Source organism: Chromobacterium subtsugae (assembly GCF_001676875.1).
Classification (GTDB): domain Bacteria; phylum Pseudomonadota; class Gammaproteobacteria; order Burkholderiales; family Chromobacteriaceae; genus Chromobacterium; species Chromobacterium subtsugae.
On record NZ_JYKA01000017.1, the window covers coordinates 1 to 56,272 of the forward strand.

Here is a 56,272-nt window from a genome sequence, read left to right on the forward strand (position 1 = left end):
TAAAAAGCGTCGTTGGCGCTTTTTTTATAATCTTTAATCCTCACTCAATTAACTGGCAGATGCATACTCAGCCACTTCTCCCAATCATCCGGTACGCACAAACCAAATGCCGGGTTTAGTTCAATATCGCCATCATACTGGTGCAATATTCCAAGAGAACATTGCGTCTCCATACTAGATGCACGGGAAACCAATCCCCGTACTACTATCTTATATCTAAGCCTGCGAAAATCTACTCCATAAATTCCCTGAAAATCTAATTCCTCCAGGTCTTCCGGCCATAAAGTATCCTCTTCGCCACTACTACTGTGAAACAAGCCCCCAAAAGTCTCTAACGTCCAATGTTCGTCTGACACTTCCTCTGTTTGACTAGTGATAGCAAACACTGTTCCGCCTACAACCTTCCCATTTCGATGAGATGGGAAAAAAGCAAAAGCAGCTGCATCAGCATGACTTGCCACAAACTCAACAGCAGCACCGTAATCTATCAATTCATCCTTAAGAATGGACTGAGTTTTTGAGTAATCAATTGCCACATGCGTCCTAACAAAACTTAATTATTAAATTACAGGTAGAAATCTGAGATTAATGATAGAGCGGACTGACGGGCATACTAGCAGGCATAGGCTGACCATCAAGAGGCGAGCACAATGCATCACTACTCACCTCTCCCGCGCCTGTGTAATAGCATTGGAATGCTCTGCCTTTTGCTTGGGCATTAAATTTTACAGTCAGGTTATCTGCACGCCTGACATTTGAAATACTGACTTCATCCGCTGGCATTCCCAAAGAAAATCCTGCCTTTTCCTTAATAACATCGACTTTAAAAATTTTGACTTCTGGCAAACCATCAGCAAGCGAACTAGCCGTTGCAAAAACAAAGACAAGATTTATCAGACCATTCCGCATAACACTTCCTTTTCTAAATTTTCCTGATAACGATGGTAATTTCGGTTTCCAAAGATATGGCTAGGCAACCCATCAGCACAATACAAGAAGAACTCATTTATCATAACAGAGGGCAAACACCTCGTCATTTGCAAGCCAAACCTGTCCAAATGGACAGTCTCAGCCCAACACATCCATATCAATAAAACGGTTATCCTTCGTTCTTCTCACTTATGTTGCAGTCGCACAAGCGCCCCAAACAGAGGCGCGCACATGGAAGAACCATGGACATCACCGCACTTCTCGCCAGCTTCGCCTCAGCCTTTTCCCAAAATAACCGCCACATCACCCTTGCCATCGCCAGCGACGCCGCCGGCCCGGAACAGCTGCTGCCGCAGACGCTGGACGGCGAGGAAGGCGTATCCCGCCCCTACCGCTTCCAGCTGGATTGCCTGTCGCCGGATGGCCAGATTGAACTCAAGTCCCTGCTAGGCCACCCGGCCCGCATCGGCCTGATGAATGCCGAAGGCGGCGAGGACGTGCGCTGCGGCGTGATCAGCCAGGCGCGCTTGCTCGGCAGCGATGGCGGCTTTGCCCGCTACGGCCTCACGGTGGAGCCACCCTTTGCCTTGCTGCGCCATCGTCGGACTTCCCGCGTGTTCCAGGACATGACGGTGCCTGACATCATCAAACAGATCATCAGCGAGCATCAGGCCGCCAATCCGGCCTTTGCCCGCGTGCAGACGCTGGACATCAAGGTGGATGCCGCCCAGCCTTCGCGCAGCTACTGCCTGCAATATAGAGAGAACGACTTCGATTTCATCGTGCGGCTGATGCATGAGGAGGGTTTCGCCTGGCGCTTCGAACACGTCGATGGTGACAGCCCCCAGGTGCGGCTTGTCGTGTTTGATGATGCCTTCAGCCTGCCCGCCGGCAGCGCGCCAAGCGTGCGCTTCCATCGCGCCGACGCCACCGAGGAGCAAGACGGCCTGACCGACTGGCAGGCCGCGCGCCAGATCGTCGCCGGCGGCGTGGCGCTGGCCAGCTACGATTACCAGCCCACCCGCACCAGCCACAGCGGCGACACAAGCCAGGTGGACCAGGGACAGGCCGGCCAGGCGCTGCAGAGCAGCCTTAACCATTACGACGCCCCCGGCCTCTACTACGCCAGCGACGCCGACCAGCTCAGCCGCTACGCCCAACTACGCCAGCAGGCGCACGACCTGCAGGCCAAGACCTTCACCGGTTTCGGTGCGGTGCGCGGCCTGCAGGCCGGCGCGTGGTTCCGGCTGGACGACCACCCGGCGCACCAGGGCGACAGCGCGGAACAGCGCGAATTCGTCGTCACCGGCCAACGCATCCAGGCCCGCAACAACCTGCCGGGCGACCTATCCCAGCAGCTGCAGGCCATTGCCCCCGGCTTGGGCCTGCAGGCGGCAGACTCGACGACCGCGCCCTATCAGACCGAATTCCAGGCGCAACGGCGCGGCATCCCGCTGACGCCGGCCTATGCCGACACCCCGCACGCCAAGCCGACCAGCCTAGGCACCCAAACCGCGACCGTGGTCGGCCCGGCCGGCGAAGAGGTCCACACCGACGAGCACGGCCGCGTCAAAGTGCAATTCCACTGGCAGCGGCCGGACGAACACCCGACCATCGGCGCGGGGATGGACGACAAGTCATCCTGCTGGCTGCGCGTGGCCATGCCTTCGGCCGGCGCGGCGTGGGGGCATCAGTTCATTCCGCGCATCGGCCAGGAAGTGCTGGTCAACTTTATTGAGGGCGATATCGACCGCCCCTTGATTACCGGCATGCTGTACAACGGCAGCCACCGCACGCCGACATTCAGCGGCGCCGGCAGCCTGCCAGCCAACAAGACGCTTTCCGGCATCCAGTCTAAAGAGCACCAGGGCGGCGGCTACAACGAGCTGCTGTTCGACGACACGCCTGGCGAAGTCCGCGCCAAGCTGTCCAGCGAGCCGGGCAAGACACAGCTGAATCAAGGCTTTCTGACCTACCCGCGCAGCGACGGCATGGCCCAGCCACGCGGCGAAGGCTTCGAACTGCGCACCGACAACCACGGAGCCATTCGCGCCGGGCACGGCCTATTACTGTCCACCGAGGCGCAGAACGGCGCAGGCGGGAAGCAACTGGCGCGCGAACATGCGCAAAGCCAGCTCGACGCCGCGCAGAGTCTCAGCCAGGCGCTGGCGGAAACCGCCGCCGGCCAGTTGGCCGACGCCATGGAAACCGGCCCGGACGAAATCACCCCGGACAACGCCAAGGACGGCATAAAAGAAAAAGGCCACCTGGCGCACCTGGCCAGCGCGTTGAAGGCGTGGGAGGCCGGCACCAACACCAACGGCGGCGGCGAGGTTCCCGGCCAGCAGCCCGTTATCATCCTGTCCGCCCCGGCCGGCATCGCCAGCCTGACCGAACAGAGCCAGACCCTGGCCGCCGGCCAAAATCTGGATCTGATTGCCCAGCGCGACAGCAACCACACCACCGGCCGGCGCTGGCTGCACAATGTCGGCATGCATATCAGTCTGTTCGTCGCGGGCGTCAAGGACAAGGTGGCGTTCAAGCTGATCGCGGCGAAAGGCAAGGTGCAGCTGCAGGCGCAAAGCGACGCCATGGAACTGACCGCCGACCAGGACTTGACCATCACATCGGCCAAGCAAAAGATCCACGCCAACGCCAAGCAAGAAATCCTGCTGACCAGCGGCGGCGCCTATGTCTGGATCAAGGATGGCAAGATCGAACTGCACGCGCCTGGCAACGTCAGTATCAAGGCCGGCAAACACGACTGGAGCGGGCCGGATCAGATGGGGCCGCCCTTGCCGCAGTTCCCCAACAATGTCTGCATCCCCTGCCTACTGAAAGCGATGGCCGCGCGCAGCCCGGTCGCCACCACCACGCCCGGAGCCTAAGCCATGTTCCTGCAGAATCGCCACGCCCCGGAATTGCTGCCGCAGTTGCATCAATGGATGGCCATAAACGAAAACGGCCATTACTGCTGGCTGATGGATGGCAGCCAGCTCGACGCCAAGGAAAAGCGCTGGCTGCAACGCCGCCAGCCTTGGCAGCGCGCGCTGGATGACACCCCGATGGATGCGCTGGAAGACTTCGGCCCACTAATTTGGACAGAGCCGCTGCATCTGCAAGAGTGGTGGCCGGAATGGCTGGCCATCACGTCCGGCCGCCCACTACTCAGCGTGGTGGAATTCCGCCATGCCGTCCCGGATAGCGCGTTCTGGCACTGGCTCAGCGACTTCCGCACCGACGACGGGCAAAAGCTGCTGCTGCGCTTTGCCGACACCCACACACTAGCCAACGTGCTGCCGCTGATGTCCGACGAGCAATTGACGATGCTCGCCTCCCAGGTCGCCCGCTGGGGCTGGATCGGCCGCACTGGCGAATGGGAGGCGGCCACCCTGCGCGACACACCCACGATTCCGGCGCCGTGGGAACCGTTGGAGTTTACGCAAGCGCAATTCGATAGAATGATGGACCGCGCCCGGCCGGACATGCTCCCGCCGATCCTCGCACACTATGAAGTGGAGCTGCCCCAGGACGAAACACCGGCATCGCTCCATCTGCGTCTTAGCCAGCTGGCTGAAGCGATGAGCAGTTACGGCATTCAGGATGAACCGAGCCAAGCCCTTTTTGCCTCACTTGCATTTGAGCAGGGTGATAGCTTCCATCAAGAAACAGAATGGCAAGAGTTCTGGAATCGAACCCGCAAGGGGCAACTCCTTACAGCTGCACTATCAGAATAAACTCTTGGACAGATAAATGCGTATTCTATTCATAATATCTTTTATAGCCATACTAACCGGATGCAAAGATGAAATGCTCGCCGTTCCGGTCGGCGCATATAACTATACAAATCACGACATTAGTATGGTGTGGGCGGATGGACATTGGGTCGGTGGCCCAAGAGTAAATGAAGGCGGCGGAACGGCAGGTTCAATTACTTTACCAAGAGAATACAAACCAGGAACATCCGTAAAGCTTCAATGGGAGAGAAGTGTTTGCATACACGACACTCCAGAGTGCGAAAAAAGAGATGCAAGCGGAGGATTTATACTAACAACCAAGAGCAAAACTGTAACCATCCCTCCCTACGATGGGAAGACGATGGCCGAAGTACAGGTTGTTTTATTGCCAAATGATGATGCTAGAATCTACGTTGAAAACATGTCCCTATTCCATAAAGAACATCCATCCCATAAGGAATTTGGCACACTTATAGAAGATGGCCCAAGGCCACTAGAGGGGATATGGCCTCAGGGCAGCATCAAGCCAAAGGATGCATCCAAATGAGTGTACAAAATGCTAGCTGCCCGGCACCTGAAAAAGAAAGCACCACTCAAAAAGCTGCACGCTTTCAAACAAAAGCTGAGCTTGGCAACAATGTCAATAAAAAAACCGAGCCAAGCTGCAAGACTAACATATGGTCAAACTTCTTTTTCGATGGAACAAATAACAACCGCGACAGAGATTTAGTAGACGCAGTAAATAGTGGAAAACCAAGATATCGATGCGATCATTCAAATATTGTTTCACTATATGAAACAGCAATTGATGATCAAAAGGCAAACCATTACACCCATTACATGCAAGGCGTGGGGACTATTTTTAAAGACATCAACGAAAATGAACCATCAGATATGGGGTTATCCATGGCTGCCGGTGGCCAAGCCAGGCTAAGTTATGCATACTATCAATTATGCAATGACATATCTCTTGCATTTAATGGAAAGCGCCTATTCACCGCGGAAGATTTTAAAAAAGAGCTAAGAGTAGCTAAAGATAGAAATCCTAATCCTAGATTCCCTGACCTCTCCTCACTTGATGCAGTTCAAAAAAAACTAGCACTCAACATAGGAAATAATAAAAATACGCCCAAAATAGAGATCGTCAACATTGCCGTGTTCGGTTTCTCACGCGGAGCCGCATTAGCTAGAGTATTTTGCCGCTGGCTGGAGCTATCTTGCAAACGTCAGGGCGATACTTGGTTATTTGCCGGATGCGTCCCGATTCGTCTTTATTTCTTAGGAATATTTGACACTGTTGCTTCCGTCGGGATGGCACACTCAACACCAGGGATAGGGAGAGCACCAGGTCGCTCAGCCAATGGTGTCGTAGATGGTCAAAACAGCTGGGCTACGCCGGACATGTTAAAAGTAACCAGCTTCACCAAACAGTGCCGCCATTATGTGGCCTCGCATGAAGTGCGTTACTCCTTCCCGTTAACCAGCATTCGGCATGAAGATGGCAGCATGCCCCTAAATGCAGTTGAAGTTGTTTACCCTGGCTCGCATTCTGACGTAGGCGGTGGCTATGGCCCTGGCGACCAAGGGAAGGCCGTAGGCCATAGACGAAAGCTTCTAAGTCAAATAGCTTTGCTCAATATGTATAACGACGCAAGAGCTGCAGGCGTTCCCCTTCGCTCTCTTTCAGCCCTAAAAAGAGATCCTGCCGCACAAGACTTTGAAATTGACCCACTTCTCATTAAACGTTTTAATACCTATATGGCATGGGCCAACGCAGGCGGCCGCATGGTAGAAGATGCACTCTATGCCCATTTGAAAAAATATTGGCATTGGCGCATTGCGACTAGCCCGCAGTTTATGCAGCAAGATTGCATCCAACAGCTTAGCAAAGGGGCTACACAGCGCAGCTCGCGCTCCGACAAGCAAGACTTAGAGGACATGCGCGCCAGTGAAAAAGATTGGCAAGGTGACCTATCCAGAGCGCGCATAGTAGAAAGCGAAGTTAATGAAGCTGCTGAGCTATTGCGGCTGCAATCGGAAGAGGGTAAGCAACCCGTTCCGAAGGATGTTCATGATTTCTTTGATCAACATCTTCATGACTCGCATGCCTCATTTTATATGATCGGCCCGACAACTGCATGGCAGCGACAACAACGTATCGCAGATGCAAGGCACAAGAGCAAGAGCGTCATATACAATCCCGCAATCGGATTAACGCCGAAGAAACTCAGCCCATTCGAACAGAAGTTAGCCAAGTGCGCGCCAGGCGACTCAGACGATCCCAAGAAAATTGACAGCTCAAATTATCCCGTTGTGACGGATAGCGACTATTCCGATCTGGTCAAAGGAGATGGCGCTGGCGGTACGGTCGCATCTGCAATGACAAATACCCGCCGCGAGATTGGCGGACATGCCCATCAGCGCGCAACGTTCGTAGGCCGCTACGAACGCTATGCGAAAACGACCAGCTCAATTGATTTCCTCGCGCGCGACACACTAAAAGCTCGCCAGGATCAGCTAGCTCACGATTACAATGAGCAAGTCAGGATACGCAATATGGTCTTTGAAAACCAAAAAGCCATTCTGAAAGACCAAGGACTATCGACTAATCAACTAGAAAAGACTCATCAGCAAGACATGATGCAGCTTGGCATAAAGTTCCGTGACCAACTTCAGAGCCTTTAAGACTCGCTTAATCTTGATTAAGCTTAACAAGCTTTAAACGTGAACTAAACCGCAACGAAAATGAATCTCTTGATGGTTGCCTAGCCGCGCGGACAGCGGTATGCTGGAGTTCCCTCCCGCCTTCAAGCGTGAGGAAAAAAAAGGCCGCATTAAGCGGCCCCAAGGGGTAGAAAACAACGCCCTGATTCCAGCAGGGCAAGATGCATAAGTGAAGAGCATTGCGTACAAACTTTAATGAAACAGCCACAAACCTGTGGCTGTTTTTTTACAGCATCCATTTACGTCCCCCGCCTCCGCCTCCTCCTACCCTTCTTCAAATCCATTTCCAGCTTTGAGGCCGGCCCTCCTTCTTCTTACTCATCCAGACCACTCACATCAAATACTTTGAATACGAATCAAACCCTTGGCGTGGGAATGGCAAATCCAGTTCCTCTCCTACTGGCCACCCCGGAGGGTAAGCGGGATATGTAAGCCAGAAGCAAAGCGAATCACCACTAGGCGTTAGGCTCCACTGATAGATGCCACACCCCGCATAGTAGCAAACAGGCTGCCCATATAGTTTCCCGATAACTTGCAGCCGCTGATAAAAATGAGGGGTAGAAAGCATCTCCAATGGGGAGATATTTTCTACAAAGGACAAATGACGAACTCGCCCTTCTATGGAATCAAAAGCCATGAAGGATAGTTCTGGAGAATGAGGAATACCAGTTTGTGCAAGCACCAACAACTGCTCCCACTCTACTGGATTTAAATCTTTCTGGATATGATCGGCAACAATCTTACAAAATTCTGGTTGAAAATTTTCCAATGACAATAGTTCTGAATCGGCCATATCTAAACCCCAACAAGTCAAAGTTTTGATATGGCCATTGTAGTTATCTCAATTATTAAAAAAAGGGGGGAGAACCACCTTATCAAAGCAATACAGCTATGTTAGCATTGCAGCTTTTTTCTTTTCTCTTTCCAGCGAAGCAAGGCTCTGAGAACTTGCATTAACGACAATACCTATTACAACAATAAGAGAGAAAAACACCTTTTCTGCTGTAACAACCTCACCTAGAACAATATGAGAAAAGAGTAACGCAAAGCCAGGAACAAGTAAATAACTAGGGGCACTTAAGACTAGCTGGTTTTGACTCAACAACAGCGTCCAAAGACCATAGCCAATCAATGTTGTCACATAACCCTGAAAAGCGATAGCCATCCAGGTTTGCTGATCAATCCGCAACACCGTATCCATAATGGACTTTCCAGCTACAATATTAATTACAAAGAAAATAACTGCAGAAACCAAGCTCCCCCAGGAGACAAAGGCCAATGGACGCTCAGTTCTGGACAACCTAACGGCTAAGTTAGCAAATGTCCAACTAAAGGCTGACCCTAGCACAAAAGCAATTCCAGCAACATTTACCCCTCCTCCCTTGATCTTGGAGATAGAGTAAATCCCAAGCCCCGCAATCAAGCAGCCAATAATATTAAATTTATTCCACTTCTCCTTTAAGAAAAAAATCCCGCCAACAGCCGTAAACAATGAGCCAGACTGCATAATGACGGAAGAAATTCCAGTATCAATCCCTGTCTTAAGTCCTTTAAAAAACAGAAACAAGCCAAAGGCGAACGCTAGCCCATAAAGCAGCACATAGCGATATTCCTCTTTCTTGCTAAGTCGCAAGAACAAACAGGCTGGCAGCGCAGCAAAAACCACTCTCAGCATTGCTGTTTCTAGCGGATCAATATGTATTGAGCTAACTTTAGCGGCAACATAGTTGAAGCCAAAAATACCCGTGGATAGAAGAACGATAAGAATGGTTTTACTGAGCTTCATATCACTCTACCAAGAGATTGTAAGTCATATGTTCTTTAAAAATGGCACGCGATAAAAGAGACTGATATCCTTTCCTCCTTGCGACATCGATCAAATTTTGTTGATTCAATGCCCCGAATTTATCTTTCAGTGACTCCACTCTATTTTCAACAGCACGCGTAGAAAGATCAAAAAGGCCAGCAATTCGCTTAACAGGAACTCCGCGAAGCAAGAGACAAAGAACAGATAGCTCACTTTCATTAAGTGGGATTTTTATTTCTTTTTGCTCTTGCAACTGATTGAATGATGCAGCAACCAACTTTTCAAACTTTACCATTGGCTCAATGCCACACAATATCTCACTCCAAAAGGTTGTGTCGCAAGTTAGATCCTCACCAGCGAAGAGAATGATTGGATCTTTATCATTTATCAGTGCTGGAAATTTTCTGAATTTATATGCTCTCGGATCACCACTTCGATGAGGATGTATGCTGCCCATAATAATCCTCTTCCGCTTATGTAAAACAATCTGATCCTGCTCAAACAAGAGCTTTGATAGCACAGAAATTCCATTTGGCATATTCTCAGATTTCTGACCTACAATGTCATCTCGCGATATTCCATGAAAGTCAGCATAACTCTCATTCACATATAGAAAGTTATGATGAATGTCTTTGGCACCCGCCATTTGGCCGATACTCTCTAGCTGATCAATAAATAGTTCCAGCTCGGTGAAATTTTTGAATGAATACGGAGGATTCACAGCCAGCTCCTTTTCGTGTGGACTGTTCAATAAAGTACAAATCAACTGCGTACATTATGCATAATCAATTTGCCACAATCACACTGGGAAAGCAATTTGACCACCTACACAGCTTTCCGCCTTATGCCTAGAACCTGTTCACACACCATCAAAACTGTCCCAAAGGACAGTTTTTTTTACGCATAACTATCCATGTAGAATAAATTCGCATTTCAACATATCGCAACCTCTAAAAATCTGCGCTGCAGGGTGTTTTCATTAATTGACATGTTAGTGAAAAGAGATCACGCGCTAGCGACCCTCAAATAAATCGTCACGCTCGAACCAAAATGAGAATAATTTAGGAGTTCCTTATGGTCGAGTTACACTATGCTTATTGTTTTAATTCAAATAAATCTCACCAATATATTCACCCCACAAGTTAACCCTCCTCCCATTGCGCACTCAAGAATTGTTGACATTCAATTTTTTTTAATGTCAAATAAATACCGCCAAAATTATGGCAAATTTTGTTTTAATAGCTCGCTTTGATATTTCAGATATTTTCAAGGAAAAATCATGCTCGAAAAAGAAAGCTTGTCCGCTGCAACAATGTCTTCGTTTATTGATAGCGAAATCATTGAGCTGTCCCTTGCTGATTTGGAGTTTGTTGCTGGCGGTAGTCTCGCTGAAACCAAGTGTGGAGGTTCCGGTACCTGCGATGTGATGGATACCATGCAGTAAGTAAAGGCTTATAGCCAAGGGGGGAGCCACTCCCTCTTGGCTATTTAATTTGGATCACTCTTGTCTGCCCCACCCACATATCATGCCATTTGAAATACACTCCAGCATTCTTATAAAGAAGGAAACAGATCTTTCTCCCGCAGAATTAAACACTATAAATAATGCAAAAATCCCTACTCGAGGTGCAGTATTTCTGATTGATAAAAACGGTAAGATACCGGTCACAGTTTTAACTGGAAATTCAGCTATTTATTTTGATGAATTACTAAGTAAGTATGAAACGAATTGCTTACAGTCGGAAAATAAATTTCTTGAATCACTTCCTGAAAACTTAAAAGAGATACATAGGAAACTATTAGCAAAGCGGATAGTGACAAAAAGAGGAGCAGTGCGTCACTCCTTTGAAAGAGGAAGAGAGTACAGCATAAAGTATGACATATGGCGAGAAGGGAAATTCTTTTATAAAAGAATATTAGACGACAAATTAAGTTGCAGACTTAAAAACGAAGCAAATTCTTTAAAGTACATACAAGAAAATAGCTTAGCAATCTCTCCAGGATTTATTAGCTATGACCCGACGGCAGGCACGCTCTGTTGTGAATATATAGAAGGATTAACCTTACCATCACTATTCAAAGAAAGCCTACAAGACAGATATAAAATTTCCGAAAAAATAATCAGCTGCTACAAAAAATTACATGCAGTCAACATGTTTCATGGCGATGTCAGCATGAACAATATAATTGTTGATTCATCTGGAGAAGTCTTCCTAGTAGATTTTGAATGGGCGCGGCTCGATTGCAAAATTGAAGGACTAGACATTAAAGTTACCAGAGAGGAAAATCCGGTAGCTACTTTATTTTACTGCCCTCCGGATGTTGCCAATGCATGGCTTAAAAAGAAAACATTAAAAAAAACATTTCAATCTGAATTATATTCCGTTGCATCATTAATATACCACCTCCTATTAAAAACCCCACTGGTTGATCCGTTGGAATATTTAATTAAAAATGAGTACTTAAATAATATAATCTCCAGCCCTTCCATTTCAAATCTAGACCAATTGGAACAGTTGAAAAATAAAGAAATAGCCAATTGGATAAGAGTCAATCTGACACATAAACTTTCTTGACCCGACCATTAAGTGAAATATCAATTTGCGTTTGAAATTGAAATGGTGATGATATGGATTTTGAAATAATACAGGGGGTCGAAATAGACTCCGGCACTGTCTTACAGATGATTGAAATTTACATTGAAAATGGCTGGGGAGAAAATTCAGATTTCTCTGCTGAATCCCTAAAAACAGCCATTGGAACAGGGGTAACATTAATCGCAATTTCAGATGGGAAAGTTCTTGGATTTTTAAGAGGCTACACCGATCACTATAAAATCGCATGGATCGCAGAAGTGATCACTAGAGTCAATTCGACAAAGCTCGGCATTGGAAGCAAGCTTGTTAAAAAATTCATCACTGAAGCAAATGCTAGCTCTATTTACTTAGAAGCATTAAATAACAGTGTAGTTTTTTTCGAAAAGAATGGATTTAAGCTGAGAGGAAAACTGAATGCAATGTCAATATCCGTCTAATGCCATTACTCTTCTTGAAAATGAATTTACCTTAAAAACAAACCCAGACCTATCCATAACAAGTGCAAGCGCATATCTAAGCAAGGTAGAGAATGACTATGGGAAAAATCGAATATCATCTCTTGCAAAAAAAATACAACGCAATTCAGACGAAAACCCATATATCATTCTATTAAATGGTGTAGTTTCATCTCGACAGCAGGTCAGCAGCGATATTGCTCAACTCCTTATAGAAAACAAAAGCACTCGCCTGCAAGAAATGTTGAGAATCCTTTCAAATTCTTCTACAAGAACACCAGAAAAATCAGTCTCGCTCTTGTTGACTATGATAACTAATGGTTGGCTATTAGTATTCAATGCTCAACAACAACTATCTACCTTTGATTTCCTTTATATCGTATTCAAAAATTTCGAACTAGCAGGAAGAGGATATGATGAGTTCCATCAACGATTTATAGAGAAGGCTGCAAAAAAAGGGAATGACTTTAGACTTATAATGGAAAGGCTATACTTCGGCAAAAGCTCGAGAGGCATGCGCTCCGCCAAAGTCTCCAATGCAGTAAAAGAATTTTCGAAAGAAATAAAGAATGAACTAAGTTCACTAGGAATCATGGAAGTATATAGATCAAGGAAAGATTGGATAGTCTGGAGAAAAGTAGGTACGGAAAAAAGATGGGACATTAGTGAAAAAGTTTATATATCCACCTCTTCATCAAAAATTAACAAGCAGATTCTACGCGTAATTTTTGACACCTTTGCCAACTCACCGGCAACCTCCATAAAAATGATAATGAATGAAAGAGTAGCAAATCGATGCGATGCAATTGTTATATATTGCGATTCAAAAAATTTTGATGGCGATGCTACTGTAGTTGCAAATTTAATATCTCAAAAAACAAATAAGCTACAGCTAAAAGGCCGAAGAGTCCCTTTTTCGCGCTCATTTAATGATTCGGAATTAATTTCATTCGGTGTAGATTTTCGATGGTTAAAATTAAGCTGGCGACAGTTTGTATGTACAATAATCGCAAAGGCATTGATGCTTAATAAAATAGAGAGCAACAAGAAAGTATTTCATCAAGGATTGAATATATATATGGGACTAGCTGGAATCCGCTCTGACAACTGGGAGGCATCACAATCTATTCGTGAGGAATTGATAAAACACGCAACAGACTATTTAGTTAATTACTCAATCTTAGACAACAGAAAATAAAGATAAATAATTTCATTAACTCTACCCCCCTTAAAAAAATTCTACATAAGCAATTTTCCCTACCAAAGTAATTAACACAATTCAAATAGATTACTAAAAACGTGAATCCGAAAGCAGAAGATGAAAACCCACCAAGCTCTACGAAGAATGCCCTGCAGCGCAGGGCATTTTTTTACCTACCAAGCTAGCGAAGAGATCGCACGCCACACACCCCGTATTGCATCGCAATAGCAATATACCCCCGCCCCACCGCATCCCAACTATCCACCGTCACCGGCTCCAGATGCGGGCAAGGCCTGGCCAGGTTGGCCGGCAAGGGCGGTGTTTGCGGCCTCGATGGCGGCGTTGAGTTCGCGCAGCCGCTCAGGACCAGGGCGGCAATCAGCGGGCAAAGGGCTTTTCTCGACAACACGGTTATACCTTTCATTGATTTTCGGCTGCGCCTGGCGCAGCGCTTCCAGCTTGTTTTCGATCAGCACCGACAGCGCCTGCAGGCGCTCGACCTCCGCCCGGTAGCCGGCCAGATCGGCGCGCGCTTCCGTCGCGCCGCGCTGCGCATCGGCCAGCGCCCATTCCCGGCGCGTAACGTCCACGCCATGGCCATACGCCCACCAAGCCGACCCAAGCCAGGCCGCGAGCAACACCACGCCGCCAGCGGCCTTTAAACGCCCTTCCAGCACGCTCACACCCCCACCCGCAGAAACCCCTTGCACAGTTTCGCGCTGCGCACGCGCCGGCAGACGGCGTAGCCTTCCCGCCCGCCGCTGGCGTTGGTGTTGCCCTCGATGGTCAGCAGCTTGTCGCCGTCCACCCGTTCGACGATGCCGGTATGCCCCAGCCCCTTGCCGTAATCCATGATGAACACGTCGCCAGGCTGCGGCGCGCTCACCCGCAGCGCCGGACGCTCATTCCACTGTTTCAGCACGCCGCCAGTCTTCAATAGCGGATTGGCCGCGCCCGACTCGGCCGCCGCGCGCTCGGCGCACCAGTAGACGAACGCCATGCACCAGGACGCCGGAAACCCGATCCCCACCGCCTGCAGGTACTGGCGCACCTTCGGCCCATCGTTGGAGCCTCGCGGCTGCTCTTCCACGCCCAGCTGGCTGATTGCGACTTGCACCAATTCCATAACCTTCACTCCCTCAGAAACGACAAAGCCCGCTTGCGCGGGCCTCAGATTGATAAATGCCTTGTACTGCGTTCAGCTGCCGATCTTGTCGGCCCGCTGTTTTAACCACGCCTCCAGGTACTGCGCGCCCAGAATGCCGATGCCGGCCCCGATCCCCACCAGGGCAGGCAGCGGCATTTCTGGAAACTGCGTCAGCGCCACGCCGGCCACCGTCGAAGTGCCGCCGCCCAGGATGGCGCGCCCCACCGCCAAGCGCGCCGTGATTTGCTCTTGGCTCACCAGCAGCTTGCCCAGCCCGATAGCGGCCCCCACCCCCACCAGCGCCGCTAGCGCCTTTTCATGCTCTTGCATCACTAACCCAACTTTCTGTATTTAAATACCAACGTCAGGACGGGGCTATACGCCACCTTTCCTTGGCTATCCGTTACACGGCAGCGCCACGTTGAGCCATAGCCCTTCGGGTCGCCCGAAAACAAAATCTTATTGGTCGCCTCGCCTGAATAAAACGGATGGCCGCGATCTTCGGACAGCATCTCCCAGGCGTAGGCATACGGCGGCACGCCGCCGCCAGGCGTGCATGTCACCTCGACATACACCCGTGGCCGGCCGATGCCCACGACGAATGTTGACTCGTCCAGATAGGTGGATAGCGCCGCCGTCAGCGGCTTGATGACGTTCTTGCCGTAAAACGCCATCGCCGAATAACTGCCGCTGTCGCCCACCTCCGCCAGCGCCCGGAACACCGGCTCCCCGGCGTTGCCCAGCGCCGCGCCAGGCCGGCTGACCTCGACATTCACTTCCCGCGCCGACAGCGTCCCATTTACCGGCAGCGTCATGCGGCGGCCTCCAGCTGGGCAATGCGGGCCTCCAGCCGCGTGATGTGGCGCTGCTGTTCCTTCATCGCCTCCACGAACACGCCGGCCAGGTTGCCGTAAGCGACGGTCAGGGTTTTGTTTTCGTCGGCAGCTTCAATCACGGCTTCCGGCTGGACCGCTTGGACCTCTTGCGCGATCAGCCCCACCTGGCGCGCGCCGGTATCCGTCCGGGTGAAGGTGTAGCCATTGAGCCGCAACACTTTGCCCAGGGCATCCGTAATCGGCTCGATGTCGGTCTTGAGCCGCCTATCCGAAAACCACGTCACGTTGCCGGCGGCCGTCATGTCGCCCGTGGCGGCGTTGACGTACCAGCGCCAGGAACTGGCGCTCCAGCCGCCCAGGCCGAACACGCCATCCGCGCGCAAGCCCAGCTTGACCCCGAACTTGCCCTGGCAATGGAAGCCCATGGCCGCCATGCCGTCGTCGCCCTCGCTGCCGGGCTTGTTGCGCACCTCGACGCCGATATCGGTTCCGCCCGTGGCGTTGGCGTTGATTTCGCCGCTCACCAGCCGGCCGCCGGCTTGGATGTTGCCGGCCGCCGCGTAGTCGTTGCCGGTCCAGGCGTGGGCATTGACCGCCACGCCCTCCCCGGCCAGGTGCAGCACGGCCGCCGCCGGCTTGTCGCCGCCCGCGCGCACGTCCAGCGCCGCCAGCTGCTCGCCGCCGGGCTTGCCTGCCCGCCACACCGCGTAGGCCTGCGCCGCGTCCGGGCAATTCAGCTGCAGCGCCGGGCCGCGCGCCGCGCCCGCCCAGCTGTCCCAGCTGCCGCCCGGCGCATTCGCCCGGATCGGCTGGGCGAACGTTTTCGCGCCGGCCACGGTCTGGTCGCTGCTGACCGTCAGCAGGTCCGCGCCCTGCAGGCCGTCCAGGGTATCGGCATCGAGGCCGGACCCTGCGCCGTGGTTGCCGCTGTGCCAGACCTCGCGCCACTTCCCCCACGCCTCGCCGTACCGGCTCCGCAAAAACAGCCGCGGCCGTTCCGTGCTGAAAGTTTGATACTGCTGGAACGTCATGTTCCCGGCGTTGGACACGCTCAGCGCGCCGGCATCGCCGCACGGGTAGTTCGCGCCGCTGGCGGCGGCGGCATTCGCGCGTTGCCACCACCAGCCGTTTTGCTGCAGCGTGTTCAGATCGGCCTTGCCGTCCAGCTCGCCCCGGAACAGCGACAGCGGCGCATCGTTGCCGCTGTGCCAGTGCCGCGCCCAGCTCGACCACACGCCGTTTTCGAGCCGGGCCTCATAGACGCCGCCGCCCCAGGCGCGATAGGTCAGCACGCCCCATTTGTCGCTCAGGAAGTTCACCAACAGCATGCCATTGCCCACGCCCGCCGGGCCGCCCGTCACCGTCTCGGTTTGGACGTGGTAGAAGCCATTCGGGCGCTTGTCGGTCATCGCGCCGGCACTGATGTTTTGCGCATTGCCGCCCAGGCCGACGCGGGACAGGTCGCCGGCTTCCAGCTTCTTGGCCAACTGTGCGGTCATATTGGCCGCGAAGTCCTTGTCATTGCCCAGGGCGGCGCTCAGCTCGCGCAGCGTGTCCAGCTGGCCCGGCGCGCCGTCCACCACTCGCGCCAGCGCCGCGTCAACTTGCGCGGGCGTCGCAAAACGCGCGTCCAGCCCATTCACCAGCTTGCGCGCCTCTTCCACCGCTGCCGCCGCGCTCGACAGGATGCCGGCGCTGGCCGCCGCGCTTTTTTCCGACTGCGCCGCCGCGCTGGCCGCCGCCGATGCCGCCTGCCGATGGCCGCCCGCCTGCTCCTGCGCCGCCGCCGCGAAATCCGCGCTCTTGCGGCTGGCGTCCTCGCTCGCCTTGGCGGCGCTGGCGCTGGCCGCCGACGCCGCCGCGCTGTCGCCGCTGGCCTTGGCGCTGGCCCCCGCCGCCGTGCGGCTGGCGATCAGTTCGCCCGAGTTGTCCACCACCATCACCCGCGCCGCCTCCATGGACGCCAGCCCCGCCTTAACGGCCTTGTCTATCGCCGGCCAGGACATCACCGCATGCGCGCCGCCCAGCTCGTCGTAAAGCGTCGCCTGCGGCTCCTCGCTCAGCAGCACATCGCGGAAGCCGGCCAGCGTGGTCAGCCAGCGCCGCTGCATCTTGGCCAGCTCGGCCGCCACCTGGCCCAGCGGCGAGCCAGTGAAGTTGCGCACGATGGCGTAAGGCGCGCCGGCCGCCATATCGCCCAGGTAGGGAGTCCGCAGCGTCAGCGCCTCGCCGCCCTCGTCCACCTCGGCGACTTCATACAGCCGGCCATCCGGGCCGATCAGGATATCCCCCGGATTGACCTGGCCGCGCCAGTGGGTCGCCGCCCCCTTCACCACCAGGCCGCCGGGCGCGACGCTGATTTGCCCGACCCGATACCACGAAACCTCTGTTGCCATTTCCTACGCCCATAAAAAAACCCGCCGAAGCGGGTGGAATCACGACTAACTGCTAGCCAAGCATAAAAAGTAAATACTAAAAGTCTTTGCCTATCACGCCTCAACCAAACCAATGCACTTTAAGTTAAATATTAATCTTTTCCCCTTGAATCCTATGCGGATCTACCCACAAATCCTCAATCCTATACTTCTCATCAGAATAACCACTTCTGCTACACAAATCACTTCCAATCTTACCGACACCCACAGCCATCTTCACTACACTATGCGTCTTAAATTCTAGTGCTTGGCAAAAATGAAAAACATCTGCCAAACACAATAACTCCAGTTTCATACCAAAAGTGATTGATGTAAGTATTTTCCTCTCAAACGCCGGCATGGCCTTACGCTCCAATGCTCCACTTTGAAGAACCGGCGGAAACTTCCAACCGTCCATAGTTGCAGACTTTACTGCGAGATATATGCGCAGCCCTCGAACTAGCACAGCCATATCAGCAAGCGTAACGAGCCATGCTGACTCACCTCCCGCCAATTCCTGCTTGATACGATCATATAAAACTTCTAGATCATCAAGCTTTTTCAAAACAAAAGGATTAACCTGAGGCTCCAGGCCATCAATTTTATTTACATTACTAAATAAGCGACGAAGCGTGGTTTGCGGACTCATATAAATCACCCCCATCATCACATCATTATCAGTCACACCGCTAAAATCATCCAAAAATGGATCTGCTTGCAATGACGCAATGTACATACGCCGGTCACTCTTCACATATGCCAAAAAACCAGATTGAATAAGCAACCACGTTGCAGCTACACTTTGCTGGGTTGAGGCTAATAATGCAGCAACAGCAACCCTGACAGTCATCACCACAAACACACTAGCCAAACATGTCAGTGGGAATTTGAAAATATCTAATACATGATTAAAACCTTGGTCAGTTAAATCATCAGGCGGTCGCCAATTTATCAGAATAAATCCAGCAGTTATAGCAGCCGCAAGAAAAAGCACCCACACAATCAAACTTAAAATTGTAAGTGAGTTTGAAAATTTCTTTACTAACTTCATTTCCAGCCGCCTCTCAGTGGTAGTTTCCCATGGGCATCAATCACAGCACCTATATGCAGATCATTCTTTATGCGCCCCAAACTCCCTAACCATGCAGCTAGCCCGCAATAGCTTACGACACTAGCCTTGATTCACTTTAGACCAAGTACACTACCATCCCCCTAAATGTACAGGCTGGCGTCGATCACCATCACCGCTTGCGGGACGTGGTCGTAATAGCCGGCGCTGACCTGCGCGCCCTTGGCTATCGTCGAATACTTGGTTTCAAACCCCGCATCCGACAGCCGCGCCACCAGCAAAAAGTAATAGCTCCAATAGTTGTTGTCGGTCGTTGCCTTGCCGGTCGCCGAATAACAAAACGCCAGGTTCGGGTTATTCACCCGCAGCGGCGTGACGGTCGTGCAGTTCCACATGCTTTCCCACGGGTAAATGCCGCCAGGCGCATGATTGAGAATGTCCGCCAGCACCAGATTTTGCCGGTTGCTGTCATAGCGCAGCGAGCCATCCGGGCCGCGCAGCACCATGCCCCAGCGCCCCGCCGGCCCGGTATTCGGCGTCCGACAAAACACCAGGATTTGCGGCGGATTGGCCGGGTAGACCACCACCGTGATTTCCCAGCGATTCAGCCCCGCCGGCTGGACGCCGACAATGCCCGCCCAGCCCGCATTGCGCCGGATGAAGGGCAGCGGCTCAAACGGGCAATTGTTGACGTAGTAGCACATCGTCGTGCCGCATTTGGCGATATCCTCCCGCCCCGGATACACCGGCAGCGCCGCCCCGGTCACGCCGGAAAATTCGGCCAGGCCGACATACACCATGGAATAGGTGCGGTCGCTCACCACAATGCCGCCATTGCGGTTTGACACCATGAAACCGAAGCTCATCGCGCCGACAACACGTAAAGGGTTGTCGCGGCGACGTCGCCAGTTTGCGGCCACCAGCGCAGCAGCGGATAGCCTGGCGCATAGTCCAGCGACACCGCATGCATGCGCTTGCCTGGCCCGCCGACCGTCGCGCCGTAAATCTGCAGCGTGTTGAGCGCGAAGCCGCGCAACTCCGGGTAATGCCGCTCGCCCACGCCGCCGGTCAGGCTGATGACGTCCACCAGGCTGCCGGACAGGGCATCGCTATGCATCGTGACGCGCCCGCCGGCATCCTTCACCACCAAACCATGAACACTCATGCCGCCAAATCTCCTATCTGAACGCGTAGAACGCCGTTTTCATCGAATACCCGGATAGCCCGGTTGGTAATTTCCGTGCGCGCGCCATTGCGCCCGCTGCTGATGGATACATTGCCGTTGTTGTCCACGACGAATTGGCCGCCGCCCATATTGATGTAACCGCCGCGAATGGCCGCCGCGTACAGCCCGACCTCGGCGCGGATCTCCCCCGCCGCGATCTTGTTGGCGCTCAGCGTGCCATCCAGCAGCAAATCCCCGGACACCCCGACCGCCGGGCGGCCGTTGATCGACCCCACCGTAAACACCTGGCGCGCGTTCTCGCCGTCCGGCTGGGCGACGCTAAATTTGTCGGCCAACACGGCCAACTCGCTGCCCTGCTCGCCATTGCTCAAGCCCATGCCGCTGGCGAAGGTCTTGCCGTTGGCCGTGCGGGTGATGCGCAGCGACCATTGCGCCCGCAGTCCGTCCACGCTCTTGGATTGCTGCTGGATGGTGGCTTCGCTGTCGCCGATGCGGGTGGACAGCGTTTCCAGCCGCTGCGCCAGCGAGCCACTCGCCCCGGTCGCCGCCTGCAGTTCCTCGCGCACCGCCGCCAGGCCGGTATCGGTTTTGCTGGTCAAGGATTTGACGTCGCTGGCCAGCGCCTTGTCCGCCTCGGCCCGCGCCGTCTGCTCCTGCAGCAAACCGGCCTGCGTGGTCTCATGCTTGGCGGTCAGTTGGTCCAGCCGCTTGGACAGCGCGCCATTCTCACCGGTCGCCGTCTGCAGTTCCTGGCGCACCGTGGCCAGGTCGCCCGCCGTCTGGCTGCTCAGCGTCTTGACCTCGCTGGCCAGCGCCCTGTCCGCCTCGGCCCGCGCCGTCCGCTCCTCGATCAGCGCCGCCTGCGTGTCGCCCAGCTTGGCCGCCAACACTTCCCGCGCCGTCGCTTCCGACTTCAAAGCCTCGTTGGTTGTTTTCAGGTCGCGGCGGGCGATGGCGAATTGCCGGGTTTGCACATCGCCCAGCTGGTCGCTGGCCAGCACGTTTTGCAGCGCGGTTTCCACCGCCGACACCGCCAACTTGCCGGCCTCGTCGGCCTGCGCGGCGATGTCGGGCAGACGCTCCAGCGGCTGGCGCAACTCCTCGGCCAGCTGGCCGCCGCCGATGCTGTTTTGCAGCTGCTGCAGCAGCAATTCGGGATTGCGGATGGTCGCCGCGTCTGCCATGGCCGGCGCGGACACATTGCCCCAGCTGTCCGTCACCCGCAGCCAGTAGTAGTAATGCACGCCCAGGCCGATGCCCTGATGAATGAAGCTGTTCGCCGGATAGGCCAGGTCCGCCAGCCTGGCCGGGTTGCCGTCATGCGGATCAGCGGAATAGAACAACTCGGCGCGCACCAGCTCAGGCACGCCCGGCGGATAGGTCCACGCCAGGTTGATGGCCATCGGCGCGCCGGTCGCCGACAGGGCCGGCGCGGGCGGCGGCGCGACATGGCCGCGCGCGTCGATGCTGGCCAGCGCCGGGATGCTGCGCAGGCCGATGGCCGACACGCTGGACACCCGCACTTGCCATTGCCCCGGCTGCAGCCCTTCCAACTCGGCATGGTTGGCCGCCTGCTCCGGCAGCTCCAGCCAGTTGCCGCCGTCCTGGCGGTAGCCAACCACGTAGCCGCGCAGATACGGATGATTGACGCCTGGCCAGTCCACTTCCAGCCGCACCGCGCGGCGGCCGTCGCCGGTCAGATAGGACACTTCGCGCATGCTGACCGCCGACACCGCCGGCATCTGCGCCGGGTCCGGCAGACTGGATGCCGGCGGCGCGTCGATGCGGATGCCCTGTTCAACCGCCGCCCACTTGTTCGGGTTGTGCTGCAGGCCGCTCACTTCGTAGATGCCCGGCTCCCGCTCGCGCTTGGCGACGCAGCGCCACAGCGTCGGCTGCAGATTGGTCCCGATCAGCGCCCAGGTTGCGCCGTCCACCGGTTGCGCCGGGAAGGGAGCCACCAGGCGCAGACTGGCCGCCTCGCCCGGCGTCACCACCACGCCGCGTTGCACCAGCGAGCCGTCCGGCATCGGGCATTCCAGGCTGTAGCTGACGCCCTCGTCCAGCATCACGGGCGCATCCAGCGTCACGGCCTTCCCCTTCACTTCCAGCAGGCGGCCGCCCACGCGCCGGCCGGCCACCACCGGGTCAAACACCGTGAACAGCTCGCCCGGCTGCAGATCGACGCCATACAGGCCGGCGGCGAACGTCACCAGCTCGGTTTCCGTCTGCGCCGTCTCCAGGATGTAGCGGCCCAGCTGCTGCGCCTGCGCGCGGCTGGTGCAGGCCACCGCCACCACCTCGGCCGGCTGGTAGCCGTAGCGCGCCAGGCCTTCGGCGTGCTCGACGTATTCAATGCCCCGCTTCCAGCCGTCTTCCGGGTCCACCAGCGACACGCTGGCCACCGTGTAGCGGTCAGCCTGTTCCGTGCTGGCATAGGAAAACTGGCCGTCGATCACATTGGCCGGCGTGAAGTGCTTGGCGGGCGGGTCGCCCGGAATGTCGGCCACCACGCGGATGCCGCCGGCACTCGGCACCACCTTGCCGCAGAACACCGACGCCATGTCCTGCAGCACCTTCCAGGCGTCCGCGCCGTCGCCGTGGTAGCCGTGCATTTCAAAGCGGCGGCGCAGGCCGCCCATGCCGTCGCTGACTAGCTGGTCGCACCATTGGCCGATGCGGTACAAGTCCCATTTCCACGCGCCGTCCGGTGGCAGATTGAGATTGAAGCGCGCATCAGTGGCGAAGGTGTACAGACACCAGGCAGGGTTGCTGCTGAAGGCCGGCTTGAACGTGCCGTTCCACGCGCCCGCATACGTGCCGGATGCCGGGTCGTAGTTGCTCGGCACCTGCAGCACCGACAGCCGCCACTCGCTGGTGATTTCCGGCAGCGACGAAAACTGCCGGGCGTCGAACTCCACGCCCAAGAGCGCGTAGCCGGGATAGCTCAGCCGCATCGACTGCAGCATGGTGTAGCTGTCCCACTCGGTCGCGTTGATGAGCTTTTGCGTCGTGCTGTCCGGCGTCACCCGCCGCACCCGTACTTGCCACGGCCCGCCCGGCGGCAGATCGACGCGGACAGACCTCTGGTATTTGCTGCGCGTCTTGCCGACGATGTCGATTTGCCGCGCCTGATGCCACACCCCGCCCGGCTCGCGAAGGTCTACCGCCATCGTCACGGCCGTCGGGTTGGTGTCGCCGTCGTCGTTGACCGCCAGCAGCCCCCGCACCGACACCGTCACCCGCACCGCCGTGGCGTCCAGATTGTCGATGCTGCGCACGATGCCGTCGCCAGCCTTCACCTCGACGCCGACCGCGTATTCCGTCTCGATCTCGTCAAAGCCGGCCATCGGCGCTTGCGCCGCCGTGCCGACCCGATGTTCCACCCGCACCCGCTCGAAGTTGCGCGCGCCGTTGCGGTCCTGCAGCGGCACCCCGCCAAAGAAAACGGACTGGTCGCCATCGACCAGTCCGCCCATTTCTCCCAGCCCCACCAGCATCAGCACCCTGGCCGTCGCCAGCGACTGCAGCGTGTCCGACGCCTCCACTGGCCGGCGCGGCTCTTTCTGGCCGCCGCCCGCGCCTCTGATGTCCCTGTCCATTTACCGCATGTCCTCTACGCTGATGCCCGCCGAAATGATGATGCCGCCCGCGCGATGCCGGCCCCAGCCCCAGGGCGCGGGCATGCCCTGCGCGCTGCTATTGGCCGCACCGTTGAACAGATAACTGGTTTTGCCCTGCTGCTGCTCGCTCTGCGACTGGTCCAGGCGCGGAACCGGCGTCAGCATCATCATGGCCCCGGACAGCATCAGGCCGACGCCCACCGCCATCAGCTGCGTGCCGCCAAACGCCCAGGTCAACGCGCCCACCACGATCAGCACCCCGCCCAAGACTTGGTTGCCGCTGGCCCCGACCACTTCCGGCATAATCAGGATGTCGCCGCTGGAAACCAGCGTCAGTTCCTGCTCGCAAACCGTCCTGTCGGCCACCGTCACCCGAAACGCCATGCCCTGTTCGTCCAGGGCGCGCAGCGCGTTGTTGAAGCCCGGATACAGCGCATTGAGCGCCGGCACCACTTCCGCCGCCGACGACACCGCCAATTCATGCGCCTGGCCGTACTGCTCGCCCAGGACGCCGCCCAGGCGGATCATCCGCAAAGTGCTATTGCTCATTGTCGATACCTCGCCCGTCTGACGGTCGCCCGTTGCCAATACCCGCCGTAAATGTGCGTTTCCGACTGCCGGTCCCGCAGGTGATGCAGAATGCGGCCGTCGCCCAGCCATAACGCCGTGTGATTCGGCAACGCACCCTGTATCTGCATCAGCAGCACGTCGCCGGCCTGCGGCTCATCATCGACCCAAACAAAACCGGCGGCCTCAGCCGCCGTAGTGAACAAGTCCAGCCCCCGGCTCCACCAGCCGTCCCGTTCCGCGCCCGGCGGACGCGGCAGCGACACGCCGCGTTCGCGCGCGTACCAGTCCCGCACCAGTTCCCAGCAGTCGAACACGCCATAGCAGTACGGCCGGCCCAGGTAGTCCGCCTGATAGCCGCACGGCTCGATATAGCGGTAATCGCCGCCGGGATGGCTGACGATGTGCCAGGGCAGGCGCGTGCGCTCGCACATCGCCCTATCCGCCGGGCTAGGCTCGGCCGGCGCGTTCGGGTGGCTGTGCCAGATGCCGACTACCCGGCCCAGCTGCTCGGCGGCGGCGTGGTCCACCGGGTCAATCCTGAATTGCCGCGCCGGCTCGTCGGCCAGGTTGCGGCAGGGATAGACCCGGCCCGAGTCCAGCACCACGCCACAGGCTTCCAGGTCGCCGGCCGCCGCCGCGTAGGCCAGCATCGCGGCGATTTGCTCGGTTGTTGCTGTCATTGCATTGCCCATAAAAAAAGGCCGCATAAAGCGGCCAGAAATCAACTCATAGATGCATTAAGTGAAGTGAAACTCTTCAGCTACGAATATTCGCCGTGGAAAAATAAAATCACTCCAAATTCAAAACAATTTCAACTATTGAAGGAGGAAATATGCCTCAGTAGCTTAAACTCTGCCAAACAACATCAACTGAAGCAATATGAAAACTTCCTGGAGAAAATAATGGGCCAACTCAATATCGTGAATTGCTTGGGCGTTCCTGCCGATTTCAACATTCTGAACAAGCACGACAACACCTACACCAGAACTCTTGCCATGGGACTTGCGCCATTCACGACATCCCAGAACCAAGATACTTTCAGCGGCAAAAATGCCTCCAGCTTTTCCGACATCCAAATCATAGTCCACTGCCCGCCGCTCGGCTCAGACCACCCCCTATCCTACACAGTCGATCTGAACCGAGATCATTACTTTGGTGACAATGAAGGGGCTTACCCCGGAAATGATTACGACATCGAGCTGATCTTCATGGGCTTCAACAATGCAAAAAGCCAAATCCTGCTCATGCAGGCATATCGAAAAGCCAATTCTGGCGGCCCTTACATCCTTTGCACCGATCAAAAAAGAGTCAGCCGGCCCTAATTCAAAGAGCTAATATGAATTAGTTTCACTTGTGCATTTCGGGGCAGCAACCATAATTAGCAAAGCTGTCCCGATTATTCTCAATCAACCCAAAACCATCAAAATATTTATTTCTCAACGATCAATATCAAATACAAAACACTACATTCTTTAACATACGTACTCTCTCGCCAGCTTGAATTCCCACACAAACTCCCGCCACCCCAATGCCAGCCATAAAAAATGGCCGCAAAATGCGGCCAAACCTAAAAGAAACACACGTATCACACTAAGCACATCGCTCAGCCTTAAATCCTTTACTTACTCTTGCTTAGAATCAAGCTTAATCTTTCTGACGTATACAACCTTTACTTTTTCAGCAAAAATGCCTCCAAAGACAGTACCCACCTTTAACTTGATCTCAAAGTCCTCATCTTTGGGTGTGTAAACTTGCATCACCACTGCAATGGGAGCACCCAACTTTGAGGTTTTCATCGACTTAATAACACAACCAGGGTGATTGGTCTTTAACCACTGATCGGCCATCTCCCTCGCAATTCTATCCCTTCGCATGGTTTCAAAGTAAATGTAATATACAAAGGGAATCATGAACAAATACGGCACTACTTTTTGTACCCACATCGCTAAACACCTTGCTATAGCCTTGCGCGCTAAAAACGCGCAAAGCCATTCTTAAAAATTAGGCCTCAGCCATCATGTCATCTTCTTTATGACGCCCAGAGCCACGATCATCACTCATATCAACCGGCGGGGCAGTTGGACCGACAGAATCACCAGCATCGCCAAGTGCACCAAGTGAAAATCCAGTTGTGTGCTCATAATCTGATTTTGTACACTGATTCGGATTGGAATTCATTGGCGGTGCGACATGAAACTCATACGGTTTGCTCGATTCTATTGGAAACCCGTAAGTTACACTCGCTCCCGGCATGCCGACATTAACAGATGTTATGCCGGGATTTCCAGGAGAATAAGTGATCCCAGTATAATTTGGGGCAATCGCAGTAACAGACCATCCAGCGAGATGGCTTGCCGTATCACCATTCAAAGCCAAACCAGCCCCTAGTGAAACCCCCTGAGTTCCGGCCCCGACCTGTACCACGACAGTCCCATGCGTATCAGCACAGACACCTACTGCCACCCCATAGGCACCGCCAGCACAAACATATCCCTTATCGATAACGGTATCCACTGCAGAACTAACCGCATGGGTAACCGTAGAAACCAAGTCAGCAGTTGGCTTGGCCCCATTGGCCGCCGCAATGGCAGCAGGAGTCAAAGCCGCGCCAGCTTGTGGAGTGGATGCAGGGCTCGCCGCAGGAGTAGAACCTTGTGGAGGGCGAGCATATTCGACAATTGGCTTCATGCCTGCAAGCGCAGCCAATACGGCCGGAGTCAAAGCAGGATTGTGACGCGCAACCGGCGCTTGACTGTCTCCGCTGCCTGTACTCCCTGTTTGAGCAACGGTAGGGCTTGGAGGAGCATACGTATGCTCCTCAATTGGCTTCATCCCGCTTAGCGACACTACCACAGAGGGAGTCGCTGTCGAACCAGCATTTTGGCTCTGGTTTTGAACCGCACTTCCTTGCTGAGTACCTTGCACCCCACCAGCAGCGGCACCTGTGCCATTACCTGCCAGTAAGTTGCCACTAAAATTATTGCGCGCAGCATCAATCATCATTCCCACTACACTTCTCCATCACAGAATTAGACATTCGGCATGCTTGTTAATATCTTTAATTCATGCCATTTGTCATATTACTGCAACGTCATTGTGCTTCGCAACAATCACTACCACCCTTGCAACAAAACGCCAATCAACATAGAAAAACCAAAGAAACACACTCCCAGCTATGGCGAAATATTAGTTATATCGTCTCATCCCAGGGCAGCCGCCGTAGTTGGCCAGATTGGCCCGACAGCGGCAGCTGCTTAGCCGCTTGCCGCACTTGTCCAGCCGCTTGTCCATCACCGGCCTGTCGTTAGCATCGAACATCGCTTCGCCCTGATAGCCGCAATGCGGACCACGGTAGACCACATGCGCCGGGCAATAGCGCGTCACCAGCACGCCCGGCGCGCGCTTGCCGGCCAGGTCCAGCCGGCTGCGCAGCTCAAATGTCAGCACATCGCCGTTGTCGGCCTCGCGCCGGTTAATCAGCCAGATTTCTTCCGGGTGCATTTCCGGGAAGGCCGCCAGCTCGCCGCCAGCGCAGAACTTGGCGTGCGTCAGCCGCCGGACCACCTCCCAGCCGACCAACCCTTGATGCTGCATCACCAGCGCCGTGAAGATGCCGCGCATCGGTCTGCCATCCGGCAGCATGCCAATATTGCTGACCGACAGCCGCGGCCGTGGCGCGCCTTTGTTGCTGCTTTCAAAGCCGGTGGCCTCGATGGCCCACGGCTCATAGGTCAGCCCCTGAAACGTCACTGCCTGGCCGTTGCCGCTGGTGGTAAAGCGCAGCGGCTGCATTGTCTCGCCGGCCGGCGGCCGTATCTCGAACAGCTGCACCAGGGCATCAGGCACCAGGCGCTGTTTTTCTGCGTGAATCTCTCCCATCACTCCCCCGGATCAAATACCTGTTCAAATGCCGCGCTCACCACCTCATCCCCGGCGGCCAGATAGGAACGGTCCCATTCCTCGCAACGCACTTTGCAGCGCGCCGCGCCCGGATAAGCGAACCAGAACCAGCGCGCGCCGGCATGGCGCATGAGAAACGCCTCGATGGCGTCGCACATCGCCGCATCCCCCGCAAACGACAGCTTGCGGCTGCGCGGCATGGTATTGATGCCGCCCGGCACGCGCTGCACATAGCCATCACCGAACTTGGCCTCCCGCACTCGCGCCCGGATCGACGATGAACCGCCAAACAGCGGCGTCCAGCCGAAGGTTTCCGCCGCCATGCCTACCCCCTCACAAAGTTGTAAATGTCACCGTCCGGTCGCATCGACCGCGCCAGCTTGTTGTCTATCACCCGCTCCACCAGCACCAGAATTTCACGCTCGCCGCCCGCGCCTTGACGCTCCTCGGTCCTGGCCGCCGTTCCCGGAGCCAGGTTGTTGACCACCACCTTGACCGGCTGGGCCGGCGTGGCGGGCGCGCTCTGTGCGGCATTGACGCGGGTCAGAAAGTCTTTCAGATCACCGTTTGTCCGGCGATCCACCACGCGCTCGCCCTTGTCCAGCAACCACGTCCCTTCACGCGGCACATTGTCGATGCCGTCATGCGCCATGCCCGACAAGTTCGTGCTGGCTATCGTGGACACCAGGCCGGCCGTTGCCGACACCACCGACGACATCGCGCCGATGTTCGCCGGCCAGGGCGCAGATGCGGCGGCCGTCGCCACGGCCTGCTGAATCTTGATGACGGAATCGGCAATGGCGAATGCCTTGCTCATGGCGAACATGGCCTTGTAGATGCCGCTGTTTTTGCCCTTGAAGGTGGCCGCCAGGCCGGCCAGTCCGTCAAACAGCTGGCTGGAACTCGACAGCATCGCGGACGCGCGGTTGCGCTCCATGTTCATCAAATCCAGGTTCAACTGCTCTTGATTGCGGCGGATGTAGTCGGCCCGTTCGGTTTCGCTCAGCGTGGTGGCGTCCATGATCAACTGGTGGCGACGGTCGTACTGGTCGCGCAGTTGCTGTTCTTCGGACTGCAGGCCGATGCCCTGGCGCTCGCTGCTGCGCAGGGCGTCCACCGCTCTTTCGTTACGGCGGTCTTCCTGTTGGCCATACTGCTGCTTTTCTTGGTCCGATAAACCAGCGTTGTACTGGATATCTAGCGACCGCTCCCGATGCTCGCTCTGCAGGCGCTGTGCCGCGTTGTCGTACTCGCCGCCGCGCAAGCGCCTGGCCACATCGCGCTGATGCGTCTCGTACTGCTCGACATCGCGGTTTAGCTCATCCAGGAACTTCTTGTTTTCCGCGCGCACTTGGCGGGTGGCGTCCAGCTCGGCCGCCAGCGCCAGCAAGCGCGCCTGGCTGGCGGCGCTCCAGCCGGCATACTTGCCTTCCGCAATTTCATAGCGCGCGCGCTCGACGGCTGACAGCTTTTCCACACCCATGATTTCGCGCTGCATCGCGTCGATAGCGGCATCCTCGCGCCGGCCCTGCGCGCCGGCCCGCTTGCGCTCGGCGGCTTGCTTCTTGTCGAAGTCGTCGCGCAGCTTGCTCACCGCAGTTTGATGCGCGCGCTCCGCCGCCAGATAGGCCGCGCTGCCTTTCTCCAAACCGACCACGGCCCCTTTGAACGCCTCCTCTTCCTTCCTGACCTTCTTGTCGAACTCCTCACGGTCATTCAGGCGGGAATCGTCGTCCGCGTACTTCTTCGCGCGGGCCTCGGCATCCTTGCGCGCCGCCGCCTTGGCTTCCGCAGCCTTGGCCCCGGCGGCGGCATCGGTTGTCGCCGCCTTGGCGCGTTTCTCCAACTCGGCCAGCTCCGACCGCATCGCAGCCAGGCCCGCTTGCTTTTGCGCCAACGTCTGCGAAAACGAATACTCATACAGACCCGCCTGCCCCTCCTTGATACGCTCTTTCAGCTGGGCCATTCGGGCGTTGTCGCTTTGCGCGTCGTAGTGCAGCGCATTCACCGGATTCAGAAAGCGCATCACCGCGCCGCCGCCGGCCATCGTCTGCCCCCAGAATCCTGAACCCTCTTTGCGCGCCCGCCGCATCGACTCGGACACGTCGTCAAATGCATCCGTCAGGATGGCCAGCTGGCCGGCAATGAAAGAGGCAATGCCCGATTGCGCCACCTCGGTTTTCATCGCCTCCCACGAGTTGACGAAATTGGCGCTGGCCTTTTGCGTCTCGCCGCCGAACGCCGCCGCGTCCGCGCTCATGCGCTTCAGCTCGGCGGCGAACTTGGGCAGGAAGTCGGCGGCCAGCAACTGGCCGCTTTCCAGCATCTTGCTGAACTCACCTGTCGTCACGCCCAGGGCGCGCGCCGCCGCCTGCGTCGCCACCGGCAGATGCTCGGCCAACTGGCCCCGGAACTCTTCGGCGGACACGACACCCTTAGCCGACATTTGCACCAGGGCGAGCATCGCGCCCTGCGCCGTCTCCGCCGACAAGCCGAATGCGCTGGCGGCCGTAGACAGCGAGTCGAACACCTGGCGCGCATACGGCGCAAGCGGCGTGCCTTTCACCGCGCCGGCAAACTGCGCATAGGACGCGGACGCTTGCGCGAAGTCCAGGCCCAGCCCGGATGCCTGCCGCCTCAGCCATTCGATATCCGACGCAATCGCCCGCACGTCACCACCGTTGGCATAGAACAGCGACTTTTGCAGCCGCTCGCTGGCAATCTGCGCTTGGTTCAGCGCCGCCGCCACCGACACCACGCCATCTTTCACTGCGGATAGCGCAAAGCCGCCCGCAATCGCCGCCCCAGCCCTGGCCAGCAGGCCGGCGCTGCCGGCCGCGTCTTCCAGCGCCTTGGCCCCGCGCTTGGCGTCGCGCTCCACGGTATCCATTGCATCGCTGACAACTCGCTTGGTCGCCGCCATGTCGCCTTGCAGCTGGGCGACTCGCGCTTCCAGATTGATTACCAGCGAACCTACATTTTGCGCAGCCACGTCACGCCCCTTTCTTCGCCATCAAGCGCAGCGCCTCTTGTTCCATCTCTTGCAGGCAATCGAACACCTCCGCCCGCTGCGCCGCCGGCAGGCCGACCCGCCTTTCCACCACAGGCAGCGCCGCATAGTCCAGCCCATACGGCCCCGCCGGGCCGACCCGCCATTGCGTCTGCATCGCCTGCCACACGCGCCAGGCCGGCAGCGCGTCAGGCAGCAATGCGAACGCCTCCACGTCGCACCGGGCCGGCAACATCGCGTCCGCTTGTTCCAGCGGCACGCCGGCCGCCAGCAGCGCTTGCCGATCCTCCGACCGGGTGGCGGCGCGCTCGCCAAACTGCCAGCGCACCGCCTCAATCAGTTTTTTCGGACGGCACCGAAGCGCAGTTCATGGACGGCCTGTTGCAGCGCGGCATTGACCTGCGGCCCGTCCACCGACAGCAAGGCCGCCTCAAGCGCCGCCTGCGACAGCGGCAGCACCTGGCCGTCTGTATCGGCTACCCCATCCCATGCCGTGAACACCTCGGCGTAAAGGCGCGCGTTTTGGCGGTAGACCTCGGACAGCTCGCCCGCGCCGGCCTCGCCTGCGTATTTGGCGAACAGGGCATCCCAGCCAGGCTGTGACAGCAGGCGGCCCGTCAACTGGATGGAGACTTTGTTTTCCGCGCCGGACTCGGTGCGGGTCAGGATTTCAGCCGGCACGCGCACCGTGCCGCTATTGGCGATCTTGAACATGGGTTTCCTTATCGAACCGTGATTTTGATTTCGTCGTCGCCGTTGGTAGGCAACAGGGCGAGCGGCAGCGTGGTCATGCTGATGTTGTCGCTGTCGCCGTAGTCGGCGCTGCCGATGCTGACCGTGGCGTCAATCTGGATGATGTTGCCGGCCGTCTTGCCATGCACCAGGGCGAGCGCGCCGCGCTCTGCGGTGCGCGCCAGCGCAAACCAGTCTTTTTCCGCCACCCGCGTCGATTCGATCTGCACGCTGCCAGATGGCTTGCGGCCGGTAATCAGCACGCTTTCCACACCGCCCGGCAGGCTGCGATGCTTGACCTCATTGGCCATGTCCAGCGACAGGCTCTGCACTGCCGGGCTATAGCCATACAGCGAGAAGCTGGCCACGTTCGCCGCGTCAAACGGCATCGGCGTCTGAAACGGCGTCAGCTTCAGCGCCGGCGCGGGCGCATCGACAATGCCGCCATGCACGCCGGTAAACACGAATTTCATTTTCGGGAACGCCTTGTTTTGCAGATCCAGCGATACCGTCCCACGGGCGCCCAACAGCTTATGCTGCACGCCGTCCAGGTTGTAATAGAGGGTCAGCGACTCATGTCCGCCCGAAATCGGCGCATAGCTCGCGCTGGCGTCCTTGGCGACAGTTTCCGCAAACCCGCAGCCCCTCAGCAGCACGCCCCAGGCCGGGACCGCGCCCGCCACGCCGGCCCCTGCCAACTCGACCTCGAATTCCGCTTTCATGCGCACGCCGGTAACAACCGACTCCGCATTGCCGAAATAGGGCCGCACCACATTGCGTTCCGCACGGTCGCTATCCAACGGCGTCACCTTGGGGCTGGCCACCAGAATCGCATTCGCCGCGCCAGTCGGCACCGCGTCCACGCCTTCCTTGCTTTCCGGCTTGGCGATAATCGCCACCCGCTTACTGTTCAATGCCATCATTTCTCCCAGGCACAAAAAAAGCCCGCATCTGCAGGCCTTGGCTAAAAAGTAACGGAATAGAGAAGGTATTAAATTAGCACTACTTGATCAATATTTTCTTGACATCGAATGCTTTTCAAGAACTCTTCAAACGCCTCCTCTACATTGTCTAAAATTACAACGCTCTTGAACTCAAACACATCATAACCAACCTCTCCCTCCACCGAATCAACACTCACACCAAGAACAACAGCATAATACGCCATTAAAATCTCACCAACATAAAATCTTGATGCAACAATAATTTCTTTATCAATATCTTTGACAGCACCAAAATAATCACAATCCAAATTAAGATTTGGATTTACATTGTCCATCAGCGCCGCCACCATTGCAATTGAATTTGCACTTCCAATAATATCTTCTAGCTTGATCAATGGTCGTGAACTCAAGCCGATGAAAGAAAATATACTCTCCAAGCTCCTTACAATGAAGATATCATGCATGACTGCATCAAGCTTATCCCCACTAGGCTTCAAATCAAAATAAGAAGATTTAATTTCAAGTGGTTTTTTTGATTTTGGCGGATGTATCTCGACCATTACATCATCTCTATTCAGCAACAGGATTAGCTGCAGAAAATTCGCCCACTCCGATAGATCACACATTTTCCCATAAGTAGAATATTCAAATTTAACATGACAACTAGCATCTAGGTCAGTTATTTCAATAGTGAATATATTACTTCTTACAATTGCTTTCTGACAACTCCCCACTTTCATAGTCATGTAGAAATCGCCAAACAGAATTGCCATCCCCCCCATACGATTAGGCGGGCGAGCTAAAACCTTACATTTACCTAATGAATTCGGCTCTATTGTTATCCGACCGCTATCAGATGGTATATTTTTAATTGCAATGCCAAACCTAGTCTCTGCAGATTCAAAATTCAAAACTGGCACATCTTTTCTTATGCCAAGAAACACATCAAGAAGTTCCGCATCACTCAAACCCTGGAAAGTTACTTTTATTGACTCAGGCCGCTCATCATAACCAACAGATAGCCGCTGTTGCTTTTTACTCTCCACATATCGATCGATGTCCCCACCTACACATCGAATAATTGCCTCACGCAACCCGCTCCCAGAAATAGGGATAGTCTCCTCTTCCAAAGGAGAAAATTTAATAACTTTCTTATTCAATGACTTTCCATCGCACTTAGCGTGCTCATGGCGCAGCCTTTTCAAAATAGCTGCCAATCTTGCATCATAAATGTGAATAAGATATGCATTTGAAAACTGCAAATCCACATCCACCTTGAATATTAATATAAATGATGGAATAGGCTCTTTCGCAAGCCTTTCAGCCATATTTAATTTCAACCTTACCTCCCCCCCTTTACTCCAAATAGTTTTAACTTGCACATAGCAAGAAAGAGGGGCAATTCGATTATCCAACGACTCTTTACGTTCCTCGCTTTCTGGAAAGTTAACTATAAAATCCCATCCCGCTCTGTCACGATCAGAAGAATCATTACAAAACAATCCTGCATCGGCACAAAGTTCACCAAACCGCTTTTCGCCTTTATTTCCCAGACTATCCGAATCAATCATTGCAAGCTTTCATTATTAAAAATCAAACTTAGACCTATTGCCATGCGAAACATTTAACACGACACAATAGAAAGGTGCAACATCACCCTCTCGCTAACGAATGGGAAAGACCTCACCCCGTCCAAATCATTACTCGCGACAAAGAAAATGCGCATGAAAAACTCACAATGATTTTACTCTGTATCTTTAAGACCTGCTGGCAGAAATTATATCATTTCACAATGACGCACATGACAGATCATCGATTTACAAGTGATAGCCTAATGTTTTGTTGGCGACACTAGAAACAATACGTCAAGTTAAGATGTTAAGAATACATCTCAACAGCTCACTTTCTGCTTACAACTCCTCCTCTCTCCGCCGATAAGTCAGCAAGTACTGCACACGGCAAACGCCTAGGGCAGGGTTTTCCTCGTCATAGTCCCAATCGATTACCCCTTGCTGCAGATCTTGTACGCCCGTTAGCATTTCATGCAGGGCCAAATGCGCGGCCTCCAACACGCCATCGCAAGCAGCGTGCGGCTCATCGCCATCCGCCTGAATTTCCAACTCCACCGACAACTGCCGGTACTCGTAACCAACCGGGCTGCCGGACAGCGGCGCATCGCGCAGCTGATGCAGCACGATTGCGGGAAACTCGCCAAAGCTGTAACCCTTCTCGACATCGCGGCTGACGCGATCCGCTGCCGGCGTCGCGCTCTTCAATGCCTCTTCCATTGCCCGCATCAGGGCTTCAATCTTGCTCATTGCTCTTTCCAGTGAATGCGCCAAGTCATCGCCACCACATGCGGCGTACCATCCCCAACGTCTTGCAACGCCTCTTCCAATGTATCGTAAACCAGTACCCCGCCGGCCTGACCACGCCAGCGCTCCAGGCGCCGCCGGATCACCCATGCCACCGAGTAGGCGGCATCATAATCCGGCGCGACGATGGACAATTGCACCAGGCTGCGCACGCGGCCAGATGGCCGGCGCGCGATCTGCTGCCGCTTCTCATCCAACACCTGATAGGCAATCGCCGGCAAAACCGGCTCGTCCGGCAAATGCACCGGGTACACCCGATCCCCGACCAGGGCAGCCACTTCCGGCGCGGCCAGTAGTTCCACCAGTACCGCCCCTATCAACTCGACAACTCCCCGCTGATCAGCGCGCCGCACACCTCGTCCGCCACCACGCCCAAGGCAGCTGGCAACTTGTCGGCGGCGGGCCGCATAAATGGATAGGGCGGGACAAATTGCCCCGCCCCTTTCAAGGCTTCCCGCGTCGCGGCTCGTCTTCGTTCCCCGCCTGCGATCTTTTTCCCCCTCCCTCGTTTGACGTGACCGTATTCCAGATAACGGCCGTACCAGGCGCGCGACCGCAAGCCGACTTTGTAGGCGACCGCGCCGCGCTGGCCGCTGCCGCGCGAACTGGCGACCGTGATGGACTTGGCCAGCACGCCGGATCGGCGCCGCACCCGGCGGCGGGCCTCATCGCGCACCAGGGCGGCTCCCTTCCTCAACCCGCGCCGTAAAATCTTGCGCTGCAGGTTGCGTGGCACCGCGTCCAGATGGCGCATCACCAGATCCAGGCCATGCACCTCAACCGTTGCCATCGTCGGTCTTCAGCATCAGCACCAGATAGCCCCGGTCCTTGTGCGGCTCGATGGTTTTGACCTTCAACGGCAGACCATCCACCCAAGCCCGCCACCCTTGCGCCACCGGCCGGCGCCGAATGGTGGCGCGCACGCTGCAGCCGGTTTGCTCGGCCAGCACCGCCGTATAGGTTCGCGCGGCCAGGTAGTCCACTTTGGCGTGTACCGGCTTCGGCTCGCTCCAGGCTTCCCGCACCGCGCCGGACGGCTGGCGCGACTTGATGGGCTGACTTAACCGGATGCGGTTATTCAGCATGCTGGCGTTCATAGCGGGCTTTCCGTCGGCCGGTAATGGGCAATCAGGCTGTCCACCAAGCTGTCAGGCAACGCCACCACACTGCCGGCGCTGACTTCCTCACGGTAGGCGTATAACGTGGCCACACGGAAACGCAGCCACTGCCGCACATCCTCCGGCACGTCTTGCCCGGCCTCTGCGAAGCCGGCGCGGTAGACAATGGCAATCGCTCCCGGCAACGGGTCCACCGCCGGCCAGCCTTTCAGCGGCTTGATACACAAACGCCGCTCGCCGCGCTCGATGTGGAAGGCGTCCAGCGGCAGCGGCCGGCGCTGCCCTTGCTGCACCGCCTCGATGGCGACCACCTCGCGCCCGCCCGCGATATCCAGATACAACCAGGGCAGGCCCGGCCAGGCATCCAGCGTTTCGCGACATTCGGCCAGCAACAGCGGCCCACCGATCCGGGCCTCGGCGCTGGCCACGGCCGCGCGCTCGATCATCTGCAACAGCATGTCATCGTCGGTCAAATCGGCATCAATCCGGCACTGCTCCCGTACCTCATCCAGCGTCAGCACCGCCGCCGGGCTGCGCCGGATCACCTCGGCGGCCATTACACGCCGCCCGGTTGCGCCTTGGCTTTGCTCTTGGCCACCGGCTTGGTTTCACCCGGCGCCGGCTCGCCTTCGCCGTCCTCGTCATCCAAGGCGGCCATGCCTCGCGCAATCAGTTCATCGACCCTGGCTTGCCCTTCGAAACCAGCGATGTCGCCCGGCGTATAAATGCCATACGGCTTCACGAACTTCACTGCAATCATGCTGTACCCTTCAAATGCAAAAAGGCCCGCCGTAGCGAGCCTTGAACTGTGCTTACTTGCCCCACTTGATGCCGACGCCGACCGCAATCGACTCTTGGTGACGCGGACCAAAATCGTGCTTGGCGATCACGCGGATCAGCGTCTGGTCGCGCTGGAAAGCGCTTACCATCTGGCCATCGGTATCCTTGTAGGTAGCCTCTTTCGAGAAGTCGATTACCAGAGACTGGTCTTCGCCGATGAAGCAATCCCCAAAGTCCGCGAAGTACAGCTCGGACTCGTCACCGTCTTTGCCCAGGTTGTTCGGGACTTGCGTCGTTACCCCCACTGGGTAGCCTTTCAGGGTTTTGCCGGCCAGTTCCGGATAGACCTTGCTACCCTTCATGTCCTTCAAGCCTTCCAGAAAACGGAAGGTACGCGGCGACATTACCCAGCCGGGCATTGTCATGTTGGCGTCTACCCCCTCCAGCGCCAGAATCAGCTTGTTCAGGAAGTTTTCCAGCACCTGCAGCGCGGTCGCATCGATGGCCCCCAAATCCGGCGCGGTAAACACGCTATTAGCCAGCGCCCAATGGCGCAGACCCTTGGGCAGATTGCCGCTGCCGTCGTCGCGCAAAAACGCCTTGTCCTCGCGCGCGCCCACCGACGATGTCAGATCATCGACAATCAGCTGATCCACGTTCGGGCTGATGCCGGCATTGCTCAGCAAGTCATTGCTGATCGGCACCAGCGCCGCCATTTTCTTGCTGGACAGCTTCAAGTCATCGAACTGCGCGCCGGTTACGGGTGCGTCGCTGTCGGAACCTATATAGCCGACCGTCGCACCGCCTCGCAGGCGCGGAATCGTCAAATTGCCGTTGTTCAGCGGCAGCGAGCGCGCACCCAACTTGCGCACCACGGTTTTCGGGCGCAGCAGTTCAATCACTTCGCGCGCCATATTGGCCGGCACCAGCACGCCGCCGGCAGATGGCGAACCGGTATTCAGTGCCGCCGCCACTTCCTGCCCATAGCCGCGCTCATCCGCGATGTTGGCGGCCTGACGGTAATTGCCTTGCGCCTCAATCAACGCGGCCGCCATGCGCGCCATGCCACCGCCCTTCACGGTCGGCGCGGCCGGCGTCGCGTGGATCGGCGCCGCGCCAGCGCGCGGGCCTTGCGAGCTGTCCACCGGCTGCGCCGTGGCGGCTGTCATGCGCTCGGCGGCTTCAGCGCGGGCGATCTTGGCCCCGATGTCGTCAAACTCTTTTTGCATCGCGTCGATGCTGGCCACCTGTTCAGCGTTCAGCGCGGCGCCGGTCGCCTCCAGGGCGGCCAGCTGGTTCACAGCGGCGGACAGATCGGCACGGCGTTTTTTCAACTCAAGCACTACGGACATCCAGACTCCAGACGTAAAAAAAGCCACGGGAAGCGGCTGAAATGAAAAACGCGCCCGAAGGCGCGGTATGTTGGGTTTGCGTTGGGTTACAGCTGGGCGGCCATCGCCATCGCGGCGGCGGTCGCGCGCCGGGAAGGCGCAAGCGGCGGCGACCGGCTCGCGGCCACCTCGGCGGCCAGCCGGTTGATTGCCAATTGCTGGCTTTCCACCCGATCGGCCAAGCCGACAAGCACCGCCTCAGCGCCGAAGAACAGCCCGGCATCGGTCGCCTTGACCGCAGCGACGGAAAGGCCGCGGTTGCTCGCCACCACTCCGGTGAACTTGTCGTAATAGGCGTCCATGCGCTTTTCGACCGCCGCGCGGGCGTCGTCTGACAACGGCGAATCGCTGGCCATGTCGTTCTTGCGCGCACCCCGGTAAAACGTGGTGACAGCTACGCCAGAGCTGGCCAGCTGCTGGCTGAAGTCGGCATGCTTCATGATCACCCCGATGGACCCCACCCCCGACGATTCGGACAGCGTGATATCACTGCAGGCGCAGGCGATGGCGTAGGCGGCGGAAAACGCATTGAAATGCACCAGGGCGTGAATCGGCTTGACCGCCTTGGCCGCCTCGATGTCGGCCACCAGCTCGAAACAGCCGACGACAGCGCCTCCAGGGCTGTCCAGCTCCAGCACCATGGCGCTAACACGCGGATCATTCAGCCCGGCTTGTATCTGGCTGCGGATGCCTTCATAGCTGGTTTGCGTGGCGCACAGATTGACGTTCGCTTCGCGCGCCACCAACAGCCCTTGCACCGGGATCACCAGCAGGCCCGTTTGCTGGGCGGACTGCATCCGCTGTTCCGCCAGGTTGGCCATCGACGCCCGGCCGCCGTCATCGCGCCAGGCTGCGGGCTGCAGCGCGGCGGCGACGTGGACGCCCAGCTGGCGCAACTCGATGCCGGCCCGCTCTCCGGCCCAGGCCACCGCCTCATGCAGTACGTCCGGCAATACCATGTGCGGCTGATTGAACAGCTGCGACAGCAGGAATTGCCCCCTCACTGGCCAGCCTTTGCCGATGGCGTGGCCAGCTGTGGCAACGAGGCCGCCACCGGATGGCGGGACAATGCGCCGATCAGCACGGCCGCCAGCAGACTGCCGCCCTGGCCGCCGATCACGGCCTCCGGCGGCGTGTAGTTGGAAACGTTCATGTGTTGTCTCTCTCTTTCTGATCCTTGCGGGCTGCAAGGCTCTTTTCGCAGGTAGGGCTAGGCGGCTTTTGGCCCCAGGCAGGCCCATGCTGCCGCTGCCACGCGCGGAACTTGTCCATTGCCAAGGGCTTTAATCCGGTCCACCCGATGGGCCACCCCATCAACCACTCGACCCATTCCGGGTTCAGTTGGCCATGGTCCGAAGCCATCACCGCATGGTCTAGCCGGTCCCTTTCTCGGCTGGCGCCGGTCTTCCGGATCAGCGAGCCGGGCGACGTCCCCTTGCTGGCGCAGGCGGTCGGCGTCGGCCACAGCTTCACTTGCGCGCTCAGCCTCGGCTCTCCCCGGCTGTTCCACTTGCCCGCCGCCCGCTCTATCGCATCGTCCGCGACCACGGTTTGCCACAGCGGCGAGCCAGATCCGATCCCGCTTATGGGGCGCGCCAAGGTCGGATGCTGATAGACAAGCCCATTCCGCATCGAACCCCATTTCGGCAAGATCACCGACGACCAGGGCAAGTCCTCGGCCCACAAGCAAAGGTGAGTTTTCCAGCAAGACGAATCGGGGCTGTACTTCACCGATAATTCTTGCCATTTCGGCCCATAGTCCCGACCGCTCGCCCTCGATGCCGGCGCCCCGTCCTGCCGCGCTGATGTCCTGGCAAGGGAAGCCGCCCGATACCACGTCAACAAGTCCCGACCACGGTCTTCCGTCAAAACTGCACACGTCAGACCAAATTGGGAAAGGCGCGAGGCATCCATCGGTTTGTCGTTGCGCCAAAACTTGTGCGGCGTAGGCATCACGCTCAACGGCGCAGACGGTGCGCCATCCCAACAGGTGGCCACCGAGTATTCCGCCACCAGCCCCCGCGAAAAGAGCCAGCTCATTCATTCGGCCCCCAGACGCTGACCGGGTTTTCCCAATCCATCACGTCGCAGCGGCCCTCCCTCACCGCCTCGATGATTTGCTCGCCGGTTTCCCGCGCCAGTTCCGAGTCAATTGGCTGCATGCCTTACCTTCCCGCATAAAAAAACCCGCCTTGCGGCGGGCTGGTTACAAAAACGGGCGAAGTCCTATCAATACCAATAATGAATCTGTCACCAAATCAAACTTAATGATAGAAATTAAATAAATAATTAATTACCCCTCAGCAGATTTCACAATCGCAGTCGCCCAGCGATCATCAGATACCACTAGATCATAGCGTTGTATAAACGTAACCATTTTCTTTGGATCTTTATTATATGTCTTAATCCAGTTCTCAACTGCATCACCCACATCTTCAATCAAATCTTTGAAGCTAATGTGCTTTCTCTTTGGGTCCACACTAGGCAAGCAATTTTGACTTCCGACATAAGGCATTAACTGGGCAACACTTCCCTCAGAAACCTTACGCGATTCTAGATTCGACATATGCAAAAGACTATTTCGAAACTCCCATAACTCTTCTGGCGTTGCCCCAGCCAACCCAGGGGCGGAAAATGCACGCAGCCAATCTATAAATACGGGCGTACTGCGCGGAGGTCGATCGCCAAATTCAACATAAGCGATGGTATCCAGAAACGACATTAATAATTTTAAGCATGACACATAATGCCGATTATTAAAAAGCAATCGTATTGCTTTAAAGTAATCGTCATTAATTAGAGCCGGCATATCAAACGTGCCGGCCTCTTTATCTAAATATTTGAACAGATAATCATCCATCTCCCCGCCACCCACTGCATCATTAGGCACACCTGACATATCTAGAGGCCCCATCGGTACGCTCATATCGATCTTTGGAACACCATCCACAATAGGAGTAATACAAAATAACGGCGTCCGCCCCGCTCCAACTGAAGCAAGAAGTGGTTCAAAAATCTCAAGAGTATTTCCTATTCGCTGTCTTGCAAAGTATTCCTCTTGAGGCATCGGCGGCACTAACGGCACACGTTGTACAGATGAAAAGTCCAGCGTGGCACGCTCGCGCAAAAAGGCTAGTTTTTTCTGATCCCCGCCTTTCCGATAATATGGCTTGATACCTATCGCTCGCAACTCTCCCCCTTCAAAATATGTGTATATATTGTACACTGGCTCGTGTTTTCCCATCATCTTGCCTTTGCTCCCACTTCCTAGAGAGAAATTAAAAAATGACTATTACCAACGTACCAGCATATCGAATTCGCCAGCTCGAAGGAATAAGACGACAACCACCCTACAATAACTATAACACTCGGGAAAATATTATGAAGATAGGAAATAGATATTTAGCGGGCTACGCCAGGATGCGATCAATCTCCACCAGAGCGCGAGCATCAGGCTTGCCCTGCAGTGATGCCCCGCGCGTGTCCACCATATTGAGCGGCTGCATATAGACATCCCCGCCGGGGATAGGCTGCAGGTTTTCCAAGCGCCGGATGTCGTTGGCAGACAGCCAGCCCCATTGCCGCCCAATCGCATACGCGGCATAACGGCTTTGCGTATCGCCGCGCAGCAGGCCGGACACATTGAATTCGATGTACAGCTCGCCACGTTCGGACGGCAACAACAGGTCGCGCATGCGGGCCTGTTCGTGGCGTTTGATCCAGGGCATCAGGCAATAGATCACATACTCGATGCCCTGATGCTCGATGTTGTTGTTTGTCGCCCGGTCCAAGAGACCGACTTTGTGTGGCGGCATTTTGAAAATCTGCGCCACCTCCAGGGCAGACAACTTACGCGCGTCGATCAGTTGGGCATCGGCATTCGTCATCGAAAGCGGTTTGAAGGTAATACCCTCCTGCAGCAACGCGACTTTCATCGCGTTGCCCCGGCCGGCGTACTCCCTCTTCCACGCCGCTTTGATCTGCAGCACCCGTTCCGCACTCAGCGGCTTCACATCCTGGCCGCCGATCACCGCCGGCCGCTCCAATACGCCGGCCAGGTGCGTCCCATTCGCAAAAACCGCGCTGGCGTGGCCATGCGTCGCCAGCGCCAGGCCCAGGCTATCGCAATGCAGCTGCACCGGGCTGATGCCGGTATAGCCATTGCGCGTAAACCACCGCACATGATGGACCTGATGCGCCGGCATCGGCTCTTGGCCGTCAAAGCGGTAATACGGCATCAAATCCGCACCGCGCAGCACCGCCACCTTGCCGGCTTCCATCGGCAACAGCGCCACCGGCCGCCCGGCCTCGTCGCGCTCGATGTAGGAATAAGCGTTGCCATCATGCGCGGCAGCGATCTGCGCGCCTTCGGTATACTCGAACGGCGTTTGCCAGCCGTTGGGCTGGCGCAGCAGCTGGGCAACAGGATGATCCGTTACCCGCTCGCGCTGGTCGCCGTTGCGGCGATACAGTTCGCACGGCAGCTGCGCCAGCGACTCGGCCAGCGTGGTAATACATGCCTGATACGTGGTAATCGATAGCGCCTTGTCCGGCGATACCGCCACCCCGGCCGCGCTCCGGGCGCCGCCGCCCAGCAGGCTGGATAACCAGCCCGGATCGGGCGATGCCGCAGATTGGCCAAACTGCTGTGACATGAACATCAGCGCGCCCTTCCCGCGCTGCGCGCCGTCATCCACGACCAGGCTAACGCGAAACCGCCACCCACCATCCAACCGGCCGCCGCATGCAACAGCGACATGCCGACCGTCACCGCCGCCACGCCGGCCAGGCCGACCAGCAACGTCAAATAGTCCAACTTACTCACAAGCACACCTCGTCTTCGTAGGCGGAAACGAACGATCCCGCCGGGGCGTGATACAGCGCCCGATTCAATGCCATTACCAATGCCACAATGCCGTCGATCTTCTCCCTCGACTTGCCCTTGTTCGGGCGATAGTTGTCATTGGAGTCCCGCAGCACCACCACATTGCCAGCCATCCAGCGCAGGACCGGATGCCCGCCATGAGCCAGCGCTTGCGACTTGATCAGGGCTTCAAGCTCTTTCGTCGGGTCGGACAGATTTTGGAAATTCTGTGACAGCGCGACCAACTGCAGCCCGTCTTCTGTCAGTTCGGTAGCCAACTTGCCGGCGTTCCATTCGTCAAAGCCGATGGCCTGCAGATCGAATTGCCGGGCATCGGCCAGGATCTGGGCGCGGATCACTTCCTGATCGATCCGCGTGCCGGCGGTGGCCGTGATGTAGCCTTGCCGCGCCCAAGTCGAATAGGAAACCCTGTCGCTTTTGTCACGCGCCAGCATGTTGTCCGCCGGCACAAAAAAACGCGGCAGAACCTGCCATGGCTCCCCCGGCTTCTCAGGCGGGAACAGCAGCACCCAAGCGGCAATATCCGTCTTGCTGGCCAGGTCCAGGCCGCCGAAGCAACGCCGATGCCGCAGCAACTCAGGATCGACCGCGGCTGTTCCCTTGTCCCATTCGTCCAGGGAAATCCAGCTATCAACCGCTTGCGTCCAGATGTTCAGGCGCTTGGTCAGGAAGTTGAATAGCGCGGTCGGCACCACACGCGCCTTTTGCGCCTGCGTGCGCAACTCTTCCAAGAACAACGAAACGCCAAGATTCGGATTGGCCTTGCACCATACCGACTCGTCAAACCAATCGTCCTCCGGGTCCAGCGTGTAGATCACGCCACCGAAGCTGTCGTCCTCCAGCGCCGGGTCTTTGCCCTGATTTTCCAGAATCCGGATCAGGTAATTTCGCTGCTCCAGGCAGATGCTGCCCTCTTGGTTGAAACCGGCCGTGGTAATCGCGTGCATCACACTGCGGCGCCGCGCGCCGCGCCCGGTATCGATCACGTCCCATAGGTCGCGGGAGGGATGCGCGTGCAATTCGTCGATAATCGCGCCATGTACGTTCAAGCCGTCCAGGGTTTTGGCGTCCGCGCCCAGCGGCACGAACTTGTTCGCTGTGCCAGGTATCCACAGCTTGTTTTTGTGGTTCTGCACCAGCTGGCGCAGGGCGGGCGACTTGGCGACCATCATTTCCGCCGCCGCGTGCGTGATTTTGGCCTGCTCCAGCTTCGTCGCCGCCGTGTAGACCTGCGCGCCGGCCTCCTTGTCGGCGGCGAATAGATACAGGCCCAGGCCGGCCAGCTTGGTGGACTTGCCGTTCTTGCGCGCCACCTCCTCATAAAAGGTGCGGAAGCGGCGCCGGCCGTCCCGGTTGTACCAACCAAACTCGACCGCGATCCAGAACGCTTGCCATGGCGCTAGCTCCACCGGCTGGCCCGACCACTCGCCCTCGAAATGGCGGCAGTAGCGCGGGAAAAAGGCCAGCGCATGGGCGGCCATCTCTGGCCGCCAGACCAGGCCGCGCGCTTCCTGCTGCTGCAGGTCGCGGAAATGCCGCTCCACCGCCAGCCGGACATAGCGGCCGACCTTGATGCGGCCTTCCAGCACGTCCACGCCGTACTGATCCCACGGCTGTAAAACGTAACAGGCCGGAATCAATCCGGCCTGTCGTTGATGTACCCCAGCAGCTCGGCCAAGTCCTCGCTGATCACCCGCCCCTTGCTTAGCGCCTTGGTTCTTGCGCATGAGGCCACCGTCATTCCATTTCGTTTGAGCAATTCGCGCATCTGTTTGGCGATCTTTGCCCGGTTGTAGCTGGCGCTGACTTCATACCGGCGGCCAGTCTCCTTGGCCGCCGCGAAAATCTTGCCCCGATTGTCCAAAATCCACTGCTTGCAGGCTTGCCAGTCGGCAATAGCCGCGCAGATCAGGCCCAGCGCGATGCCCGCCGACGAATAGTCGAAGCCCGACGCCTGCAGCAGCGGCTGTATCTCGCGCCAGGCACGCGCTTCCGCCTTGGTCATCGACCAGGGCGGTTTTTTCGGCAAATTGGCGCCGCCCTCGCCCAGCTGGTCCATCACCGCGAACGGATCGGAGGCGAATAAGTCCGCCGTCAACATCCGATCCAGGGCGCGCACCTGGCCGGCGGCCATCACCGTCAAGCCGCCTTCATCCAGGTCTTTCATCACCTCGCCCCGCGCCCGCCGCTCGGCGCGGGACTCATCGGTTTCCAGCGAACCGCCGTTGGCGTCCTCGTCGTAGCGATGGCCGTAGCGGTCCAATTCCTCGACATGCGTCCGCCAGTCATCGACCTTGTCCGCTAACAAGGCGATCTGCAGCAGCGCGGATGTCCAGTCCAGACCAGCGCTGTCCAGTGCGTTGATGGTGTATTTCCAGACATCGCGGCCACGCTTCGAAGTCAAAAAGGCGGGCGGTTTGGGCATCACGCCGGAACCCGCTCGCAAAGGGGCTTTTCCGGCCATTTCAGAGCCTTTCAGCTAGTTGAGCGCGACAGAAAACAAAAAAGCCCCTTTCGGGGCTTGTTGGGGGGATTTAGACCCCCCCCTATGAAAATCCAGCGTGGAGAAAAGCGCGGTTAGGCACGCGGTCTTGGCCAGGCGGTCGGGCGGAAGGATTTCACCCCCCTACCCCCTGGCCGACCTCGCGCCGCCGGTTGCCGAACCCGCCGTCTTCCCGCGCGGTCTTGCGCGAGTGGCAGGAATGGCAAAGCGCCTGATGATTGGACGACTCGATGAACAGCGACCAGTCGCCACGATGCGGCCGGATGTGGTCGCAATCGGTCGCGCGGTTCACGCATCCCGGCGTGGCGCAGCGATAGAGCGCCGCTTTCAGACAGGCATCGCGCCGGGCGAACCAGATGCGTTGCCGATACCAGCGCCGGACCTTGGCCACGGTTTCATCCGACATCCGCCGCTGATCCGCCACCCGACGAACATGGGATGCATGGTCCGGACAGCAGCTGTTACCCGGCGCGGCCATCTGGCGACAGCCCTGCATCGCGTAGCGGCAAGGGCGGGAAGGTGCGACAGGCATAGCGGCTCCACAAATAGGAACGCCCCGACCAGATGGCCGGGGCGCAGAAAGCAAAAAACCCGAGGGCTTTGCCTCGGGTTTCGTTACTCGCAATTGTTTCAAGAGTAGCTTAAATTTACACAAGTCCGACATGATGTGTCAAGCGATCATCATTCATTGGCAGCAATCGCCTCCAACTCACACACCACACCGACCACCCCAACTTGCCGCACTCGATGCGTCACAGACGCCATGGCAAGCTGGAACTCTACTTGCGCATTATGCATCCAGCGCTCAACTGTCCGGCAAGAGACGCCTGCAGAATCAGCAAATTGTGCCGTCACCGCCCCCACTCGGCGACGCGGTAGGTCCACAGCCTGTACAGCAGTCACACCGCCTATGCGCCCTCTGTAGTAGCGATCAATCAACCCCTTTGTATCCGCCTTGATTTTTCTGCATAAGACCTGATCCACCAGCAACAACTTTTCATTATCAAACGTCTGCCGCGCGCCCCTACGCTCTGGATGCTCGGTTCCCGCTTGTGCCATTGCTTCATTCAAGATCGACATCTTATAGCCCAAGCCATTAGCTTCTCGCTGATCAACCCAAGCCCCCCATTTCCACAGCAGTTCGTCCACTTCCTTAATCAAAGCCAAACCCTCAAAAACCCAGCGAAGAAATTCCCTAGCCCGATCACCGTCGGGCTTTCTTTTAGCCTGTTATTTTATCATGGCGGCTTGGTTATTTTACAAAATGCCGCTTTCTAAAGTCCTCCCAATAACATTGCAAAACCAAAGCATTTTCATACATCCTACTTGCCGCACGCGGGCCGACAATTTCAGACAGCCGCTCTTGCGTCTGGTTACTAATAAAGACCGTAGGCAAACCCTCGGCAGACCGCATATCTATTACCCGATTCAAAACACGCAAACCATGACCATTGGCATCCAACAATTCCACTTCATCAATAATTAATACTGAATAAGAAGCAAATCGATTCAACTCAATGCTTTCGCTCCTCCCTGCTTTTCCCCATGTTTCACACACTTCCGTTTTCATCTGATCGGATGTCACATAGCAAACATTCAAGCCACGATGCGCAATAAGATTTAATACCGCCGCGCTGGCCATATGTGTTTTTCCCGTGCCGGTAAATCCCATCATCACCACATTACCAGCATTTCGATCCTTGCCAACTTTTACTACCCATTTTTTAAAAGCATTCAATACCGCCACTTGTTCATGACAAATTTCCAATAAGTCCCGAAATTTGGCATTTCGAAATTTACCCGGCACGCCGCAGCGTGCCATTGTGGCTTTCTGCTGACTGGCCACTTGCTTTTCTCTTTCTATCTCAAGCTCACAGCGTAGGCATCTCGGCTCGACTCCAGATAATACAGCCGCCTCAAACTCTCCATGCTTTTGGCAGCGTGCCGATATTTTGGCAAGCCCTCGAAATCCCGCTACGCGAGGGAAATACTGCACAGCATCAATCAAGCCAATCCCCCTCATCCCCGCCCACCACGCTACCCGAAACCGGCACCACCTTTTCAGGGTCCGGGGCTGGAATACTCTTCCAAGCCGGATCATTTCGGCCCACCTTACGCTCAAGCGGCCGACCGCTTACTGAACGGGCTGCAGACGGTTTTTCCTCCTCTCGAATCGACCACAGAACTTTCGAAAGATACTTGGCCGAAATCACCTTACCCGCTGCGATATAGCCCCGGCTTCGGTCAATAGCCTGCCGAAGCTGCGTAAGGGTGACACCCGCCTCTACCCACTCCAGTACCGCAGGATTGGCGGCACCACCGACACGCACACCAAGCCGTGTGGCAGCTGCCGCCAAACGCATTGATTGCTCGCAACACTCCCCTTCGCGCGCGATATGTATATATTTATTATTATTCTCAGATATGTCCGCCTCAAACTGTCCGCCCTCATCCTGATCAACAGCAATCAAAGATGGTTCAGAGCCTTGCGCTGCCTGACTTTCAGAGATATCACGCTGCCCACCTCCTGCACTCCTGCTCATGTCCTGTTCATCACCTAGACGCACTAAAAGCGGTAGCTTCAAGACCAATTTTTTGAACTCCTGAACAGTAGCTGCTCGCTTGATCAAGCCCACTCTTTCCAGCTCATCCAACAAAGCATCTATTTGCTTCAATGAGGGCATCCACGCCGGCCGCCTGCTACCGCGCGGCGGGACGTACTGACAATGTATAGCGAGCACGCTGCGGCTAATCGGGTAGCCCCTGCCAACAATACCCGTTCGAATGTCCACGCGTGGACGCAGTCCGGCCAAATAGAGCCGGAAAGCTTCCAGGCTGCAGGAAAGCAAAGCCGCCTGCTCCTGTTCCGTCAACAATACTTTCATACGCCCCCCTTCCCCCCACAGCAGCCAACGCTGCCCGTCTAGGGTCTTCGTGATGTTCAATCGGCAAAGGCGCTAGCTTCGCTTCCACTGCGAGCCAGCCCTCTTTAATGGCCCGCTTCACAGTCAAGCGATGCCCTTCACCATGTACCCGTCCCAACCGCGTTAGCTCTCGTCGCTGCGCCCTTTTCGTGGGCAGCATCACGATATAGGCAGCATCTGCTATTACATCACCGCTTTCTTTCTGCCATGGCATCATCTCGCCTCCGTTGATCCGGCTCTAGCGAACGCTAAAGTAAATCGATGTGACGGCGCCTCAGCTTGGCTTTGCATCCTGGCTTTGCGACTCGCGCTTGCCAATCCAGCTGCGCCAACAGCATGTCAACCGCGCGCATCGATGCCTGCATCCTGTCCACCCCTCTTGGATGGGCTGGTTTCGTGAATATCTAGAATCATGACAAATATGTTAAATGTGGATGTAGTGCGCGCCATAGTCATATAACATGAGAATCTATGGCTACTACATACAGAAGAAAAAACACCGGGCATGCCGGCGGAAGCGTCCCACGCTGGACTGCGGGACGCGGGGAAGCTCAGGCAGACGCAAGGGGCCAAATCTCCAAGGCATCTGATGGCCGCAACTCATAGACCGTCACAATCCCCCCGGTGATGCGCTGTAGTCGCGCGGAAAGCAAAGGGGAAGGTTCTGCACCTCCAGCGATCTGAGTCAGGTAGATGGGCTTGATGCCGGCCTCTTCAGCAAGGCGTGCCCGGCCTTCGGCATCAAGCTTTTTGAGATAGTTGCGAAGTTTCATGGTGCAAGTTTAGTGTTTCACTAAATTTTACGCAACAAATTTAGTTGCACACTCATTTCGTAAAACGCTAAAGTCGCGCATCATCTAGGCATGGATAACAAACAAATTCGCTTACAGAATCTACAAGAGCTGATCGCCGGTTTCGAAACCGCCAACCAGTTCGCGGATACCGTTCAAACGTCTCCCGCTTACCTCAGCCAGATTCTGAGTGACAAGCATCCCGCAAATGTAGGCGACGCATTGGCGCGTAAGATTGAGAAGAATTTGGATCTTCCGCGCGGATGGATGGATACATGCCACGCAGCAACACATGCTCAACCGACGCTGACAATCGTCACGAGCGCGACCCCGCTAGCACCTGCAGCAACCCCTCCAGACAAGACAACCGAGCTAGTCACTCTCGATGAGTTTGCAGAATGGATTGCTGACCAAGGAACTCAAAGTGTTGCCGCATTCTTGAGGATACTGGCGGACAAGTTGGATAAAAAATAAGCGGCCACTTGGCCGCTTTTTCATTCAACACTCATTACAGAGCTAACCCCTATCCAATAGCTTGGACAACAAGCCCCCTGCCAAAGTAAAGCCATGCCAGATGCGGGGCGCATCTCCCCACTCCTCAACTAGAAGACTGCCATCTTCCCTCAGCTTAATCCTTACTTCAGCAATAAATTTATGATTATCTTTATTTTTAGTCATTTTGTTCCAAACCTGACGCGTTACAAAGGTGAAGGCAGAACTATACCTTTCACTTGTAACAGTTTGTATTAGACGTTCGTCTATATAAGTAATTTCACCTAGGTTCGTCCTCTATCATGCTGCGTCTTCTGTCCGAAGTAGATGCACCAAATGCGCCAATGTTCTTGCCCCATGGGCTTCTCGCATGTTCTTAAGATGTACTTTCACCGTACTCAACCCCAAACCAAGGCGGTCGGCAATCTCCACCTGCGTCAGCCCTTGTGTTGTTAAGCAGTCAAAAATCTGACGTTCACGCGGGGTAAAATTAGCCATTCGTGCATTGCGAGTAAGCACACGAACCGCCATGTCCGCTAGTGATGGCAACAACATGGTCAACAGCTGGCGGGCATAGTAGTCATATTCTGCGGCCTCTCCCACTACCGAAACGATTACTCGGTTCTCCCCTCTTTCAGCAATATACGAAAGCCCATGCGTCATGCCATGGCGCTTACAAGCCAACCGAAAGCTGGTCATCTTCCTACCATCCGTTGAACGGCGCCTCAGCAGCAACTCAGACCAGATGATTGGCGCGCCGACAGGCCCATTGAAAACCGGGTCTACCTCGTGGAATGTTTGCGAACCATAGAGTTCTAGCCAGGCATCTGACCAGCCCAGGGAGACCGAAAAAGGACGGGACCACAATCCTTTGTTTCCCGACACTTGCGCCAACAAGATTGGAGGCTGTCCAGGCAGACAAAGCTGAACTCCCATCAGGAAGGCCCTAACGTCATCCTCATCCTCTAATGCCAACAATCCTCGCTGCAACGGCACCATCTGTGCCATGGCCAAAGAAGGCACTTCCCGGACCATCCTCAAGATTTCAGGTGACATACCAACATCCCTCAATCACCACCCCTTCAATACATACACCTGAAATTATAGATAGACGTTCGTACAACGTTAACCTGCCTCTCCCCTTTCAATGCTCTGCTTTCCGTTCGTCGTTTACCACCATGAAACTAACTTCAACATTAATCAAACTCTCATTGACTGCTTCAAAATGCAATGCTAACTTCAAGTTAATTGTCATTTTTCATCACAAATGACTCTTATTTTCATACGAATGACAATCAACTTCAACCTCCCATATAAAAGTCCATTTTAAACTCACCCTACAAGGTTTATCATGACTAGCGCAATCATTAAATCATATGCAGAATATATTGAAATCCCATATTTAATACACTTCACTCGCGTTACTAATTTAGAATCAATATTGACAAATGGATTGCTCTCAATTAATCAAGCAGAATTATTAGAAATAAATCCTGCTATAAATGACGAGCTACGTTTAGACGGGCATCTCGATGCAACATCTGTTTCCATCTCCTTCCCCAACTCAAGTATGTTTTTCAAATACAGGCAAAACAATCCTGATGTAGGCTGGGTTGTATTAGGAATAAAAAGATCAGTATTATGGACAAAGGACTGCGCCTTTTGCAAACATAATGCAGCTACTGCACAAATAGCACAGCAAGATATAAATCACTTAAAAACCCCAGAGGCTTTTGGGGGCATGTTTGACAAAATAGGTGAGGAAAGAGATCAAAGATTAAAACCTTATGACCCAACAGATGTTCAAGCAGAAGTTTTAGTATTTGAAACTATTGAACCAGAACTTATATTTGGCGTCGGATTTGATAACCACAACATCAAAAGTCAATATCAGCATTTACTAGAAGGTAAGGAAGTAATAGTTTGTAACCCTGGGAAAAGTTTTTTCGCATCTCGTTCATATGTAAGGTAAGCTCAATCATGGCAAAAAGACCGATATTCATCCCAACCTTGACAGGTGAAAGCTTTGTAAAAACTGATTTTATTGATTTCGAATGGTTTCCTGGCTTGGCAGTATCGCAAAAGCAAAAATCCATTAACTCCTTACATAAAGCTGCTTGCAATAAACATAGCCTTAGTAAAATATTAGAAATTTCCAGCAAATCACTCACTCCACTTGGAGAATCCCTAAGTGCATTTAATTTAACCTTCACCACAATCAAACACAACCATACGTTCAGTGTTGAATGTGCATTTCAAGGAAGCAAAGTATTTGAACAAGGCGGCCCATACACCGATATCTTTTTCAAAACGTCCCGAGAGGCAAAAAAAGATGAACGTCTACGTACATCTGGCCGGCTAACAGGGTTCAGGTTTTATGGTATCGAATGGGAGCTTGAGCCTTTAACTGCATTCTATGATTGGCTTTACATCAATGCACTTAAAAAAAGGACTGATATTGCTGAGTCGCTTCTAGAATACTCTGCATTTACTGACATTGAATTTAACCCTGAACGCTCTATTAACTGCCAAGCCTATTCTGTTGCACTCTATTACTCACTATACAAACGAAGTTTACTCGATGAGGCAACCTCTTCAAAAGATGCGTTTCTCAGAATTATAAGCAATGCAATAATCAGCAACACTCAGCAAGATGAAACCATTCAGCAAGGCTTGCAATTATAGCCGGCTTAAATTATACGAACAGGCCCTACAATAAATAGCGCAAACACTAAATAATCGGAACAGCAAATGACAATTGATACCCCCCCCCGCCGGACCAATCCCCACCAACTCACAATAAAACAGCACACGTTGCCATTGCGTAGCATTGAGCGATTTTGCCATGAAAATCAAGCCGTCAAAGTCAAATTAAACACTAAAGATATTTTTATTGATCTTAAGCCAAATAATTCATTATTCTGTGCAAACAGAGCCTGGGACCATCGCACCGAAACAGTAGTCAGCAAAGATATAGAATCAAACTTTCAGAACCTTGCTGATAAAATAAACTCCCGCCTTATTCGAGCTATGTGCACTGAAGATCAATTAACAGTTACTCACATGTACCTACTATGGAAATATAGATGTAAGCTAGCGAGCAATCCAATAGCAGATGTCAAAATCAACTTAGTAACTCCCGAAAGGGAGCTATCAATTGACTCAAAGGAGGTACTAGAAAAAAGGGGATAGTTTACATTCAATCGAATGGAACAATTGCAGGCAGAGTATTCTCAGGCATCAACATACAAAGAGCGATGGATATTGAGCTAACATTAGGCGCGGAAAAATTGAAATGGGGGATAATAAAATCCCCCATAGGAGTTGAATTTATAGTTCCTGATGCATCTATAAATCAAGCCATTATGCCCATATCACCTAGTACCTGCCTTATTGCAGGGCTAGACAATTGCGAGCTTACAATTATGGGGGCTGGATTAATTAACCGAGCAATGATATTTGAATCGCAAAAATACTGGTTTGCAAGAAACCCAAATCGATGCCCCATTTTACAACGATGCAACCCTTGGATTCAAACATTTGGCTTTTAGACAAAGCCGAACATAAGAGTACACGAGAGAGCACTATGTCTGATGCACTTAACTTCAAAATTATTGCATTGGCCTCAAACCATTTCCGCAATGCTTGCACTTCCTAGCATCCATCCTCACCAGCTCACGACACTCAGGGCAGCGAACATGAGTGTCAGGATGCGGCGCTTCCGGGTCTGTCTTGAGCGATGGCAATACCAATACAAACACAACACCCACCCACCCCAGCAGCCACCACCACGCTGAACGGCCACGGTTCTTAGCAGCCAGATATGCCAACACAAAACCCGCAATAAGAACAAATAGTTCCATACATCTTACCTCTACGAAAAAACTGCTAATCCTAGCACATTGCCATTCTGATAGCTCCCTCCCCACCACGTCTCACTAGCAGATGTTTCGTCTCGCACTAAAAATTTAGTGTTTCACTATTGACATAGCTTTAGTGTTTTACTAAAGTTCATTCCGTTGACTCACCGCTCTTTAACAAAACGCAAAGACACCGCTCTCATTTCGACGCGGTAATTCCTGGCTTGCACCGTGGTGGCCAGCATGATCAACAGCATCCGCGAACTCTGATCCGCCATCGCGGGCAAGCCTGTAATTGGTAATGCCCTGCATGCAGGACATTACCGGATACACCCAAGGAGAACTAAAAATGCACCACTAGGACAAGTCATCACTAGAAGCTTTCAAGCAAAGGCTTGAGCCGCTGCAACAGCAGCTGCAAGCCAAACTCAACGAGGCCCTCAAGGCCATCAGCGACATGCCGGAAAACCAATTGCGATCCGCTCACGGCCAATCGCTGGAAGCCATGGCCGACAATCTGGATTCCTCGCTCTCTTGGCTCAATGAAGCCATTGCAGAGCTATCGCAAGCGATTGACGAAATGGAATGAGCCTACGCCATTACATCGTGCGGCAGATGCATCGACGCGAACAGTTGTTGCGCGTCTTGGCTCCTCCGGGCCTACCGACAGAAATAGCCACCCGCAAGAACCGCACAAAACAACGAATCAACGACCGCGCAGAACGGATCTACCTGCGCGCCGACACCGCCAACGGCTGGGATTAACCAGCCGTTTTTTTACGCTCACTTCCGTTAGCACGCATCACCATCCGTTAGCGATTTGTTAGCGCGTTGTGAGCGCCCCCGTTAGCGGGATGTGAGCCATTCGTTAGCCCCCATGAGCAAACCAGACGCCAACCAGTTGCTTGCGGCTCTAGCAGGAACAGGCGAGAGCAAAGCGGCACGATTCCGCAACCTCCTGCCACAAATCAATGCGGCAATAGAACGCGGAGTCAGGCACGCCCAAATCATCGAGGCACTGGCGGCCGATGGCCTGCACATGAGCCACGTTGAATTCCGGAACGCGCTCTATCGTGAACGCCGCCGCGAGGAAGGCAAGAAAGCACCCCATGCCCAAGCAACCCAAAACACCCCGGCCAATGCGGCCAATATGCCCATCACAGCCACGCCGGCCGCCAAGACCACGCCTCAGTCAATCCGATCAGGTCGCTTTGACTACGGGAAATTCAGAGACGGAAAAACAAAATGGTGAACCCATGACATACAACGACACTCACATCACGCTTCAAGGCAAGGGCGGCGTAGGCAAGTCGCACATCACAAGCCTTCTCGCCCAAGCTATTTGGGCCATTTTTGGCATTCGTCCGCTGGGAGTCGATACCGATCCCGTCAACAAAACCCTGATGCATTTCCCTGCCTTGCAAGCGCGAGGGCTGGATATCCTGAACCAGGATAACCAAATCAACAGCCGCCAGTTTGACACCATGGTTGAGTGGTTACTTGAGCATGACGGCCCCGCAGTCATCGACAACGGCGCCACATCATTCATTCCCGCTACGGGCTACCTCGCAGAAACAGGCGCTATTGACGTACTTAATGCGGCAGGCCGCCGCGTATTTATTCATACCGTACTTGTCGGCGGCCAGGCGATGGACGACACCATAGACGGGCTAACGGCACTACTAGACAGCACGTCAGCCCCTATTATCGTTTGGGAAAACGAACATTTTGGTCCGGTAGAACGAAACGGCCGCAGATTCCGGGACTCCAGCGTCTATCACGAAAACCGTGAGCGCATCGCCGGCATTGTCACGCTGCACCGCCCGAATGCCGATCTGGCCGGCCGCGATATCGCAGAACTGAGCATCAAAGGCCAGACCTTTGCCGAAGCTCTAACAAGCCCGGAATGGGGAATCATGCCCAAGCACCGGCTGCAAATGATATGGGCTGACTATCTGCAGCAGATTAAGCCAATCCTGACGCAAGGACTGCCGGAAGAACTGGCCGCATGATGGCCCGATCTCATAGCATCCTCCCGCTGCAGGGAATGATGTCGCAATTGTTGGCCTGCGGCTTCACCAATCCACTACGCGTCAAAATGACTCAAAGGCAGCTGATGCTTTTTGACGCCATGGATTCGCGCCAGAGATATACCTTTCCCCAGCTGCACGCACAAACCACAAACGAGCATGCCGACCAGACAAGACGTGATATCGCCAAGTTGATGGCCATTGGTGCATTGCACGTACAGCGCCAGCATAGCAGGAATGG

67 protein-coding genes (1 of these 67 cut by a window edge) are annotated in these 56,272 nt (G+C 55.4%); 18 read left to right on the forward strand and 49 right to left on the reverse strand.

Annotation, left to right across the window (positions count from 1 at the left end; genetic code table 11):
- Positions 1-44 precede the first annotated feature (44 nt).
- Together MY55_RS23725 and MY55_RS23730 are read right to left on the reverse strand one after the other, a co-directional pair.
- Complete coding sequence (locus MY55_RS23725; protein ID WP_157889358.1) at positions 45-536, reverse strand: hypothetical protein; 492 nt, start codon at positions 534-536, stop codon at positions 45-47.
- 49 nt (positions 537-585) lie between these two features.
- Complete coding sequence (locus tag MY55_RS23730; RefSeq protein ID WP_157889359.1) at positions 586-909, reverse strand: hypothetical protein; 324 nt, start codon at positions 907-909, stop codon at positions 586-588.
- A gap of 263 nt (positions 910-1,172) precedes the next feature.
- On the opposite strand from MY55_RS23730, the gene MY55_RS17195 reads away from it, so the two are divergent.
- From MY55_RS17195 to MY55_RS22815, 4 genes are read left to right on the forward strand one after another with little or no spacing between them, the layout of a single operon-like run.
- The gene (locus tag MY55_RS17195) at positions 1,173-3,818 is read left to right on the forward strand and encodes a type VI secretion system Vgr family protein (RefSeq protein ID WP_065202779.1); all 2,646 of its coding nucleotides are present in this window, start codon (positions 1,173-1,175) and stop codon (positions 3,816-3,818) included.
- A 3-nt stretch (positions 3,819-3,821) separates the two neighbouring features.
- Positions 3,822-4,667 (forward strand): DUF4123 domain-containing protein, encoded by an 846-nt coding sequence (locus tag MY55_RS17200; RefSeq protein WP_065202780.1) that lies wholly within the window; start codon positions 3,822-3,824, stop codon positions 4,665-4,667.
- A gap of 16 nt (positions 4,668-4,683) precedes the next feature.
- Positions 4,684-5,214 carry a DUF3304 domain-containing protein gene (locus tag MY55_RS22810; RefSeq protein ID WP_081284738.1) on the forward strand — a complete coding sequence of 177 codons (531 nt, stop codon included), beginning with the start codon at positions 4,684-4,686 and terminating at the stop codon, positions 5,212-5,214.
- The gene (locus MY55_RS22815; RefSeq protein WP_167595308.1) at positions 5,211-7,352 is read left to right on the forward strand and encodes a phospholipase effector Tle1 domain-containing protein; all 2,142 of its coding nucleotides are present in this window, start codon (positions 5,211-5,213) and stop codon (positions 7,350-7,352) included. The genes MY55_RS22810 and MY55_RS22815 overlap by 4 nt, the downstream gene beginning before the upstream one ends.
- Positions 7,353-7,722: 370 nt before the next feature.
- Here MY55_RS22815 and MY55_RS23735 read toward each other — a convergent pair whose 3' ends face one another.
- From MY55_RS23735 to MY55_RS22825, 3 genes are all read right to left on the reverse strand, one after another.
- Entirely contained in the window at positions 7,723-8,184 is a 462-nt protein-coding gene (locus MY55_RS23735; RefSeq protein WP_157889360.1) for a hypothetical protein, read from the reverse strand.
- 96 nt (positions 8,185-8,280) lie between these two features.
- Entirely contained in the window at positions 8,281-9,177 is an 897-nt protein-coding gene (locus MY55_RS22820) for a DMT family transporter (RefSeq protein WP_081284740.1), read from the reverse strand.
- A gap of 1 nt (position 9,178) precedes the next feature.
- Positions 9,179-9,919, reverse strand: coding sequence for a PAS domain-containing protein (locus tag MY55_RS22825; protein WP_081284741.1), 741 nt, complete (start codon positions 9,917-9,919; stop codon positions 9,179-9,181).
- A 558-nt stretch (positions 9,920-10,477) separates the two neighbouring features.
- On the opposite strand from MY55_RS22825, the gene MY55_RS23740 reads away from it, so the two are divergent.
- From MY55_RS23740 to MY55_RS23745, 4 genes are all read left to right on the forward strand, one after another.
- A complete protein-coding gene (locus MY55_RS23740) occupies positions 10,478-10,642 on the forward strand; it encodes a hypothetical protein (protein ID WP_157889361.1) in 165 nt (54 codons plus the stop codon).
- Between the two features lie 82 nt (positions 10,643-10,724).
- Positions 10,725-11,774 (forward strand): protein kinase domain-containing protein, encoded by a 1,050-nt coding sequence (locus MY55_RS22830; protein ID WP_081284742.1) that lies wholly within the window; start codon positions 10,725-10,727, stop codon positions 11,772-11,774.
- A gap of 53 nt (positions 11,775-11,827) precedes the next feature.
- Positions 11,828-12,232 carry a GNAT family N-acetyltransferase gene (locus MY55_RS22835; RefSeq protein ID WP_081284743.1) on the forward strand — a complete coding sequence of 135 codons (405 nt, stop codon included), beginning with the start codon at positions 11,828-11,830 and terminating at the stop codon, positions 12,230-12,232.
- The gene (locus MY55_RS23745; RefSeq protein WP_157889362.1) at positions 12,210-13,448 is read left to right on the forward strand and encodes a hypothetical protein; all 1,239 of its coding nucleotides are present in this window, start codon (positions 12,210-12,212) and stop codon (positions 13,446-13,448) included. Before MY55_RS22835 ends, MY55_RS23745 begins: the two co-directional genes overlap by 23 nt.
- Positions 13,449-13,632: 184 nt before the next feature.
- Here MY55_RS23745 and MY55_RS24660 read toward each other — a convergent pair whose 3' ends face one another.
- The 12 genes from MY55_RS24660 to MY55_RS17255 form a co-directional block, all read right to left on the reverse strand.
- The gene (locus tag MY55_RS24660; protein ID WP_425266116.1) at positions 13,633-13,764 is read right to left on the reverse strand and encodes a hypothetical protein; all 132 of its coding nucleotides are present in this window, start codon (positions 13,762-13,764) and stop codon (positions 13,633-13,635) included.
- A complete protein-coding gene (locus MY55_RS17210) occupies positions 13,709-14,134 on the reverse strand; it encodes a hypothetical protein (protein ID WP_065202782.1) in 426 nt (141 codons plus the stop codon). Before MY55_RS17210 ends, MY55_RS24660 begins: the two co-directional genes overlap by 56 nt.
- Positions 14,131-14,577 (reverse strand): CHAP domain-containing protein, encoded by a 447-nt coding sequence (locus MY55_RS17215; RefSeq protein ID WP_065202783.1) that lies wholly within the window; start codon positions 14,575-14,577, stop codon positions 14,131-14,133. Before MY55_RS17215 ends, MY55_RS17210 begins: the two co-directional genes overlap by 4 nt.
- A gap of 72 nt (positions 14,578-14,649) precedes the next feature.
- Positions 14,650-14,928, reverse strand: a complete 279-nt coding sequence (locus MY55_RS17220; RefSeq protein ID WP_047244117.1) for a phage holin family protein — start codon at positions 14,926-14,928, stop codon at positions 14,650-14,652.
- A gap of 2 nt (positions 14,929-14,930) precedes the next feature.
- A complete protein-coding gene (locus MY55_RS17225; RefSeq protein ID WP_065202784.1) occupies positions 14,931-15,413 on the reverse strand; it encodes a hypothetical protein in 483 nt (160 codons plus the stop codon).
- Positions 15,410-17,830: a pyocin knob domain-containing S74 family peptidase gene (locus MY55_RS17230; RefSeq protein ID WP_065202785.1), complete on the reverse strand. Its 2,421-nt coding sequence runs from the start codon at positions 17,828-17,830 to the stop codon at positions 15,410-15,412. Before MY55_RS17230 ends, MY55_RS17225 begins: the two co-directional genes overlap by 4 nt.
- Before the next feature lie 124 nt (positions 17,831-17,954).
- Positions 17,955-18,899, reverse strand: a complete 945-nt coding sequence (locus MY55_RS23750) for a hypothetical protein (RefSeq protein ID WP_152681967.1) — start codon at positions 18,897-18,899, stop codon at positions 17,955-17,957.
- A gap of 161 nt (positions 18,900-19,060) precedes the next feature.
- Positions 19,061-19,768, reverse strand: a complete 708-nt coding sequence (locus MY55_RS17235) for a hypothetical protein (protein ID WP_157889363.1) — start codon at positions 19,766-19,768, stop codon at positions 19,061-19,063.
- Between the two features lie 11 nt (positions 19,769-19,779).
- Positions 19,780-20,082 carry a hypothetical protein gene (locus tag MY55_RS17240; protein WP_157889364.1) on the reverse strand — a complete coding sequence of 101 codons (303 nt, stop codon included), beginning with the start codon at positions 20,080-20,082 and terminating at the stop codon, positions 19,780-19,782.
- Positions 20,079-23,705, reverse strand: a complete 3,627-nt coding sequence (locus MY55_RS17245; protein WP_065202788.1) for a TipJ family phage tail tip protein — start codon at positions 23,703-23,705, stop codon at positions 20,079-20,081. The genes MY55_RS17240 and MY55_RS17245 overlap by 4 nt, the downstream gene beginning before the upstream one ends.
- Positions 23,706-24,275, reverse strand: a complete 570-nt coding sequence (locus tag MY55_RS17250) for a tail assembly protein (RefSeq protein WP_047244122.1) — start codon at positions 24,273-24,275, stop codon at positions 23,706-23,708.
- Complete coding sequence (locus MY55_RS17255; protein WP_047244169.1) at positions 24,272-24,976, reverse strand: C40 family peptidase; 705 nt, start codon at positions 24,974-24,976, stop codon at positions 24,272-24,274. The genes MY55_RS17250 and MY55_RS17255 overlap by 4 nt, the downstream gene beginning before the upstream one ends.
- Before the next feature lie 66 nt (positions 24,977-25,042).
- On the opposite strand from MY55_RS17255, the gene MY55_RS17260 reads away from it, so the two are divergent.
- Positions 25,043-25,618: a hypothetical protein gene (locus MY55_RS17260; RefSeq protein ID WP_157889365.1), complete on the forward strand. Its 576-nt coding sequence runs from the start codon at positions 25,043-25,045 to the stop codon at positions 25,616-25,618.
- Positions 25,619-25,918: 300 nt separating this feature from the next.
- On the opposite strand, the gene MY55_RS17265 is transcribed toward MY55_RS17260, so the two are convergent.
- The 30 genes from MY55_RS17265 to MY55_RS23780 all read right to left on the reverse strand — a co-directional run bounded on the left by MY55_RS17265 (position 25,919) and on the right by MY55_RS23780 (position 49,631).
- Positions 25,919-26,239 carry a hypothetical protein gene (locus tag MY55_RS17265; protein ID WP_065202789.1) on the reverse strand — a complete coding sequence of 107 codons (321 nt, stop codon included), beginning with the start codon at positions 26,237-26,239 and terminating at the stop codon, positions 25,919-25,921.
- Positions 26,240-26,297: 58 nt separating this feature from the next.
- Positions 26,298-27,299 (reverse strand): hypothetical protein, encoded by a 1,002-nt coding sequence (locus MY55_RS23755; protein WP_152681970.1) that lies wholly within the window; start codon positions 27,297-27,299, stop codon positions 26,298-26,300.
- A gap of 183 nt (positions 27,300-27,482) precedes the next feature.
- Entirely contained in the window at positions 27,483-28,142 is a 660-nt protein-coding gene (locus tag MY55_RS17270; protein WP_157889366.1) for a phage minor tail protein L, read from the reverse strand.
- 32 nt (positions 28,143-28,174) lie between these two features.
- Entirely contained in the window at positions 28,175-28,519 is a 345-nt protein-coding gene (locus MY55_RS17275) for a phage tail protein (protein ID WP_047244126.1), read from the reverse strand.
- A gap of 2 nt (positions 28,520-28,521) precedes the next feature.
- Positions 28,522-31,188 carry a tape measure protein gene (locus MY55_RS17280; RefSeq protein WP_065202790.1) on the reverse strand — a complete coding sequence of 889 codons (2,667 nt, stop codon included), beginning with the start codon at positions 31,186-31,188 and terminating at the stop codon, positions 28,522-28,524.
- A 1-nt stretch (position 31,189) separates the two neighbouring features.
- The gene (locus tag MY55_RS17285) at positions 31,190-31,534 is read right to left on the reverse strand and encodes a DUF1799 domain-containing protein (RefSeq protein WP_208856059.1); all 345 of its coding nucleotides are present in this window, start codon (positions 31,532-31,534) and stop codon (positions 31,190-31,192) included.
- Between the two features lie 8 nt (positions 31,535-31,542).
- Positions 31,543-31,920, reverse strand: a complete 378-nt coding sequence (locus MY55_RS17290) for a hypothetical protein (protein ID WP_065202791.1) — start codon at positions 31,918-31,920, stop codon at positions 31,543-31,545.
- Positions 31,921-31,928: 8 nt separating this feature from the next.
- On the reverse strand, positions 31,929-32,861 hold the full coding sequence (locus MY55_RS17295) for a phage tail tube protein (protein ID WP_081284744.1): 933 nt from the start codon (positions 32,859-32,861) through the stop codon (positions 31,929-31,931).
- A 68-nt stretch (positions 32,862-32,929) separates the two neighbouring features.
- Positions 32,930-34,453, reverse strand: coding sequence for a hypothetical protein (locus MY55_RS23760; RefSeq protein WP_157889367.1), 1,524 nt, complete (start codon positions 34,451-34,453; stop codon positions 32,930-32,932).
- Between the two features lie 339 nt (positions 34,454-34,792).
- Entirely contained in the window at positions 34,793-35,200 is a 408-nt protein-coding gene (locus MY55_RS17305; protein WP_065202793.1) for a hypothetical protein, read from the reverse strand.
- Positions 35,197-35,559 (reverse strand): tail completion protein gp17, encoded by a 363-nt coding sequence (gene gp17 / locus MY55_RS17310; protein ID WP_157889368.1) that lies wholly within the window; start codon positions 35,557-35,559, stop codon positions 35,197-35,199. Before gp17 ends, MY55_RS17305 begins: the two co-directional genes overlap by 4 nt.
- A gap of 14 nt (positions 35,560-35,573) precedes the next feature.
- A complete protein-coding gene (locus MY55_RS17315; RefSeq protein ID WP_065202795.1) occupies positions 35,574-36,047 on the reverse strand; it encodes an HK97-gp10 family putative phage morphogenesis protein in 474 nt (157 codons plus the stop codon).
- Positions 36,034-36,354 carry a head-tail adaptor protein gene (locus tag MY55_RS17320; protein ID WP_065202796.1) on the reverse strand — a complete coding sequence of 107 codons (321 nt, stop codon included), beginning with the start codon at positions 36,352-36,354 and terminating at the stop codon, positions 36,034-36,036. The genes MY55_RS17315 and MY55_RS17320 overlap by 14 nt, the downstream gene beginning before the upstream one ends.
- Positions 36,351-36,932, reverse strand: a complete 582-nt coding sequence (locus MY55_RS17325) for a head-tail connector protein (RefSeq protein WP_065202797.1) — start codon at positions 36,930-36,932, stop codon at positions 36,351-36,353. Before MY55_RS17325 ends, MY55_RS17320 begins: the two co-directional genes overlap by 4 nt.
- On the reverse strand, positions 36,932-37,135 hold the full coding sequence (locus MY55_RS17330) for a hypothetical protein (protein ID WP_065202798.1): 204 nt from the start codon (positions 37,133-37,135) through the stop codon (positions 36,932-36,934). Before MY55_RS17330 ends, MY55_RS17325 begins: the two co-directional genes overlap by 1 nt.
- 52 nt (positions 37,136-37,187) lie before the next feature.
- Positions 37,188-38,534 carry a phage major capsid protein gene (locus tag MY55_RS17335; RefSeq protein ID WP_208856060.1) on the reverse strand — a complete coding sequence of 449 codons (1,347 nt, stop codon included), beginning with the start codon at positions 38,532-38,534 and terminating at the stop codon, positions 37,188-37,190.
- Positions 38,535-38,593: 59 nt separating this feature from the next.
- Complete coding sequence (locus MY55_RS17340; protein WP_157889369.1) at positions 38,594-39,550, reverse strand: S49 family peptidase; 957 nt, start codon at positions 39,548-39,550, stop codon at positions 38,594-38,596.
- Positions 39,547-39,699 (reverse strand): hypothetical protein, encoded by a 153-nt coding sequence (locus tag MY55_RS23765; protein WP_157889370.1) that lies wholly within the window; start codon positions 39,697-39,699, stop codon positions 39,547-39,549. Before MY55_RS23765 ends, MY55_RS17340 begins: the two co-directional genes overlap by 4 nt.
- 57 nt (positions 39,700-39,756) lie before the next feature.
- On the reverse strand, positions 39,757-40,590 hold the full coding sequence (locus tag MY55_RS22840) for a DNA cytosine methyltransferase (RefSeq protein WP_081284747.1): 834 nt from the start codon (positions 40,588-40,590) through the stop codon (positions 39,757-39,759).
- The gene (locus MY55_RS24475) at positions 40,583-40,708 is read right to left on the reverse strand and encodes a hypothetical protein (RefSeq protein WP_279625457.1); all 126 of its coding nucleotides are present in this window, start codon (positions 40,706-40,708) and stop codon (positions 40,583-40,585) included. Before MY55_RS24475 ends, MY55_RS22840 begins: the two co-directional genes overlap by 8 nt.
- 131 nt (positions 40,709-40,839) lie before the next feature.
- Positions 40,840-41,793 carry a hypothetical protein gene (locus tag MY55_RS24095; protein ID WP_200896634.1) on the reverse strand — a complete coding sequence of 318 codons (954 nt, stop codon included), beginning with the start codon at positions 41,791-41,793 and terminating at the stop codon, positions 40,840-40,842.
- A gap of 163 nt (positions 41,794-41,956) precedes the next feature.
- A complete protein-coding gene (locus MY55_RS17350) occupies positions 41,957-43,207 on the reverse strand; it encodes a phage portal protein (protein ID WP_065202819.1) in 1,251 nt (416 codons plus the stop codon).
- Positions 43,207-43,371, reverse strand: a complete 165-nt coding sequence (locus tag MY55_RS23770; RefSeq protein WP_157889371.1) for a hypothetical protein — start codon at positions 43,369-43,371, stop codon at positions 43,207-43,209. Before MY55_RS23770 ends, MY55_RS17350 begins: the two co-directional genes overlap by 1 nt.
- Positions 43,368-45,026: a terminase large subunit gene (locus MY55_RS17355; protein WP_157889372.1), complete on the reverse strand. Its 1,659-nt coding sequence runs from the start codon at positions 45,024-45,026 to the stop codon at positions 43,368-43,370. Before MY55_RS17355 ends, MY55_RS23770 begins: the two co-directional genes overlap by 4 nt.
- Positions 45,027-45,067: 41 nt before the next feature.
- Positions 45,068-45,895 (reverse strand): hypothetical protein, encoded by an 828-nt coding sequence (locus MY55_RS17360; RefSeq protein WP_157889373.1) that lies wholly within the window; start codon positions 45,893-45,895, stop codon positions 45,068-45,070.
- 154 nt (positions 45,896-46,049) lie between these two features.
- A complete protein-coding gene (locus MY55_RS17365) occupies positions 46,050-46,340 on the reverse strand; it encodes an HNH endonuclease signature motif containing protein (protein WP_065202802.1) in 291 nt (96 codons plus the stop codon).
- Positions 46,341-46,615: 275 nt separating this feature from the next.
- Complete coding sequence (locus MY55_RS17370; protein ID WP_157889374.1) at positions 46,616-47,083, reverse strand: hypothetical protein; 468 nt, start codon at positions 47,081-47,083, stop codon at positions 46,616-46,618.
- 103 nt (positions 47,084-47,186) lie between these two features.
- Positions 47,187-47,942: an ATP-binding protein gene (locus tag MY55_RS22850; RefSeq protein ID WP_157889375.1), complete on the reverse strand. Its 756-nt coding sequence runs from the start codon at positions 47,940-47,942 to the stop codon at positions 47,187-47,189.
- Positions 47,935-48,819 (reverse strand): hypothetical protein, encoded by an 885-nt coding sequence (locus tag MY55_RS23775; RefSeq protein ID WP_157889376.1) that lies wholly within the window; start codon positions 48,817-48,819, stop codon positions 47,935-47,937. The genes MY55_RS22850 and MY55_RS23775 overlap by 8 nt, the downstream gene beginning before the upstream one ends.
- Before the next feature lie 590 nt (positions 48,820-49,409).
- A complete protein-coding gene (locus MY55_RS23780) occupies positions 49,410-49,631 on the reverse strand; it encodes a hypothetical protein (RefSeq protein ID WP_157889377.1) in 222 nt (73 codons plus the stop codon).
- A 90-nt stretch (positions 49,632-49,721) separates the two neighbouring features.
- Between MY55_RS23780 and MY55_RS23785 the strand changes: the two genes are divergently transcribed.
- Positions 49,722-50,123 (forward strand): hypothetical protein, encoded by a 402-nt coding sequence (locus MY55_RS23785; protein WP_157889378.1) that lies wholly within the window; start codon positions 49,722-49,724, stop codon positions 50,121-50,123.
- Positions 50,124-50,441: 318 nt separating this feature from the next.
- Here MY55_RS23785 and MY55_RS22855 read toward each other — a convergent pair whose 3' ends face one another.
- Positions 50,442-51,197: a helix-turn-helix transcriptional regulator gene (locus tag MY55_RS22855; RefSeq protein WP_081284750.1), complete on the reverse strand. Its 756-nt coding sequence runs from the start codon at positions 51,195-51,197 to the stop codon at positions 50,442-50,444.
- A gap of 295 nt (positions 51,198-51,492) precedes the next feature.
- Between MY55_RS22855 and MY55_RS17375 the strand changes: the two genes are divergently transcribed.
- From MY55_RS17375 to MY55_RS23790, 3 genes are all read left to right on the forward strand, one after another.
- The gene (locus MY55_RS17375; RefSeq protein WP_065202804.1) at positions 51,493-52,113 is read left to right on the forward strand and encodes a DarT ssDNA thymidine ADP-ribosyltransferase family protein; all 621 of its coding nucleotides are present in this window, start codon (positions 51,493-51,495) and stop codon (positions 52,111-52,113) included.
- Between the two features lie 8 nt (positions 52,114-52,121).
- Entirely contained in the window at positions 52,122-52,826 is a 705-nt protein-coding gene (locus tag MY55_RS17380) for a DarT1-associated NADAR antitoxin family protein (RefSeq protein ID WP_065202805.1), read from the forward strand.
- Between the two features lie 66 nt (positions 52,827-52,892).
- Positions 52,893-53,333 carry a hypothetical protein gene (locus MY55_RS23790; protein ID WP_157889379.1) on the forward strand — a complete coding sequence of 147 codons (441 nt, stop codon included), beginning with the start codon at positions 52,893-52,895 and terminating at the stop codon, positions 53,331-53,333.
- Positions 53,334-53,752: 419 nt separating this feature from the next.
- Here MY55_RS23790 and MY55_RS24665 read toward each other — a convergent pair whose 3' ends face one another.
- Complete coding sequence (locus MY55_RS24665) at positions 53,753-54,004, reverse strand: zinc ribbon domain-containing protein (RefSeq protein ID WP_425266118.1); 252 nt, start codon at positions 54,002-54,004, stop codon at positions 53,753-53,755.
- A 454-nt stretch (positions 54,005-54,458) separates the two neighbouring features.
- On the opposite strand from MY55_RS24665, the gene MY55_RS24480 reads away from it, so the two are divergent.
- The 5 genes from MY55_RS24480 to MY55_RS17395 form a co-directional block, all read left to right on the forward strand.
- Positions 54,459-54,590: a hypothetical protein gene (locus MY55_RS24480; protein ID WP_279625458.1), complete on the forward strand. Its 132-nt coding sequence runs from the start codon at positions 54,459-54,461 to the stop codon at positions 54,588-54,590.
- Positions 54,587-54,766: a hypothetical protein gene (locus tag MY55_RS23795; protein ID WP_157889380.1), complete on the forward strand. Its 180-nt coding sequence runs from the start codon at positions 54,587-54,589 to the stop codon at positions 54,764-54,766. Before MY55_RS24480 ends, MY55_RS23795 begins: the two co-directional genes overlap by 4 nt.
- A gap of 112 nt (positions 54,767-54,878) precedes the next feature.
- Positions 54,879-55,253, forward strand: a complete 375-nt coding sequence (locus tag MY55_RS23800; protein WP_157889381.1) for a hypothetical protein — start codon at positions 54,879-54,881, stop codon at positions 55,251-55,253.
- Between the two features lie 4 nt (positions 55,254-55,257).
- Positions 55,258-56,013: a P-loop NTPase family protein gene (locus MY55_RS17390; protein WP_065202807.1), complete on the forward strand. Its 756-nt coding sequence runs from the start codon at positions 55,258-55,260 to the stop codon at positions 56,011-56,013.
- Positions 56,014-56,051: 38 nt separating this feature from the next.
- Positions 56,052-56,272: the 5' portion of a hypothetical protein gene (locus MY55_RS17395; RefSeq protein WP_157889382.1), read on the forward strand. The gene runs 28 nt beyond the window's last position; the window shows 221 of its 249 coding nt (coding positions 1-221); its start codon is at positions 56,052-56,054; its stop codon lies off the right edge, out of view.

Bases quoted from the DNA above. Each gene is read 5' to 3' on its own strand.
- MY55_RS17215 (WP_065202783.1), bottom strand. From the start codon at position 14,577: ATGGAATTGGTGCAAGTCGCAATCAGCCAGCTGGGCGTGGAAGAGCAG.
- MY55_RS23765 (WP_157889370.1), bottom strand. From the start codon at position 39,699: ATGAACGTTTCCAACTACACGCCGCCGGAGGCCGTGATCGGCGGCCAG.
- MY55_RS23800 (WP_157889381.1), top strand. From the start codon at position 54,879: ATGAGCAAACCAGACGCCAACCAGTTGCTTGCGGCTCTAGCAGGAACA.
- MY55_RS17375 (WP_065202804.1), top strand. From the start codon at position 51,493: ATGACTAGCGCAATCATTAAATCATATGCAGAATATATTGAAATCCCA.
- MY55_RS17250 (WP_047244122.1), bottom strand. From the start codon at position 24,275: ATGAGCAATAGCACTTTGCGGATGATCCGCCTGGGCGGCGTCCTGGGC.
- MY55_RS23785 (WP_157889378.1), top strand. From the start codon at position 49,722: ATGGATAACAAACAAATTCGCTTACAGAATCTACAAGAGCTGATCGCC.
- MY55_RS22815 (WP_167595308.1), top strand. From the start codon at position 5,211: ATGAGTGTACAAAATGCTAGCTGCCCGGCACCTGAAAAAGAAAGCACC.
- MY55_RS24480 (WP_279625458.1), top strand. From the start codon at position 54,459: ATGCCGGAAAACCAATTGCGATCCGCTCACGGCCAATCGCTGGAAGCC.
- MY55_RS17255 (WP_047244169.1), bottom strand. From the start codon at position 24,976: ATGACAGCAACAACCGAGCAAATCGCCGCGATGCTGGCCTACGCGGCG.
- MY55_RS23755 (WP_152681970.1), bottom strand. From the start codon at position 27,299: ATGATGATTGATGCTGCGCGCAATAATTTTAGTGGCAACTTACTGGCA.
- MY55_RS22835 (WP_081284743.1), top strand. From the start codon at position 11,828: ATGGATTTTGAAATAATACAGGGGGTCGAAATAGACTCCGGCACTGTC.
- MY55_RS23780 (WP_157889377.1), bottom strand. From the start codon at position 49,631: ATGAAACTTCGCAACTATCTCAAAAAGCTTGATGCCGAAGGCCGGGCA.
- MY55_RS17360 (WP_157889373.1), bottom strand. From the start codon at position 45,895: ATGGCCGGAAAAGCCCCTTTGCGAGCGGGTTCCGGCGTGATGCCCAAA.
- MY55_RS17200 (WP_065202780.1), top strand. From the start codon at position 3,822: ATGTTCCTGCAGAATCGCCACGCCCCGGAATTGCTGCCGCAGTTGCAT.
- MY55_RS22855 (WP_081284750.1), bottom strand. From the start codon at position 51,197: ATGTCACCTGAAATCTTGAGGATGGTCCGGGAAGTGCCTTCTTTGGCC.
- MY55_RS23775 (WP_157889376.1), bottom strand. From the start codon at position 48,819: ATGAAAGTATTGTTGACGGAACAGGAGCAGGCGGCTTTGCTTTCCTGC.
- MY55_RS17350 (WP_065202819.1), bottom strand. From the start codon at position 43,207: ATGTTCATGTCACAGCAGTTTGGCCAATCTGCGGCATCGCCCGATCCG.
- MY55_RS17320 (WP_065202796.1), bottom strand. From the start codon at position 36,354: ATGAACGCCAGCATGCTGAATAACCGCATCCGGTTAAGTCAGCCCATC.
- MY55_RS17365 (WP_065202802.1), bottom strand. From the start codon at position 46,340: ATGTCGGATGAAACCGTGGCCAAGGTCCGGCGCTGGTATCGGCAACGC.
- MY55_RS17330 (WP_065202798.1), bottom strand. From the start codon at position 37,135: ATGATTGCAGTGAAGTTCGTGAAGCCGTATGGCATTTATACGCCGGGC.
- MY55_RS22830 (WP_081284742.1), top strand. From the start codon at position 10,725: ATGCCATTTGAAATACACTCCAGCATTCTTATAAAGAAGGAAACAGAT.
- MY55_RS23790 (WP_157889379.1), top strand. From the start codon at position 52,893: ATGACAATTGATACCCCCCCCCGCCGGACCAATCCCCACCAACTCACA.
- MY55_RS17220 (WP_047244117.1), bottom strand. From the start codon at position 14,928: ATGCAAGAGCATGAAAAGGCGCTAGCGGCGCTGGTGGGGGTGGGGGCC.
- MY55_RS23740 (WP_157889361.1), top strand. From the start codon at position 10,478: ATGCTCGAAAAAGAAAGCTTGTCCGCTGCAACAATGTCTTCGTTTATT.
- MY55_RS17315 (WP_065202795.1), bottom strand. From the start codon at position 36,047: ATGGCAACGGTTGAGGTGCATGGCCTGGATCTGGTGATGCGCCATCTG.
- MY55_RS22820 (WP_081284740.1), bottom strand. From the start codon at position 9,177: ATGAAGCTCAGTAAAACCATTCTTATCGTTCTTCTATCCACGGGTATT.
- MY55_RS23760 (WP_157889367.1), bottom strand. From the start codon at position 34,453: ATGATTGATTCGGATAGTCTGGGAAATAAAGGCGAAAAGCGGTTTGGT.
- MY55_RS17225 (WP_065202784.1), bottom strand. From the start codon at position 15,413: ATGACGCTGCCGGTAAATGGGACGCTGTCGGCGCGGGAAGTGAATGTC.
- MY55_RS22840 (WP_081284747.1), bottom strand. From the start codon at position 40,590: ATGAATGAGCTGGCTCTTTTCGCGGGGGCTGGTGGCGGAATACTCGGT.
- MY55_RS17390 (WP_065202807.1), top strand. From the start codon at position 55,258: ATGACATACAACGACACTCACATCACGCTTCAAGGCAAGGGCGGCGTA.
- MY55_RS24475 (WP_279625457.1), bottom strand. From the start codon at position 40,708: ATGCAGCCAATTGACTCGGAACTGGCGCGGGAAACCGGCGAGCAAATC.
- MY55_RS23735 (WP_157889360.1), bottom strand. From the start codon at position 8,184: ATGGCCGATTCAGAACTATTGTCATTGGAAAATTTTCAACCAGAATTT.
- MY55_RS17295 (WP_081284744.1), bottom strand. From the start codon at position 32,861: ATGATGGCATTGAACAGTAAGCGGGTGGCGATTATCGCCAAGCCGGAA.
- MY55_RS17265 (WP_065202789.1), bottom strand. From the start codon at position 26,239: ATGTGGGTACAAAAAGTAGTGCCGTATTTGTTCATGATTCCCTTTGTA.
- MY55_RS17380 (WP_065202805.1), top strand. From the start codon at position 52,122: ATGGCAAAAAGACCGATATTCATCCCAACCTTGACAGGTGAAAGCTTT.
- MY55_RS17240 (WP_157889364.1), bottom strand. From the start codon at position 20,082: ATGAGTGTTCATGGTTTGGTGGTGAAGGATGCCGGCGGGCGCGTCACG.
- MY55_RS22810 (WP_081284738.1), top strand. From the start codon at position 4,684: ATGCGTATTCTATTCATAATATCTTTTATAGCCATACTAACCGGATGC.
- MY55_RS23795 (WP_157889380.1), top strand. From the start codon at position 54,587: ATGAGCCTACGCCATTACATCGTGCGGCAGATGCATCGACGCGAACAG.
- MY55_RS24095 (WP_200896634.1), bottom strand. From the start codon at position 41,793: ATGATGGGAAAACACGAGCCAGTGTACAATATATACACATATTTTGAA.
- MY55_RS17230 (WP_065202785.1), bottom strand. From the start codon at position 17,830: ATGGCAACAGAGGTTTCGTGGTATCGGGTCGGGCAAATCAGCGTCGCG.
- MY55_RS17325 (WP_065202797.1), bottom strand. From the start codon at position 36,932: ATGGCCGCCGAGGTGATCCGGCGCAGCCCGGCGGCGGTGCTGACGCTG.
- MY55_RS23750 (WP_152681967.1), bottom strand. From the start codon at position 18,899: ATGAAGTTAGTAAAGAAATTTTCAAACTCACTTACAATTTTAAGTTTG.
- MY55_RS23745 (WP_157889362.1), top strand. From the start codon at position 12,210: ATGCAATGTCAATATCCGTCTAATGCCATTACTCTTCTTGAAAATGAA.
- MY55_RS17195 (WP_065202779.1), top strand. From the start codon at position 1,173: ATGGACATCACCGCACTTCTCGCCAGCTTCGCCTCAGCCTTTTCCCAA.
- MY55_RS17275 (WP_047244126.1), bottom strand. From the start codon at position 28,519: ATGGCGGCGGAAACCTTCGGCTGGACGCCGCTGTTTGGCGGTTCATCG.
- MY55_RS24665 (WP_425266118.1), bottom strand. From the start codon at position 54,004: ATGGAACTATTTGTTCTTATTGCGGGTTTTGTGTTGGCATATCTGGCT.
- MY55_RS17305 (WP_065202793.1), bottom strand. From the start codon at position 35,200: ATGAGCAAGATTGAAGCCCTGATGCGGGCAATGGAAGAGGCATTGAAG.
- MY55_RS17235 (WP_157889363.1), bottom strand. From the start codon at position 19,768: ATGGTGTCAAACCGCAATGGCGGCATTGTGGTGAGCGACCGCACCTAT.
- MY55_RS17290 (WP_065202791.1), bottom strand. From the start codon at position 31,920: ATGTTCAAGATCGCCAATAGCGGCACGGTGCGCGTGCCGGCTGAAATC.
- MY55_RS23730 (WP_157889359.1), bottom strand. From the start codon at position 909: ATGCGGAATGGTCTGATAAATCTTGTCTTTGTTTTTGCAACGGCTAGT.
- MY55_RS17245 (WP_065202788.1), bottom strand. From the start codon at position 23,705: ATGGACAGGGACATCAGAGGCGCGGGCGGCGGCCAGAAAGAGCCGCGC.